This is a genomic window from Candidatus Paceibacterota bacterium (genome assembly GCA_041666545.1).
GTDB lineage: Bacteria > Patescibacteriota > Minisyncoccia > Phycocordibacterales > JBAYGS01 > JBAYGS01.
In genome coordinates this window covers 1-56,691 of the sequence record JBAYGS010000006.1, presented here as the reverse complement: position 1 = coordinate 56,691, position 56,691 = coordinate 1, and the positions used below count along the sequence as shown (strand labels likewise).

Sequence of the window (56,691 nt, the reverse complement as noted above, 5' to 3'; positions counted from 1 at the left end):
CGGCTACTTTTGCCAAAGAAGGGGATAAAGTTCGACCGCAAATTTTATTTCATCTCGGAAGAATAATTTCCTTCTTTATTCTTGGAGGAGTAATCGGGGCCATTGGTTCGGCTTTTACCCTGAGTACCTCGGCCACCTTTGTTCTGAATTTAATTATTGGCTTGGTGATGCTCGTGCTCGGTATTAATTTACTCGATACCTTTCATTTCGCCAAAAGGTTTCAGCTGACCGCGCCAAAATTTATCTCTAAGCATGCTTTAGGTGTGGCGAAAATTAATCACACCCTGACGCCGGCTCTGGTCGGTATCGCCACTTTCTTTTTGCCGTGCGGTTTTACCCAATCGATGCAGATTTTTGCGCTTTCAACCGGAAATTTTCTATCTGGCGCGCTCACCATGCTTTCCTTTGCCTTGGGTACTCTACCAGTTCTCGCAATTTTGAGTTTTAGTTCATTTAGCATCAAGAATAGCTCCAAGTCAGGGATATTTTTTAAGTCTGCTGGCCTGGTCGTGATTTTGTTTGCTATATTTAACCTGATTAACAGTTTAGTGGTGGTCGGTTTAATCCCGCCAATTTTTAACTTTTAGTCCCGTTAGAAATTGGCCATTAGTAAATGGCCAGATTGATTAGATATAAGTAACTATATTAGCTAAATAAATTACATTGATGATGAGCCGCATAACACAACAAAATATTTCTAACGGGATTAATCCTGTTAGAGACCGCAAGGTTATGTATTACACATATTTTATTAAAAGCTTGAAGGACGGTACATTTTATACGGGTTCAACCGGTGACCTTCGGAAACGCCTTAACCAACATAATACCGGACGCTCAAATTATACAAAAAGCAGACTTCCGTTTGAATTGTTATATTATGAAGCTTGTCTTGATGAAAGTCGTGCCAAGGCGAGAGAATTATTTTTAAAATCTGGGATGGGCAAGCGCTACCTGAGACAGAGGTTAGGCGTTTCCGGTCTCTAACATGATGAAATCAACAGTCATTTCAATTTCAATTGCCGTTCTTCTTATCATCGGTGCTTTTGCGTTGGCCAAAAATAATTCAAATGGCAGTCTGGAGAACGGTCTGCCAGCCAATAATGTGTCGATTGAAAATGGAGTGCAAATTGTCCAGATTCGCGCCAAGGGAGGTTATCAGCCAAGAATTAGTAACGCTAAAGCTGGGCTACCGACGATTTTGCGTTTCAATACCAACGGGACTTTTGACTGTTCCGCTTCTGTGATTATCCCGAGCTTAAAAATTAGCCAATTCCTGGCAACAAGCGGTTCAACCGATATTGATTTGGGTCTGCAATCAGCCGGCCGTCTCCAGGGCAGTTGCGGTATGGGCATGTATCCTTTTGAGATTAACTTTAGCAATTAGTTAAGGTAATACCGTGAAAAAATTGTTAGCAATTTTTGTCCTGGGATTTATTTTAAATTTGATTTGGGAAAATTGGCACGCTTTCTTGTATGCCAATTATCAGGGTGGGGCAATAACCGAGTTTATTTTGCTCCGGGCCACGCTGTTTGATGCAATTTTTATCTCGATAATCTGCTGGCCTTTTATCTTTTATCCAAAAGTTAAGCATGCCGGTTTTGGGGTTGCGATTCCGGGTCTAATCTTGGCGGTTCTAATAGAAAAATTTGCTCTTGCCACCGGCCGCTGGGCTTACACTGATCTGATGCCGATAGTGCCAATTTTAAATGTCGGCCTGACTCCGGCAGTTCAACTAGGGCTATTGGGATTTTTGTCTTATACTATCTCCAGTCGTTGGATTTTGCCAAAAATCTGACGCCGGCCTTATTAATTTTTTAGTTATTCTTAGTTCGCAATTTTAATTATGACCTGTTTTAAAAAGACTATTGGTTTTTTGGCCTTGGCCATTTTTGTAATCGGCAGTCTAGTTATTGTAATCAAGTCGGAAGCGACTAAGCCCAATCTCGACGCTTTTGGTTCGGGCATGGGCACTGGTGGGGCGACCCGAACTGTTAGCGATGGTTCAGGTGCGATTTCTGCCGGTGGCTACACTTTGGCGGAAGTCGCGAGGCATAATTCCGGCGCAAGCTGCTGGGTGGCTATTGCTGGGGGAGTTTATGATGTGACATCTTTTATTGAACGGCACCCAGGAGGTTCTGATGCAATTTTGTCGCTTTGCGGGGTTGATGGTTCCAGCGCTTTTGACAACCAACACGGCGGGCAGAGCAAGCCGGCAGAGGAGCTCGTAAGTTTTAAAATCGGCGTTCTTAAAAATTAACTAAACTTCAATGGAGTCAAATAAATTTGAAAATTTGGAGAAAGCTGGGCCGGTAATTTTGCGCTTCGGCTTAGCCATTGTTTTCCTGTGGTTCGGCTTCAGCCAGTTGGCAAACCCGACTCAGTGGACTTCCTTTTTACCCAGTTTTATTTCAATCGCGCCAATCTCGGCCGTCAAATTTGTTTTACTCAATGGGTGGTTTGAGATTGTCGGAGCGGTTCTTTTAATTCTCGGTACCTACACTCGGCCAGTGGCTCTGCTTCTGGCGCTTCATTTGTTCGGAATAACTTTCACGATTGGTTGGAATGCCTTGGGTATTAGAGATTTTGGGCTGTCTATCGCCACTCTGGTTATCTTCTTGCAAGGAGCAGGCGGTTTCTCGGTCGATAATTTTAAGGAAAGGACTAGTACGGGTCTTAGCCAGTAATTTGAATGCTCAAAGTCCCGTATTTCAAGCAAGATAACAATTATTCCTGCGGGGCGGCAGCTTTGCAGATGGTTTTGCGATTTTATGGCGAGATTTATAGTGAAAAACATCTAGCGGAAGTTCTTGGTTCAAACAAAGATTTTGGGACTTCTCATCAAGCAATGATTGATTTTGTCAGAAAGGATGGTTTTCATGTTCACGAAGCCGATTTCGCTAGTCACGATGACCTTAAGGAGTTTTTATCTAAAAATATTCCCGTGATTGTTAATTTTCTGGAGCCTGAAAGCAATGAGGGCCACTATGCGGTAGTTATAGGCTGTGAGGTTGGCCATATTTTTTTGAATGATCCTTGGGACGGAAAGGGGTTCAAACTCACAATCGAGGCTTTTGAAAAGCGCTGGATCAATGGTGCCGGCACCTCGACTCATTGGCTAATGGCAATTTTGCCAAAGCATTTTCAACATGTGGCAAAAAATTAAAAATTTCTTTTTTCGACACGAAAGAGGTCTATCTTCGCTCGCGATGGTAGCGGGCTTTGTTATTGATAACCTGACGCTTAAGCGGATTGACCGCTATGCCGAGAATCTGGCTTTTCTGGCTTACTTGATGGTGATAACCATATCAATCTTGCTCCTCAACATTGCAGAAGAAAAAAACTGGGGCAAAAAATTGCTTTCTGGTCTCCATCCATTTTTCTTGATTGCGATGCAGTTTGCAATTGGCGGACTTTGGAGTGGCTTTCTGGTTTTTTACTCTCGTAGCGCCGATTTTGTTCAAAGCTGGCCGTTTCTTCTGCTTCTGGTCGCGCAACTTTTTGGCAATGAGCTACTTAAAGCAAAGTATGCCAGGCTCCAACTACAGGTAGGAATGTTTTATTTTGTGCTGTTTTCGTATCTGATTTTTCTCGTGCCGATTTTAGTTAAAAGAATTAACACCGGAACCTTCATTCTTAGTGGCTTTGTCAGTCTGGTTGCCGTTTATTTGTTTATCAAGCTGTTGCACTTGTTAATACCGATTCGGCTTGAAGAAAATCGGCGAAAACTGATTTGGACCATCGGTGGAATTTTTTTCACCATCAATGTACTTTATTTTACCAACACCATTCCGCCAATCCCGCTCACCGTTAAGGATTCAGGTGTCTATCATTCTGTCTCCAAAAATCAAGACGGCAGTTACTCTCTGGGTTTTGAAACCAAGACTTCTTGGGGACTGTCGGATTGGTTTAGACCATACCAACCAATTCATTTAAGTCCGGCCGACTCCGCATATGCTTTTAGTGCTATTTTTGCTCCGACAGATTTTTCCCTAAAAATTTTTCATATTTGGCAATATTACGACGAAACAGATGGAGTTTGGGTTTCGGCAGACAAAGTGCCACTTTCAATTAGTGGCGGTCGGGAAGGCGGCTACCGAACTTATTCAGTCAAGTCCGGTCTGGCACCTGGACTTTGGCGGGTCAATGTGGAAACGGAATCCGGGCAAATTTTAAGGAGAATTAAGTTTAAGGTAATTGCTAGCTGAGCTGTCTCGGCAAGTCCAGATTTTGTTGCTATAATTTTCAGGTGCAAACTATTTACAACTTCGATTTAAAAGTTTTTAGCGCCTTAAACGGATCTGCCGGTATGGGGTCGGTGGCTGATGGTGTGATAGTTTTTCTGGCCAACTATCTGCCTTACTTTGTTGTGGCCGGCCTTTTGTTTTGGCTCTGGCGTTCAAAGGCTGAAGTGGGCTTGCGTCTACAGGTTGGGACGATGGCCTTATTTAGCGGTTTGGTCGCTCGTTTCGGGGTGGCGGAAATAATTCGACTCTTTTATCATCGACCACGGCCGTTTGTATATCACAGCGTATCTAAGTTGTTTTCTGAGAGTTCCTATTCTTTTCCGTCTGGTCACACTATCTTCTTTTTCGCTCTGGCGGCGGCTGTCTATTTTTACAACCCACGCGCCGGCAACTGGCTTTTTGTCTTGGCGGCGGTTATTGGTGTTGCTCGAATCGCGGCCGGAGTCCATTATCCCTCGGACATTTTGGCTGGGGCAATTTTAGGCATTATCACAGCCTATATTATGGTTAAGTTGGTCGGCCCGGTTTTAGCCAAATTTCTAAAAACGAATTAAAATGCTGGCTTCAAAAATCAGTTTGGATAACGCCAAGAAGGACAAACTCTTTTATTTTGTCGCGAATGTGGTTATTTATCGCGAGAGCGATGGACGTTGCTTGATCTTGAAGAGGGATGAGAGGGAAAAAGTCCACCCGGGTCGCTGGGGAGTGCCGGGTGGCAAATTAGAGTGGCGTGATTTGCCGATTGGTAAGCCGACCAGATTAAATGGCGAGGTTTTGGATTTTGAAAATTCCGTTGAAGATTTGCTGGCGCGTGAATCGCTCGAAGAAGCCGGAGTAGAAATCGAAAAAGAACTTCATTACTCAAACAGCGTCGCTTTTATTCGGCCGGATGAAACCCCGGTAGTTTTGGTAAAATTTGCTGCTAAATATAGGGGCGGGGAAGTTGTCCCGGAAAAAGGTGGTTTTACAGAGTTTGCATGGGTAAACGAGGACGAGGTTAAGGAATACCAATGTATTGACGGTATCTGTGAAGAAATTTCCCGAACGGTTAATCTTTTTCGGTCTTAGGCTATAATAGCCGGTATGCCAAAGATACTTTATGGCCGAACGGTTCGCGATCAAATTGCTCTCAGTTTGACCGAAGAAATTGAAAAACTTGCTGACAAACCGCTGTTGGCGATTCTTCAGGTTGGTAATGATTCTCGCTCGACCGCTTACATCAAGCAGAAAAAAATTTTTGGTGAGAAAATTGGAGCGCGAGTCAAAATTTTTAATTTTCCTGAATCGGCGGTTCAGTCAGAAATCATTGCCAAAATTAGGAGTTTAAATTCCGATCGGACGGTCCACGGCGTCATTATCCAAATCCCGCTACCTTCGAGTTTAAATCGGCAGGAAGTCATCGACACAATCGACCCGTTAAAAGATGTTGATGGCCTGACAACCTCGAATCAAAAATTTTTAGCCGATGGTCAGCCGAGATTAATCCCTGCCACAGCCAGAGGAATTTTTGAGTTATTGGAGTACTACCAAATTTCAGTTGTCGGCAAGAGAGTGACCGTCATGGGGCGTTCGGCCTTGGTTGGCGGCCCGACTGCTAAGTTGCTCGCGCTTAAAGGTGCGGAGGTAAAAGTTGTGCATACTCAAACCGAAAAACCTAAGGAGGTGACAAGTTGGGCGGATATTCTGGTCGTGGCAATTGGCAAAGCTCAAAGGGTTGACGCGAGTTATTTGCGAAAAGGTCAGGTCGTAGTTGATGTCGGCGTTAATTCAGTCTCTGGCGATAAATTGGCTGAAGAAATTTCCGGGGCCAAGTTGGTTGGTGATGTTGATTTTAAACAGGCGGAGGGTCTGGTTTCCGCCATCTCACCCGTGCCCGGCGGGGTTGGGCCAATGACTGTGGCAGCATTGTTTGAAAATTTACTAATGGCCTACAAGATGCAAAATTCTGTCCGCCAGGTATAATCTAAGAATCAAAAATATTAATAGCTAATTTAATCATATGGATAATAAAGATAATCAAAAAATGTGTTGCGTTTCTGGTCATGGCTGCGTTAAAAAAGCGGTGGCTACGGCTCTGATTTTGCTCGCGCTTTTCTTGTTGGCTAAAACGGTAAGTGAGATTAAAAGTTATGGTTATATCGGTCGCGAAGTGCCAGCCCAAACCACGATTACTGTAAATGGCAAAGGCGAGGTTGTGGCGATTCCGGATACAGCGTCAGTTTCTTTTTCAGTCACCGGACTTAAAATGAATGTCTCGGATGCTCAAAAAGATGCGACCAAACTTGGAAATTCGGCTGTCGACTTTCTGAAAAAATCAGGGATTGAAGAGTCGGACATTAAAACAACTTATTACAGCATTTCACCTCGGTACGATTATGTTAAATCGGATGTGAACATTTACGGCCGACAAGTCTTGAGTGGTTATGAAGTCAGCCAAGGCTTTGAGGTAAAAATTAAGGAGATTGCTAATGCCGGCAAAATCCTAAGTGGTCTTGGCGGTCTCGGTGTTCAGAATGTAAGCGGGCTTACCTTCAAAGTGGATAAGGAAGATACCTTGAAGTTGGAAGCTCGCACCAAAGCTATTACTGACGCCAAGGTTCAGGCTGACAAGTTGGCCGATGAGTTGGGGGTCCGTCTAGTGAGAATTGTTAACTTCTCTGAGGGTGGCAATTACCCGATTTACTACAGCAAAAGTGAGGCTATGGGTATGGGTGGCGATGTCGTGTCGGCCCCCTCTGTCCCGGTTGGGAAAAATACCATCACCTCTAATGTGATGATTACTTACGAGATCCGCTAGTCAAGAAAAAGTAGATCAAAAAGCCGGCCTTGCAGCCGGCTTTTTGTATTGCTAGACTGCCGATAGTTCTTTAAGGCGAGCTTTGGGCTCGAAAACCGACCACAACCATCAACCGGAGGGGATTATGACGGAAGCCAAGTGTGAAAAGTTCATCTCGAAGGGTCAGCCGAAATTGCGCAATCTGATTTTTGTTGAGATAACCGAAATGGGCGAAATTACCTGGTTGAATACTTGCCCCAAGGACATCACTTTGCGACTGAAGAATCAGACTTGGGGCCTGAAACAGCGTTCCCATTCTGCCGGTGACAAGGAGCGGTTCGGAAAAAGATTGCCAGTTGAATTTTTCAGGATTGGCGCTAGACTCCGGCGCTTTTGTCACTTGAAGCCGGGGACAATCGCTGTTCTGGACGGTAGCAATGAATGGCAAATGGCGGCCCTGGACAAGATTATCCGGCGGTTGATTCGCTGGGGGGTTCTGGTTCAGCCCAAAGGTGCGGTCTGGCCCAGATTTGCCTCGAAATCAGACGAAAGTGAGGCAATGATTGACCTCCGGCTTGACGGCGGGGCTGGTTTGGTTTAGACTACAGGTCCGCTTTACAGTTCGCCGAATGCCCGGCAGCTTGGCTGTATAGCGGCCACGACCGGCAGGGGACAAAATCTCCTGCCGGTATTTAATTTCTTGGATTTGACTTTTTTGACGAATAGGAGTAATATCTTAGTACTGACCTCTCGGGGCAGTTTTTTAAACTTAAGCGTGTGCGGGTAAACTAAAATCAATTATAATTAAAACTTATGGGATTTCTAAACTACATTAAAGAGACCAGAGGTGAAATGAAGCATGTGGCCTGGCCGACCCGAAAGCAGGCTATTACTTTTACGATTGTGGTAATCGCGATTTCCGCGCTGGTTGCGATCTTGCTCGGTGTTTTTGATTTTATCTTTTCTTCCGGTCTGGCTAGACTTTTGATTCGTTAATTAATTAAAAAGTAATCTATGGCAAAACAATTACAAACAGGTGAAAGAAGTTGGTACGCCATCCACACTTATGCTGGCTACGAAAATGCAGTGGCGAGAAATCTCAAACAGCGTATCGAATCTCTGGGTATGGAAGACCGAATTTTTAATGTCTTGGTGCCAACCGAAAAGAAAATTAAAATCAAAGGCGGTAAGCGAGTCGAGGAAGATGAAAAGATTTATCCCGGCTACATCCTGGTGGATATGATTGTCACCGATGATTCATGGTATGTTGTTCGCAACACGCCGCGCGTGACCGGCTTCGTCGGTTCCGGAGTTTATCCTGTGCCACTTGAAAAGAAGGAAGTCGACGAATTGTTCCGCCGAATGAATACTGATGTCGTTAAGCACAACATCGATCTTTCAATTGATGATGCGATTATTATTGCCGACGGTCCATTTAAAGATTTGGAAGGTAAGGTGAGTGAAATTGATGAGGCCAGGGGCAAAGTCAAAGTCTTGGTTTCCATGTTTGGTCGCGAAACTCCCGTTGAGCTCGACTTCTTGCAGATTAAGAAAATTTAGTAAAATAACCAAACACCAAGAAACAAACACCAAACAAATTTCAAATCATAATAACCAAATCAGGGTCTGCAGGTTGGAACTTGATTATTGCGCCCCATTTGGTTATTGTATCTTGGTTATTGTAACTTAAATCAATATGGCTAAAAAAATAATTAAAAAACTCAAATTGGTAATTCCTGGAGGCAAAGCCAATCCGGCACCGCCAGTCGGTCCCGCACTCGGCCAGGCTGGTATCAACATCGGCGATTTTGTCACCAAGTTTAACGCCGCTTCGAAGGATCGAATGGGCGACCAAGTTCCGGTTGAGATTGCAGTCTACGAGGACCGAACTTATAGCTTCGTTCTCAAAACCTCTCCGGCCTCCAGTCTGATTTTGAAAGCGATTGGCAAGGAAAAAGGTTCGGGTAAACCTAATCTTTCCAAAATCGGCACAATTACCAAAGCCAAAATTAAGGAGATTGCTGAAATGAAAATGGCTGACTTAAACGCGAAAGATTTGGCCGGTGCCATGAAGATTATCGAAGGCTCTTGTCGTTCTATGGGTGTGGAAGTGGTCCGCTAAAAAGGATTCAGCTAAAATTAAAATTCAAAAACCGTTCGCAATAGCGAACGGTTTTTGAATTTCCGCAAGATTTGTTCACGCCCGCCAATTTTGCTATGCTCTGGGTATGACAGAAGCCAATTTGACGGTCAATAAAGGGATTTTCGGCATGGGCTCAAACTTTAACCACCGCTATTTTTCCGATCATAAAAAATTAAAAAAAGTTGTCGATCACTGCAAAGGTTTGGGTCTTAAAATTGTGCTCACCCAAGGAACTTATGACATGGTACACATCGGGCATGCGAGGTATTTTGAGGAGGCGAAGAAACAAGGAGATTTGCTGATTGTTGGAGTTGATAGCGACGAAAAAGTCCGCGCGAGCAAAGGTCCGGAGCGACCAGTTGTGCCTCAAGAAGAGAGACTTGAGATGGTGGCCCATCTTCGGCCGGTTGATATTGTGGTTTTAAAACCATTATCCAAAATCAAATGGTCTCTCACTAAAAACATTCGGCCGGATGTTTTAGTGGCCACCAAAGAAACCTATTCGTCGCAAGAGATTAAAGAGCTTGAGAAGTATTGTGGGGAGGTCGTGGTTCTAGAGCCGCGCGCTACCACCTCGACTAGTGCTAAAATCAGGCGCTTGCAGATTTCCACTGCCAAAAATCTTGGTCAGGCTCTGACTCCTCGGATTATGACGGTGATCGAAGAAGTTTTGGAGGAAATAAAAGATCGGGCCGGGCAAAAAAAGAAGGCTAAGAAAAAATGATGAAAAAGGCGGTAATCGCTTATGTGCCGGTTTTGCACGAAGGCTACCGGCGTTTCTTTGAAAAGCATCAGGATGCCGAGATTTTTTATATTTTAGGCAAAGATCTGATTGCCCTTGAGGATTATTTAAGGAAAGAGATTCGCGAACTTAATCCGATTTTAATGGTTGAAGCAATTAAGGGTTTAGGTTTTAAGCCGGAAGTAGAAATTTTGGAAAAGGATAAGCTAATCAAGCTAATTCAAGCTAGCAAAGCTAATGAAGCCATCTTCGTGCTACCCGCTGAGGACGTTTGTAGAAGAGTGGCTAAAGAATTTTTGTCAGGCCAGGAAGTTATTTTTGATTCGGTTTTTTTGCGCTTAGACAAGCATAAGACTATGGAAGAGAAACCGGTTGAGGCTGATCAGAAAATTTCCCAAGCTGATTTTGATAGGGAAGTGATTGGAAAATTAAAAATCGAAGCCGAAAAAAGCTCGGATTTCTGGCGACACATCGGCGGAGCCATCGTGCGAGACGGTAAAATTATTGCAGTTGCCCACAATGAGCATCTACCATCACAGCATTCCCCATATGCAAATGGCGACCCTCGAACAACCTTACATAAAGGCGTAGGAATCGAGTACTCAACTGCGATTCACAGCGAAGCAAAACTCATTGCCGAGGCGGCCAGAGACGGGGTATCGCTTAAAGGAGCTGACTTGTATGTGACGATTTTCCCTTGCCCGGTTTGCGCCAAGCAGATTGCTTTTGCTGGCATCAAACGACTTTTTTATGCCGGCGGTTATAGCATCTTGGACCAAGAAAAAATTTTAAAATCTAAAGGTGTGGAAATAATTTACGTCGAAAGCGAAAAGTAAAAAACTTCCCACTCGGGAAGTTTGCAGTTGGACTTTAGGGTAGCGCTTTAATTCTTTGTTCAAGCCGTTCAGCCATTTCGGCAGGGAGGCGACCTTCGATCAGAAGGCACTCGGAGGCGGCAAGCTGTTCGATGGGAAAACCTTGAGTCAGTTTCTCAAAGATCACTGCTCGTTCCCGGCAGGTTGCAATCTGAGTCGGGTCCTTGGCAAAGGTGGCCCGGACATTGCCGGTCCTGTCAGGTACTTGGATGTGGGCATGCAGATGACGAATCGTGCTCGCGTTGTAGTTGGCATCTCCGAATCGCATGGCGATGCCACCGCCGGGGATTTGGAACCGATGTATCGCCCAGCGGCAAAGTGATCCAAAAGCGCTCCAGTCCTCAGGTGCTAGGTTGTCGACATCGGCTTGATGGCTCTGGTGCGCAATGACCAAGTGATGCTTGGAATGCTTGTAGGGGAAAGGATTTTTCCACAGGCGCCAATTACCAACCGCCAGAAGAACTGGATTTCGCGCGGTGTCCAATTCGCAAAAAGGACACTCGCCTTTGAGGATTTTTTGACGCAGCTCCTGATAATATTCAAGAGTGCGGCAGTCGCCAAGTGAACCAATAGTCGGGTCATCGAGTAAGGACAGGTCAAGGGACATATGAACCTTTCGGTTGATTGTTCTTGCCCAATCCTACTCAGCAGAGGACTGTTGTCAATCTTTTCGATAATTTTTTGGTTGACCGAATTTAAATTTCCAGGATTCCTCCGGCCCAAGGGCTTTGATATCCGGTTCAATCAGGTGGGCGTGGATGTGTAAGACGGTGTTGCCGAAGTTGCCGTGTTCGGATACGCCAAAACGAATAGCGATACCGCCACCTTCCATTTTTCTTTTTTTAGCCTCGTCTTTGAACATTTCGATTAGCTCGGCGCCGGCTTCAGTGTCCATCTCGGATAAATGTTCAATGTGCCTTTGGTAGATTGCCAAGAGCTGATGCTTAGTTTTCTCGTAGGGCCACTGGTTTTCGGTCAGGACCCAGAACTCGCCCTCTTTAATAATCGGTCGTTTGTGATATTTATCCAAATTTTCTCGACAGAAAGGACAGTGATCATTTTTCATGATCTCTTCCATGACTTCTCGCTGGTCGTCTCTTCTGATCAGCTTCATATTGATAAATCGGTTGTTGTTAGCGGCGTCGCTCATAGATTTCAAAAGTATAATTAAATTCGTTCTTCTCGTCTTTTTGGTGTGGTTCGGTTGAGGTCAGCTCCCAGTCGGCCCAGTTCAGCTCCGGGAAGTAAGCATCGCCTTCGACTTCGGCTTCGACTTTAGTTAAGTAAAGTTTATCAGTATAGGGGATGGCTAAATTATATATTTCTGCTCCGCCAAAAACAAAGGCCTCTTCGCTTGGTGAGACCAGTGCGACGGCCTTTTGGATAGAATCGGTCACGATGCAGTCTTCCGGAACCTCATAATCCTTCTGTCGAGTGATGACAATAGTTTGTCTCTCTGGTAAGGGTTTTCCTAATCGTTTCAGGATTGATTCGTGGGTTTTCCGGCCCATAATTATTTTGTGACCTCGAGTGGTTTGGGAGAGTCTTTTTAAATCAGCCGAAATGCGCCAAGGCAGTTCGTTGTTTCTGCCAATTACCCGATTTCTTGTCATGGCGACATAAATTGAAATCATTGTTTGCCTAGCAGAAAATTAATGAAGGTTCGGATTTTACCGCCGGTGCCAGTTTCTTCTTCGGCTTGGCGCCAAAGTTCTCCGACTGTCTCACGATTACTCAGATTGACTTTTAGGTGAGCGTCAAACTCCGATTCACCGACTACCAGTCTTAAAGTGTTTAGGGCCTTAACACTGCGCAGTCTTTCTGCACCAGAAGTGGCCTTGGCGTCAGCCAGCAACATTTTAACCCATTCGTCGCCATATTGTTTGGCTCCATCTCTAACTAGCACATTGTGGTGAGCGGCCTCAAGAGTCATCCCGTTAACATCCATAATTTCCTTCCAAGCTTCGTCTAGGTTTCTCAGTAAATTGGCTTTGTCCAGATGGGCTTCTCGGTGGGCGTCTTCAGTAGCCTCGGCTAATTTTTTAAGAGTTTGTCCAAGTTGTTCCTGTTCTTGAGCGGGTTGGCTGGCAGGTTGTGGAAATTGCTCATTCATAATTTTATCTGTTATCAATAATTTATAAATTTAAATCGCCACCGGAATACCTTTAATGGCCGGGTGCGGATCGTAGTCAGATAGGGTAAAGTGCTCAATCCGAAAATCGAACAGGTCCTTAATGTTTGGGTCAATGGACATTGTTGCCAGCCTCTTTGGCTCGCGGGCTAACATTTCCTCCACAGCCGGAATTTGGTCGACATAAATATGGGCATCAGAGAAGCTGTGAATATATTCATAGGCTTCAAAGCCGGTGATTTGAGCGATGGCCATTGTGAGGGCGGCATATTGAATTAAATTTTGCGGTAAGCCGAGCGGGATGTCGCAAGACCTTTGAAACATGTGCAGGGTCAATTTGTTGTCGATAATTCTGATATGGATCCAGCCGTGACAAGGCGCCACCACAACCCGTTGCCTTTTACCATTTCCTCGAATCGTATATTGCGGAATCCACGGGGAAATAAAATGTGTCCGCAAGTGCGGATACTCCTTGATTTGTTCGATAATGTTTTTGAACTGATTGTAGGTACCACCCTCGACAGTTGGGAAGTCATGAAAAGCGGCGCCGTAGGAGCCATCGCCCAAATCGCCTTCCTCGAAGCCTCGCTTCTCGCACTTTTCTTTGGTCACCCAATGGCGCCACCAGTGACAGCCGAATTTCTCTAGCTTGGCTTGAGTCCGAGCTCCGTTTATAAATCCCAAAATCTCTCCAATGGCTTGTTGCCAAACGGCCACACTTTTGGAATCGGAGGCTCGTTTAGGATTAAGACTGCGTTCGTTGAGAATCGGAAAACCGTTGGCCAGTTTAAAATGGAGTGACATCGGGGCAATCAGTGTCATGGCGTCGACACCCTGCTGGCTTTGGGTTCGGGTACCATTTTTTAAGACGCTGCGCATCAAATCTTGATACTGACTATCGGCTGTTCGCTCGCTTAAGGATTTCATCCCGTTAGAGATTTTTTTGTTCATAATTGGTGATTAGGTGATAAAATTTTGGTTCGATAATTCCTTGTGAATTTTCCGTCAGGCACGGCCATCTTGGTGGCCTATCTCTAACGGGATTTCATTTTCATATTTTTTGAGGGGTTAATGTGGAACTAATTGTATTAGGATTTGAGACCGGCCACAATGTTTACCCACACACCAATTCGTGCTCAAGTTAGCACCCGAATTTTGGCTTTTGCAAGCCTGCGTTTCCAATTTAAAATGTGCTAATATTTCAAGATATGAAGGACAAAGAAATTGAGAAATTAATAAAGGCCGAGCGAGTGAGGCAGAAGCAGGTGATTAACCTCATCCCATCAGAGAACTATGTTTCCAAGGATGTTTTAACGGCACTAGGTTCAGAGCTCAATAATAAATATTCCGAAGGGTATCCCGGCAAACGCTACTATGGCGGTCAAACTGTGATTGATAAGGTTGAGCTGCTTTGCCAAAAAAGGGCGCTTAAACTTTTCAAACTGGATCAGGCCGAATGGAGCGCCAATGTTCAGCCGCTCTCCGGCTCACCGGCCAATCTGGCGGTTTATTTGGCGCTGGTACCAAAAGGCGAGAAAATTATGGGCATGTCTTTGACTCATGGCGGCCACCTAACTCACGGACAGGCCGTTTCGATTACCGGCAAGTTCTGGCAGTCAGTTTCTTACGGAGTAAATGAGAAAACTGAAGTTATCGACTATCCGGCTCTGGAAAAATTGGCCTTGGCCGAAAAACCAAAAATTATTGTCGGCGGTTTTACTGCCTACCCGCGAATTGTTGATTTCAAAAAGTTGCGAGAAATTGCCGATGTCTCCGGCTCGTATCTTATGGTAGACATGTCGCACTTTGCTGGCTTGGTTGCCGGTGGTGCCTATCCGTCGCCCTTTCCTTATGCCGATGTGGTGACAACCACGACTCACAAGACCCTAAGAGGTCCTCGAGCGGCGATTATTTTTTCTCGTAAGGGCAAAACGGTTGAAAATTCTAAAGGTAAATTGGTGAGCATTTCTGATTTAATCGACAAGGCAGTTTTCCCAGGGATTCAGGGTGGGCCTCACGAAAACCAAGTGGCTGGTGTAGCGGTCGCCTTGAAAGAGGCTATGAGTCCGGCTTTCAAAAAATATGCCAAACAAGTCGTAAAGAACGCCAAGGCTTTGGCGGGTGAGCTCAAGCGTCTCGGTTGGCACATTATTTCCGGTGGCACCGATTCTCATCTTATTTTGGTTGACACTTGGACGGCTCCGAAAGGTGGTAGCGGTATTCCTGGTAAAGAGGCCGAGGCTAAATTGGAAAAAGCCAGGATTATTTGCAACAAAAATACAATTCCTGGTGAGACAAGGTCACCTTTTGATCCGTCAGGGATCAGATTGGGGACACCAGCCGAAACTACCAGAGGCAGAAATGAGAAGGATTTCATCAAAATTGCCCAAAAAATTGATCAGGTTTTGAGAGGAAAATAATTTCGACGGAAAAGGCTCAAGAGTGAGCTTTTTTCGTTAATTTGCTAGAATTAGCCTGTGGTACAGAATGAACTAAAAAAGGCGGTTATCGGAGCCCTCGGTAATCTAAAAATTGAAGCTCCGGAAATAGTTTTGGAACATCCGGCTGATTTGTCGCACGGAGATTTTTCGACTAATGTGGCTTTAGCTTGTGCTAAGAAGGTGGGCAAGAATCCCCGCGAATTGGCCGAACTGATTATTAAAGAAATTTCCCAAAGACAACTAAAAGAGATTGAGTCAATTTCTGTGGCTGGCCCTGGCTTCATCAATTTTAAATTGTCAGCAAAATTTTTGGGTGAAGAGATGGCCAAAATTGTCGAAGACGGCAATTTTGGCCGAAACCAATCTCTCAAGGGCAAAAAAGTTATCGTGGAATATACCGACCCTAATCCTTTTAAGCAATTTCATATCGGTCACCTGATGTCGAATTCAATCGGTGAGTCAATCGCCAGGCTTTTTGAATATACCGGTGCTGAAGTCAAAAGAGCCAATTACCAAGGTGATGTAGGTCTCCATGTAGCCAAAGCGATTTGGGGAATGGAGCACAAAGCCAAAGAATTGGCGGAGGCGAAGAGTAATAATCCTTCCGAACAGGTCGCTTTTCTGGGTTCCTGTTACGCCTTTGGCGCTAAAGATGACAGTGAGAAAGCCAAGAAGGAGATTCAAGATTTGAATAAGAAAGTTTACGAACGAAGTGATGAGAAAATCAACCAGCTTTTTGATTGGGGTAGGAAAGCGAGTCTGGATTATTTTGAGACGATATATCATAAGCTCGGAACCAAATTTGATTTTTATTTCTTCGAAAGCGAAGTTGGGCCAATCGGCAAACAAGTTGTCGAAGAATTTCTGCCTCACGGGGTTTTTGAAAAAAGTGATGGCGCAGTGATTTTCAAAGGAGAAGACCATGGTCTGCATACCAGAGTTTTTCTGAACAAGGAAGGTTTGCCAACCTATGAAGCGAAAGAGTTGGGTTTGTCTAAGGTTAAACACGACAAATATTCTTATGACATTTCGGTAGTGGTGACCGGAAATGAGATCAAAGAATATTTTAAAGTCTTACTCTGCGCGATGAGTTTAGTTTTTCCAGAATTAGCCAGGAAAACCAAGCATCTCTCTCATGGCATGCTCCGGCTACCAACCGGTAAGATGTCTTCTCGAACCGGCGATGTGATTACGGGGGAGTCGCTACTTCTGGGAGTTGAATCAATGGTCCACGAGAAAATTGCCGAAAGGGAACTCGTGACCGAAGAAAAGAATCGGATTGCCAACGAGGTGTCGGTTGGGGCGATTAAATACTCGATTTTGAGGCAAGCCATCGGTGGCGATATCATCTTTGATTTAGAAAAGTCTATTTCTTTTGAGGGTGACTCCGGTCCGTACCTGCAGTATTCCTATGCCCGCGCCCAGTCGGTTTTACGCAAGGCGAAATTACAAGGTCCGGCCTTGTACGACAAGGCCGGACCTTGTAATGAGGTGGGAGTTTTAGAGCGACACCTGATTCGTTTCCCAGAGGTTGTTGAAAGGGCGCAACAGGAGTTCTCACCCCATCATATTGCTACTTATCTGATTGAAATTGCAGGCGCTTTTAATAGTTTTTATGCGAATACAAAAATCATCGGTTCGGGTGAAGGTGAATATTACCGACTAGTATTGGTTAGGGCTTTTTCTCAAGTCATGAAAAACGGTCTGTATCTATTGGGTATCAAATCACCAGAAGTAATGTAGTTAAGAACCCTTGGGTGATAACCAATAACCAAGAAACAATAATCAAAAATTTCGAAAGTTTTTAAAGGTCGAGTTTATCAATCAATCAAACAATAAATCAAATGTTAAATAAAAATAAAATTGGAATCGCCCTTGGCAGTTTCGTTGGAATTATTCACATCGTCTGGTCAATTATGGTCGGCCTTGGCCTTGCCGAGGCTTGGCTAAACTTCGTTTTCAAGCTCCACATGTTGGCCAATCCATTTACAGTCGGAGATTTTAATTTCGGTCTGGCAATCGGTCTTGTAATTGTCACGGCTATTGTCGGCTACATTTTCGGTTGGGTTTTTGCCTGTGTCTATAACTGGGCTCATCGATAGGACCATGACTTCTTGATTGGCAAATATAAAAATCGGAGCCACGGGGCTCCGATTTAGGTTGCAACGGTTAAGGTGTGGTCGGCGCCAGCTCCTGGCGCGCTTTCCCGATGATTTTGAGGTGGTCGCGGGGCAGTTGGTTTACGCAATCAGTCTTTCGAAGACCGAGAGCGCTGATTTTCTTCTCGCAGAGTTCTGCTACCGGTTTGCCATACTTTGCCTCGACATGTTTCAACCAGTCACTGATTGGTTGGTAGTCGAGGACGAGAAGGTTGACCTTTCCTGTGGCGAGTGCTTTTTGAGTTCTCAAATTGCCGAATTTGGGCATATTTTCCCTTTCTCTTTCTAGAGTGTATCAACTCTAAGTCGCAGGTCAAGAGAGTTGTCAGCAAAGGGGATAGGGCCGAATACTTGACAAATAAGGCCTAACTATGATATAATGCAGGTAGAAATCCCTAACCTAAAAAAAGAAAAAAAGAAAGGCATCCCATGAAAAAAACAGTTCTTGAAAAATTCGCTAAATGCTACGGGCTGACGCTCGAGCAGGCTCTCGTGATGATTAAGATTGTCCAGGAGGGGGTGATCTGGAACACTCTGGCCCTCATGGCTGTAGTCCTGGTGGTGAGTACCATGATCACACAGGGCACTGGCTGGAGTTGGCAAACGGTGCTTGGATTGGTAGCCATTGCCACTTCGCGGACACTCTACTTTCTCACCGTGAATAAGCTAGGGCCGGAGGGCGAGGAGTTTGTGGCCGAGTTTCGGATATACAAGACTCGGTTCGAAAGGCTGTTCAACACCATCCTGCCAGTCGCGCCGATTTCGGACTGGCAGTTCGAAATGTTGAAACAGCGCGTCTTGCATCGGCTCGCCTTCGAGATCGAAGAGCTGGTTTCTTTGCCTTGTCACGACTTTCGTGGCAGGACCAGGGCCAGCTTTAAAATCGAGGAGATGCACAGCCTCCTGTCCAAGGGCTTTCAGGTGGATAATCAGCGTGAGTTTTTCGATGCCGCCAAGTACCGCCTCTCGCGGTGGCGGAAGCAGGAGCGCATGCTTGCTTAGAGCCCGGCCCGGCCCCGCTTTTCTCCCTTTACACCGGAGAAAGCGGGGCTTTTTTAATGTTCAAAAAATGCTAAAATAGCGAAATATGGAAGAAAATCAGCAGAAAATCGCTAAGAACAAAGTGGCTGAAAGAGAAGAAAAAATCTTAGCTTTTTGGGAAAAAGAGAAAATTTTTGAGAAATCCTTAAAACAAACTGAAGGTGGCAAAGAGTTTGTCTTTTATGATGGTCCACCTTTTGCCAACGGCTTGCCCCACTACGGCCACATCTTGGCCAGTTTGATTAAAGATGCCATTCCTCGTTATAAAACAATGAGGGGTTTTCATGTGCCTAGGCGTTGGGGTTGGGATTGCCACGGTCTGCCGGTAGAAAACTTGGTGGAGAAAGAGCTGGGCCTATCTTCAAAAAAAGATATTGAAAATTACGGCATGGACAAATTTAATCGCGCTTCAGCCGAATCGGTGATGCGCTACGCCGGCGATTGGCGGAAAATTGTGCCTCGTCTTGGTCGGTGGGTAGACATGGAAGCGGATTATCGGACAATGGATACCAGTTATACTGAATCGGTCTGGTGGTCATTCAAAACTCTTTATGATAAAGGTCTGATTTATGAAGGTTTTAAGTCGATGCACCTTTGTCCTCATTGTGAGACGACACTTTCAAACTTTGAAGTGACTCAAGGCTACAAGGATACGACTGATTTATCTGTGACTGCTAAGTTTAAACTTCTAAATTCCGACGCCCGAGTCGGGACCCCGACCTTGCGGCAAGCGTCGGGGCTCCCAACTTATATATTGGCCTGGACTACGACCCCTTGGACTTTGCCGGGGAATACGGCGCTTGCGGTAAATCCGAGTATTGAATACTCTCTGGTTGAGCTCGAAAACATACGATATATCGTATCAAGCGCCAGATTGCCGGAAGTTTTTAAAGGTCAAACTTTTCGAGTCCTTCAGACTATAAAAGGGGACGAGCTTATTGGTCTTGAGTATGAACAACTTTTTGATTATTACGCCAAAGATTCAAAATTAAAGAATCGCGAAAACGGTTGGAAAATTTATCCGGCGGATTTTGTGACGACCGAAGATGGCACCGGCATTGTTCACATTGCCCCGGCCTTCGGTGAGGACGACTATCAGTTGTCACTTAAATTTAGCTTGCCTTTTGTTCAGCATGTTGGCACCAATGGCGTTTTCAAACCGGAGGTCAAAGATTTCCTCGGCCTTTCGGTTAAACCAAAGGAAGATCCGACCAAAACTGATGTCGAGATAATTAAGTGGCTAGCGCATGCCGGCAAGCTTTTTGCTAAAGAAAAATTCACCCACAGTTATCCTTTTTGTTGGCGCTGTGACACTCCGCTTATCAACTACGCGACTTCATCTTGGTTTGTAAAAGTTACCGCTCTCAAAGATAAATTGATCAAGGCAAACCAAGGAATCAGTTGGGTGCCTGAAGATGTGAAAGATGGTCGCTTCGGAAAATGGCTCGAAGGCGCACGCGATTGGGCAATTTCTCGCTCCCGCTTCTGGGGCGCGCCCTTGCCGGTCTGGCGCTGTGACAAGTGCGCTCGGCTTGAGGTGGTTGGTAGTCTGGCTGACCTGGAGAAACTCGAGGCGAAACCGCGCAACAAATTTCTAGTAATGCGTCACGGCGAGTCAACCTCAAATGTTGGCGGGGTTGTCTGTTCTCTGCTTGATTGTAATGGTCTCACTAAACTTGGCGTCAAAGAGGCGTTTGAGTCGGCCGAAGCCTTGAAGGGTCAAAAGATTGATTTGGTTATCACCTCACCTTTAAACCGGACCAAGGAAACGGCGGAAATTGTCCGAAAAGTTCTGAATTTACCGGAGACAGCGGTGATTGTCGATGAAAGTTTTCACGAAATTTCTTTCGGTGTTTTTGAAAAAAAATCCATTTCTGAATATCATGCCTTCTTTAAAAGCCCGCAAGCGCGCTTTGACGAACGGCCGGGGGGTGGGGAGAGTGAGGCCGATGTTAGGAAGCGAGTTGGGCGGAGACTTTTTGAGTTGGAAAATAAGTATGAAGGCAAAACGATTTTAATCGTGACGCACGATACTCCTGCCTGGCTCATCGGAGTGGCCGCCCTTGGACTTAATCGTGGAGACGCGGTCGCTTTTCATGGACCGGATTTGTTTCTAAAAAATGCCGAAGTCAAAGAGGTGACCTTGCGCATTTTGCCTAGAAACGAGGAATTTGAAATCGATTTGCACCGGCCTTTTATCGATGGTGTCAAAACCCAATGCTCTTGTGGCGGGACTCTGAAACGGGTGCCGGAGGTTTTTGACTGTTGGTACGAATCCGGCTCGATGCCATTTGCTTCGGTTCATTATCCTTTCGATAAAAGCCGGTTCAGTCCGGGTGGCTTTCTGAAAAGGCAAAAGAATTTTCCGGCCAACTTTATTGCCGAGGGTCAAGACCAAACTCGGGGCTGGTTTTACACCATGCTCATTTTAGGTGTGGCGCTTTTTGGGCGGTCACCTTATGAAAATGTGATTGTAAACGGGATTGTTTTGGCTGAAGACGGTCAGAAGATGTCCAAGCGTCTGCGCAATTATCCTGATCCAATGGAAGTGGTGGATAAATACGGCATGGATGCTTTGCGTTATTACCTTTTGGCTTCGCCGGTGGTTAAGGCTCAAGATCTTTGTTTTTCTGAAAAAGGAGTTGATGAAGTTTTGAAAAAAGTTTTTAACCGTCTCGACAATGTTCTCCAATTTTATCTTCTGTACTCTTCCTCACTACTTACTACTCACTCCTCACTACCAACTTCTACCAATGTTTTGGACCGTTGGATTTTGGCGCGATTAACCGAAACAACCGACAACATGACCGAAGCCTTTGAAGGCTATGAGTTGGATAAGGTGGTTAGACCAATCGGAGATTTTGTAGAGGATCTGTCCACTTGGTATTTGAGGCGTTCGCGAGATAGATTTAAAGGCGCCAATGAGGTTGATAAACAATCAGCCCTGGCGGCGACCAGATTTGTGCTAGCACAGTTTGCCAAGCTCTTGGCTCCAGTTGCCCCGTTCTTTGCGGAATACTTGTACGACAATGTTAAAGGTTTGAATGATTTTCAGAGTGTTCATTTGGAGAAATGGCCGGAGGCTAGTTTAGAAGTTAAGAAGTCGGGAAGTTCGGAAGTTTTGGAAGGGATGCAGGAGGTGAGAAAGGTGGTTTCACTCGGCTTAGAAGCTCGGGCCAAAGCCAACTTGAAGGTTCGCCAACCTTTGGCGAAGCTGACTTTCGATATTCATAGTTCGAAGATTAAAGATAAGCCGGAAATGCTCGCGCTTATTGCCGATGAGGTGAATGTGAAAGCGGTAGTTTGGGGGGAGACCGGCCATGATACGGTGGAGCTCGATACCAACATTACAGCGGAGCTTAAGGAGGAGGGCAGTGTGCGCGATTTTGTCCGGGCGGTTCAAGAACTAAGAAAGCAAAAGAATCTTAATCCTGGCGAGATAAAAAATCTTTCAGTTGCTACCAGCGAAGCCGGTCAGACTTTTCTTAAAAAATATGAAAAAGAAATAACTTCAACGACCGCCACTAAATTAAATTTTGTTCCAGTTCTCTCCGAAGGAATCGAAACTGTGGTGGATGGCCTCGTCTTCCGACTCGATATCTAAGCTACATAGGCCAGACCTATGTAGGGTGGTAAAGTATGGCTATAAATATGGCTGGTTAAATCCTTGACAGATGGTGTTTTTGGGTGCATTATCAAAATAGATGTTACTTCTTAAAATTCCAATGAAAGGAGTTTATTATGGATGACCCAAGACATGAGCCGACGGATGAGCAAATTAAAGCTTATGCTTCGCTTGAAAGACAACTGCGGTCTGATTTTTTGGGAGGTACCACTAATCCTGGTGTTATCCTAAAGAGGTTGGAAAAATTAAAGGAAACCGCGCGTGGTATGGTCAATTGCGATATTGCCCCAAGGATTCCCAGCTGGGCTGATCAGGAGAATCCGATCGTCCAGCACATTCCGGGTGGAGTAGTTGACCCGTCAAGACTTGCGACAGTCGATGTGTTCGATGGTGGCGAGGTTCCACATAATAATGTCAGGGAGCTCATTGCCAGAGGACAAAAACTTCCCGGCGCGATGAACGCCTGCATGTTCGATTTTTACGCAAAGTGGGAGAATTGGAAATATTTGCCTAAAAATGTATCTAGAATAGTTTTTCCAAATACCATTTTTTGCTCCATCTGGGGTTCACATGGTTATAACTCTGTCTGTTACCTTGGATATGATGGATTGAGTTGGTGTAAGCAAAATCAGAAATTAGAATGGGGAATTCACAGTGCTAGGGTTGCGGTGAACACCAGTTTTTTGAAGAGCTAGTCCTTTGATCCCCGGTTTGCTTACGCAGACCGGGGATTTTCTTTTGCCCGCCCGCCGTTTGTCTCTCAAACGGCGGGCGAGTATACTGGAGGAATGACAAAAGTCTTTCTAATCCACGGCTGGGATGGTCACCCTCACAACAACTGGTTTCCGTGGCTAATTGCCGAGCTCAAGGCTAAATACATTGAAGTTGAGGCGCCGTATCTACCAAATCCGGCCGCACCTAAGGTTAAGGGGTGGCTCTCATATCTGAAGGATTATGTAGGTAAAGCCGACGAAGAGACCTTTTTTGTAGCTCACAGTTTGGGCTGTAATGCGGTTTTGAGATTGCTGGAGACTCTTAATCCTAAGGTCAAAATCGGCGGTTGTATTTTTGTTGGCGGTTTTTCCGGCGATATCGGTATTCCTGAGGTGTCGGAATTTGTTTCTTTGCCACTTGATCTAAAAAAAGCCAAAAGTCATGCCAAAAAAATTATCAATATCTTTTCCGACAATGATGAAGTGGTGACTCTGGCCGAAAGTTTGAAATTTGCCCGCGATCTCGGCGCCAAGAAAATTATGATTAAGGGCGCCGGACACTTCGGTTCCGAAGATGGCTATAAAAGTCTGCCAATTGTTCTTGAGGCATTGTTGCCGATGTTGAAAATTTAAATGTCTTTTCGATTTCTTTTTCCTCTTCTCTTCTCTTTCTACAAACTACTCACTACCCACTACTCACTTCTCCATGTACACCATTTACACCACTCCGGCTTTTATCCTTAAGAGTTCACCCCGCGGTGAGTCTAATCAGCTTTACACGATTTTCACCAAAGATTTTGGTTTACTCCGTGCCTCGGCTCAAGGTGTCAGGTTTTTAAAATCCAAACTGCGTTATAAATTGCAGGAATTTAATTTGGTTGAGATTACTTTGGTCAGAGGCAAAGAACATTGGCGGATTACTAATGTCGGCCACGAGCAAAGCCTGTTCACTGAATTCAAGGGTCAAAAACCTGTTCTGGCAATTCTGGCTCGTGTTTTTAATTTGCTCCGGCGTCTACTTCACGGCGAAGAGAAAAATGAGCAACTTTTTGACCATCTATCCGAGACGGTCAAATTTTTCCAAAGTCAATCGCTTGATTCAAGCGAGCTGACAAATTTAGAGTACATTTTGGTTTTGCGCCTGCTTCATTCTTTGGGCTATCTCGGCAGTTCGCCGGAAGTTGAGGAATTTGTAGCTTCACCGTTTTGGAGCGGGGAAGTTTTGGTTAAAATGGGCAGTTGGAAAAAACAAGCTCTCTCGATGATTAACCAGTCGCTTCAGGAGACTCAGTTGTAGAGAGTATAGGTATAAAGTATAGGTATAAGTATGGGAAAGAGAGAAAGGGAATGATAAATGCTGAATACCATCTGCCTGCAAGCGTGCTATAATTTTCAACAAGATGAAGGAAGCTAAAGAGGAAAAAAGTCACGGTGCCGAGGAGGCTGCCGGTTTGAATCAGATCAACGAATTGGAGCGGAGTCTTTATTCTCGCAAACAGAAGACTTTTTCAATTAAACGCCGACCAATTATGACTAGCTCCAGCCAAGGCCGAACAGTCGGCAGTGACTGGGAGCATGGATCAGAATTGCCAACACCGAAGACTCCGAAAGCCGGTTTGAGCTTGAGCTACAAAATTTTTATTGGAGCAGTAATTTTCTTTTTGGTGGCGATTTTTACGGCAGTTTTTGTTTTTACAGGCGGTAGCAATGTGGTCTCGAACAATAAAATTGACCTAAATATTGCCGGGCCGGCCTCAATCGCCGGTGGAGAAAAACTGGCGTTGAACTTATCGATGGGCAACAACAATTCCACCACTCTCGAGGATGCTGATTTGATTGTTGAGTATCCCTCCGGCGCCAGAAATCCCAACGATTTGAATACTGAACTGAAACGGGCCAGAATTTCAGTCGGCAACATTTCGGCCGGTCAAGTTGTCAATCAGGGTGTGGAGTCGGTACTTTTTGGTGAAGAAAATTCGAAGCAGATGATTAAGTTCACTCTTGAATATCGGGTGGCTGGTTCCAATGCAATCTTCTATAAAGAAAAAGTATATGATATCGTGATTAGCTCGGCACCGGTGACTGTTCAGATTAGTTCTCTAACCGAAGCCAATGCTGGACAAGATGTCGCGGTCTCAGTCACGGTGGCCTCAAATAGCACCGAGACCTTGCGAGGTGTCATGCTTTCGGCCGATTACCCATTCGGTTTTACTTATAAGAATGCTTCGCCGGATACTTCTTATGGAAAGAATACTTGGCTCTTGGGAGATCTGGCGCCACAGTCAAAACGTACTGTCAGTTTTAGTGGCACGATTGACGGTCAGGATGGAGAGGAGAAGGTGTTTAGATTCGATGTTGGTGCCCAAAGTTTGACCGACGAAAAGATCATCGGTGCCGTATTTTTGAGTGTGCCACAGACGGTTGCTATCAAGAAGCCGTTCATTGGCATCAACCTCTCCTTAAACGGCGAAACCGGCGATTTGTATGCCACTAAAGCTGGACGGCTGATTAGAGGCGATTTAGTCTGGCAAAATAACACTTCAGAAAAAATTACCGCTCTGGCTATTTCGGTAAAGCTGGACGGCTCGGCTTTGGATCGTAGTTCCGTTTCGGCCGAGCGCGGTTTTTACCGCTCAAGTGACAACACGATTGTCTGGGATGCGAGCACCGTCGACGAATTAAATTCAGTTGAACCGGGCGGTACTGGGCGCTTATCTTTTGGTTTTTCTGCCTTACCGACGACGAGCTCGTTTGGTAGCCCTTTGATTAACCCAGAAATTTCTGTGATTGTCGGGGCTCGTGGATTTAGAAGTGGCGAGAACAATGTTCCGGAGGCGGTTGATTCGTCTTTGACCAAGCGTGTCAGGGTGAATTCGAACTTGGCCTTAATCTCCAATTTATATTATTATTCCGGTCCGTTTACTAACACCGGGCCGTTGCCACCCAAGGCCGATCAGGAAACTACTTACACAGTGGTCTGGACTTTGAATAATCCGACCAACGCCGTTTCCAATGTTAAGGTGACGACAGCTTTGCCGCCCTATGTCCGTTTTGTCGGTAAAGTTGATCCGGACGGTTCGGATGTCAGCTTTAACCAATTGGGTGGGCAGGTGGTTTGGAATGTCGGCAATGTTCCGGCTGGTGCAGGTTTCGGTTTGCCATCAAGACAGGTAGCGTTTCAAATCGCCTTTACACCGAGTGTCAGTCAGATTGGCAATGCGGCCAAAATCACCGACGATATTATCTCGAGCGGGCTCGATAGTTTTACCGGCAGTTTGGTCGGGGATACGAAAGTGGGTTTTACCACTCGCCTAGCTACTGACCCGTTCTTTAAGGAGGCAGAGGCGGTGGTAGGTAAGTAGCCTTTACAAAGTTAACCGTTGGCAGTTAAAACCAGTTTGAATCGGTAGGATATTTGTGACGATTAAAATTATGAAATTTAAAAAAACTACTTTAAAAAATGGTTTGCGAATCATTACTATTCCGATGCCGGCCAACCCGACAGTCACGGTTTTGGTGATGGTCGAAGCTGGCTCCAAGTATGAGACTAAACCGCAAAACGGTCTCTCGCACTTTCTTGAGCACATGTGTTTCAAGGGTACTGTTGCGAGGCCAAAACCGACCGATATTAGTCGCGAATTGGACGGAATCGGCTCAATTTATAATGCTTTTACGGCTCAAGAATTTACCGGCTATTATGCCAAGGCTGATGCCAAGCATGCTAGCAAGATCTTAGACATAGTTTCGGATATTTATCTTAATTCGACTTTGCCGGCTATCGAACTGGAAAAGGAGAAAGGGGTGATTGTGGAAGAAATCAATATGTATGAAGACCTGCCTCATCGTCAGGTTCAAGATATTTTTATGGAAGCGCTTTTCGGTAATCAGCCGGCCGGTTGGAATATTGCCGGCACGAAAAATAATGTCCGCTCTTTTAAGAGGGAAGATTTTGTGGCTTATCGTAAAAAACACTATGTGGCGGGTGCGACTACTGTGATTGTCGCCGGCCAGTTCCAAGAAAAATCTATTATTTCGGGAATTAAAAAAAGATTTGCCGGAATTGACAGTTTGGCCAAGGCGGAGAAAAAGCCGGTCACAGAGAAGCAGGATAAGCCAACTGTTCGAGTGCGACAAAAAAAGACCGATCAGATGCATCTGGTGTTGGGGGTGAGGGCTTTTCCTGTCGGGGATAAGCGCAATCCGGCCCTCAAACTCTTGGCCGCAGTTTTGGGTGCTGGGATGAGCTCGCGCCTGTTTGTGAAATTAAGGGAAGAGATGGGGGTCTGCTACTATGTGCGGGCTGAGACCGATTTGTACACGGATCACGGTCATTTGGCAGTTTCGGCAGGGATTGATAAAAATCGACTTTTTGAGGTGCTCGAAGTGTTGCTAAAGGAATTTCGAAAATTTAAGACCGAACCGGTACCGCCAGAAGAATTGCAGAAGGCCAAGGACTATTTAATTGGGACGATGTATCTTGGCCTCGAATCCTCCGATGAATTGGCCGAGTTTTATGGTTACCAGGAACTTTTGAAAAAGCAGATTAAAAAGCCTGATGAAATCGCCAAGGAAATTCAAAAGGTCAAAGTTGAGCAGATTAGGGAAGTCGCTGAAGAGATTTTTCAAAATAATCGCTTGAATTTGGCGGTCGTTGGCGAAGTCAAAGAGGAAAAAAAGCTTTCTTCCGTTTTGGGGTTTATTAGCGAGGTAGGGCGAGTGAAATGAAAATCTAGAATTTTTCATTTCCGAGCCAAGGAGCTAGTATAAACCCCTACGCTCTTGGTGTAGGGGTTTATATAGTGATACAATGGTTTTAGTTATCAGTTGGTCTATCGTTAGATTTTGCTCACATGCGCGACGATTCTATTATCAACATTAGGATAAATTCCGGCACGATTATTAAGACTATTTTGTTTGTGGTCTTTTTATTCCTGCTTTATTCAATTCGAGACATTGTACTGGTAGTTTTGACCGCCATCGTGATTGCTTCGGCTGTCGAGCCGGCGACCAAGTGGTTTACAAAGCACAATGTCCATCGAGTAGCGGCCGTGCTTGTCGTTTATTTGGTCGCGACCATTATCTTGGCTGGGGTCTTTTATCTCCTGGTGCCGTCGGTTCTTAATGAAGCCTCAAACTTTTTGACCAAGGCTCCCGAGTACCTGAATAAAATTAAGTTATGGAGTCCGATTGAGCCAAGCCAGTCTCTAGTTGCCACTCAAAGTCTTTCCACCTTCTCTTCCGGCTTCTCGTTCGAACAAATTGTCGGCGATATCCAGTCAATGCTTTCAAATACCAGTGAAGGATTTGTTAAAATTGTCAGCTTGGTGTTCGGCGGCGCCTTCTCCTTTATTTTGATTGTCGTGCTCTCGTTCTATTTGGCGGTTCAGGAAGACGGGGTCAGTAATTTTTTGAAAGTCATTACTCCGCTTAAAAGCCAGAAGTATGTCGTCGGACTTTGGGTGCGAACTCGCGATAAAATCGGTTATTGGATGCAGGGCCAGCTACTTTTGAGTGTGATTATCGCGATTCTGGTTTATTTAGGCTTAACAATTATTGGTGTCAAGAATGCTTTGCTTTTAGCCCTTCTGGCTGGTATCTTTGAATTGATTCCCGTTTTCGGCCCGATCTTGGCGGCTATTCCAGCGATTCTGGCCGGTATTTTCGATGGTGGCGGTTTGACCACCGGTCTATTGATCGCCGGTCTCTACCTCATCGTTCAACAATTTGAAAATCACTTGATTTATCCGCTAGTTGTTCAAAAAATTGTCGGCATCTCACCGATTATCGTAATCCTAGCTTTGATTATCGGTGGCAAATTGGCCGGCTTCTTGGGTATTATTCTCGCAGTACCTTTTGCGGCCGCTCTTATGGAATATTTTCACGATATTCAACGCGAAAAATTTACCGCAATGGAAAAAATGGCCGCTGAACCGCAAAATTAAGTTTTACCTAAAGTTGCTATGTCTAAATCATCCGGTCAAAAGACCTGCTATCTTACAACTACTCTGCCTTATGTAAACTCCGATCCGCACATCGGTTTTGCTTTGGAAATTGTCCAGGCCGACATCTGGGCGCGTTTTCAAAAACTTCAGGGGCTCGAAGTGTTTTTCAATACTGGCACGGATGAGCACGGGGTAAAGATTTATCGCAAGGCCGAAGAAGAGGGTAAGGAGGTTCAGGCTTATGTCGATGAATATGCCGAAAAATTTAAAAATCTCAAAGGTGCACTAGGGTTACTGCCGGAGATAAATTTTATTCGTACTACCGATAAGCATCACCTCGAAGCGGCGCAGGCATTTTGGGAAAAATGCGAAAAAGCCGGTGATATTTATAAAAAAGCATATAAAATCAAGTATTGTGTTGGTTGTGAGCTCGAAAAGACGGACTCTGAGCTCGTAGATGGCAAATGTCCAATTCATCCCAATTTGAAAATCGAAATTATTGACGAAGAAAATTATTTCTTCAAATTTTCCAAATATCAAAAGGCCTTACTCGAACTCTATGAGAAAAATCCGAATTTTACTCTGCCTGCGAGTCGTCAAAACGAAATCAGGGCGTTTGTTTCCAGGGGACTCGAAGATTTCAGCATCTCTCGTTTGAAAAGTAAAATGCCTTGGGGTGTCACAGTGCCGGGCGACGATAGTCAGGTGATGTATGTCTGGTTTGATGCTTTGGTAAATTATATTTCCGCAATCGGTTGGCCGACTGATATGGTCAAGTTCGAGAAGTGGTGGCCGGTTGTACAATTTGCTGGCAAAGATAATTTGCGCCAACAGTCGGCGATGTGGCAGGCGATGCTCTTGTCAGCCGGTCTACCGGCGTCCAAGCAGATAATTATTCACGGCTTTATCACGAGCGGTGGCCAAAAGATGAGCAAATCCCTCGGTAATGTGATTGACCCTTATGTTCTGGTCAAAGAATACGGCACCGAAGCCTTACGATATTTCTTAGCCAGACACGTCAACCCTTTTGAGGACACAGATGTGACGGCCGAAGCTATTAAAGACGCTTACAACGCCAATTTGGCCAACGGTTTGGGTAATTTGGTGAGCCGAGTGCTTAAAATGGCCACTGCAAACGGCGTGGCTTTTAAGGACGAGTTGCTGAAAGATAAAAAATTATTTAGTGACACAGAAGTCTTTTACGAAGCTAACAAAAAAGAGCTAGAGATTTTTGACTTTCAGAAATCAACCAACGCGATTTGGGATGTAATTTCATATCTCGACGGCTTCATCCAAAAAGAACAGCCATTCAAAAAAATTAAGACCAACAAATTGGCAGGGGAAAAGGATGTCGAATTCTTGCTGGTTCATTTGTTTGTAATTGCCACAATGCTCGAACCAGTCATGCCTGAAACCGCTAAAACTATTCAAAATCTGATCAAGTCTGGCACAATGCCGGAGAAGCCGCTATTTCCGAGAAAAGATTGACACCCTCTTTAATTTCGGTAAACTTAAGTCAGTAATACACAGGTGTATCAAGAGTGCAGAGGTGTTAAGGGTTATGGCCCGAAACTCTGCCGGCAACCCCCGAAAAGGAAGGTGCCAATTCCACCCCGCGTGTGCGGGACAGATACCTCTCGAGCTTGCTCGAGAAATAACGGAAAATCTCCTTGATACACCGCCCAGAATTGGGCGGTGTATTTAGTTCGTTGAAAGGAAAACCATGAAGAGATTATTAGTGGTTGATCTAATTGATATTCCCCAAAATGCAAGAGAGCAATGGCCCCAAACTGAAATTGTTATGGCAAGTAGTTTTAGCGAGGCCTTTGACTTGATTAAGGTCAAGTATAATTTTGATAGGGAAAGATGGAATCAAGATCATCCAAGTGCTCCGACTCCGGTGCAAGTGCCACATATTAAGAGGGCAATAAAAAGGCGAGAAGCTGAAGTTGCTACTCGGTTGCCATATTGGGACGCCCTCATTATTTATCTCAAAAGTAATTGTGGTGTTGATTTGGGTACTGCAATTGGTATGGCAAGTACGGCCCTCTCTTGTGGCTGCAGGTATGCAACTATAATTGAGAATTCGTCAGCGTCTTTCAGTTGGTTCCCAGAAACCAGTCATTGGAATAATGCTTTCGGTATCTATGTTGGCCAAGAGAGAAAACCATTAAGAATCTCTCGCTGTGAGTTCGCTTTGCCGGAAGTGAGGCGTCTTCTGATGCAGGAGGTCCTTCGTAGTGCCGGCTATGATCCGGCTTGGGCCAATAATTATATTAGTCGTCGAGGCAGTCTAAATCCCGAGACCCTGAGTCAGCTCAAGGAGTTGTCCGACCGGATTTGGCCGGGCTTGTTTCAGTGACGGTATTGACCTGTCTGGTTTCAGCCGCTTCCAAACATGGGGGCGGTTTTTCTATGCTATATTGTAATTGATCCAATTTTAATTCTTGAATCATGAATTTTGAATCTGTCAAATATTTCGACATTCATACGCATGTTAATTTTGCGGATTTTGATATTGACCAAGGGGCGGTAATCAAGAGAGCACAAGAGGCGGGGGTGGGAATTATAAATGTTGGAGTAGATCGGAAGACCTCAGCCGAGGTGGTTGAGCTGGCTCATAAATATGAGAGCATGTTTGCCACGGTCGGTCAGCATCCGTCACCTCATGGCGTAGCGGATGAATTTGATTATGATTTTTATAAAAAATTAGCCAGCGACCCGAAAGTGGTGGCGATCGGGGAGTGTGGGTTGGATTATTTTCATGCCGAGCGCCTTGCCTTTCAAAAAGGTATTTTTGAAAAACAAATCGATTTGGCAATTGAGTTTGGTAAGCCACTGATGCTCCATGTTCGAAACGGCAAAAGTGAGTCGGCTTATCTTGAAGCTTTGGAAATTTTGAAAGCCAAAAGCGCACTTAAAGCAGATTTTCATTTTTTTGCCGGCAGTTGGGAAGAGGCGAAGGCTATTTTGGCTGCCGGATTTTATATTTCTTTTGATGGACCAATCACTTTTGCCAGAAATTATGACGAGGTGATTAAAAATGCGCCACTCGATCGGATTATGTCTGAAACGGATGCGCCCTTTGCCACCCCGGCACCATATCGGGGGAAAAGGAACGAACCTTTATATGTAGTCGAGGTGGTCAAAAAAATTGCTGAAATTCGGGGCGAAGACTTTGAAAAAGTCCGAGCCCAGTTGGTCCAGAACACGAAAACCTTTTTCAGTTTGAGCCAATAGTCTGATTTTCTGCTTAATCTTGTCCCACGTTCTCAATTTTGCGCGATTTTCGCCCAGACCGGTCGGTCTGCCGAGTCCAATTATTGCTTTAATCCTACATACATTTTTCTCGCGGTCGCGAGAAAAATGTATGAGGTTTTATGGAGTGACTAATGGAGGGACTCGGAGAGGCGCCGATACGCTACTCACAGCACCTTGACAGATTTTTTTCTTGATGTAGTTTAAACAAGAATGTCCAGAGGGTACGCCTGAAGGACTAAGTACAACAAGCACTCGAAACAGACTAAAAACTGTTCGGGTAAACAAAAAGAAAGGTTAGGTATGCCTAAAGAACCTGTATTGGCGCAAGATCTTTGTACGCCGCCACCGATGACTGCTTTCTTGCAGTCTGAACCGTTAAGTCAGAAACAGTGGGTGAGTCTCTTGGAAGCGCGCCGAATGGCGATTGTTCCGCTTTTGGACAGGCTGACCCTGCCGGAAATTGGGAGTGTCGAACTGGACGGAGGGTCACATGAGGGTGCAACTCATCCGATTGCGGATGATAAGCCCAATGTTAGATACAGCCAACCTTTTCAGAAATCAGGTTTGGCCAACCAGGCGGTGATTGTCGAGCTCGGTTCTTTGGCCAGGTGCCACGTCACGTCTCATTTTGACGGTGTCTGTCTGGTGGTAGGGATTTCTCGGCTGACCAAGAATTGGTTCAGCGTCCTTATCGGCTACGGTTATGATAAGAAAAGGGTTAATTATCGCCAGGCTCGAGAGGTCCTGATTTTCAATGAGACTACGGAGTCACTTCTCGAACTGAAATCAGTGACAAGTGCTCAGATCATCGAAATCAATCCAGGTGGTTTGTGGGAGAGTCTTGGCGATGCAGTTCACCGCTATTGTGAAAAAAAGCGTGCGGCGGACGCGGGGATATTCAAAATTGAGCAGGAATTCGAGGATCAGAGAAAGGTAAAGAGGTTACACGACATGGCCAGTCATTTGGGCCGGAACACGCCCTGAACTGATTCAGCCTCCCCGAAGTTTGGGGAGGTTTTTCTTTGATTTTCTTTAATTCCTAATTCCTAATTCTTAATTCCAACCCCAAACTTGCTTCAAGTTTGGGGTTGTGCTAACCTATATGCCTATACGCAAAAACAATGTCTGATTCCAAAAAACAAATCTACGAAGTCGGTTTTCTTCTAATCCCAACGATTGATGAGGCTGATTTGGGCAAAGAGTTTACAACCATTAAAGATGTCCTTGAAAAGCAGGGTGTAACCTTTATTTCCGAGGAAATGCCTAAATTGCGCGTTTTGGCCTACCAAATGCGAAAGAAAATCAACGCCGTCTATCAAAAATACAACAACGCCTATTTCGGCTGGATTAAGTTTGAGGGTGGGGCTGAGACCCAGGAGAACCTAAAGAAGGCTCTGGATTCAAATTTGAAGGTTCTAAGATACATTATCGTTTCGACAGTCAGAGAAAATACGATGGTTGGGCTAAAAATTGCCCCGAAAATCGAGAATGTCGGCAAGACCAGAAAGACTGAAACTCCGGCCCCAGATCGACCAAAAATGACCGAAGCCGAGCTCGACAAGACGATTGCGGAGCTGGTCGCTGAATAATACACACGACACCAATACACGAATTAGGACGAATGACACGAATGTGATTCGTCCTAGTTTTTATCTGGGGTTGTTGATATAATTCGCCTAATTAATCATTACCAGTTCAAACTATTATGTATCCCGTTAGAGATGTGCTGTTAAGTTTTTGAGCGGGCTGTTATAATGTTTATGTTTATTTGGTAGGGTGGCTATCAGTTGGATTCTACGGAAGTGCTTGCAAATTACGCATTAATTTAAAAGTCGCAATTTTATAACAATTTTAATCAAATAGGCGGTGATTTAAAAAGCACTTCCTATCTCTAACGGGATGTATATCAACAAGGTCCTACTTTACGGTAATATCACTCGCGATCCGGAGATGAAAGCTTTGCCTTCCGGCATGCAGGTGACGAGCTTCAGTATGGCCACCAACCGAGTTTTTAAAGATCGAGACGGCAACAAAAAAGAGCAGGCCGATTTTCACAATATCGTAGTGTTCGGGCGTCAGGCCGAAACAGTTCACCAGTATCTTAAGAAGGGCAGTGGGGTTTTTGTCGAGGGCCGAATTCAAACTCGCAGTTGGGATGATAAGTCGACTGGCGAGAAGAAATATCGGACCGAGGTGGTGGCAGATCGGATTCAGTTTGGTCCAAAATCGGCCGGTGGCGGTGGTGGCAGTTATAGCAAGACCGATTCTGTCCCTAAAGATTCAAAGGCTCCTGCTAAGGCTGAAGAGTTGGAGACAATCCAGTATCCAACCGAGGAGATTAATGCCGAGGATATTCCTTTTTAGCCCACGACACCAATACACGAATTAGGACGAATGACACGAATATTTCAAAGACAGCTTTACTTTTCGTGACCAATTTGTTAGTCTAGCCTCTGTTCGGGACAACGACGAACTACCCACTACTCACTACAAACTTTTATGAAACAATGCTATTTCACGCAAAATAATATCAAGCACATCGATTATAAGGATATCGAACTTCTTAAGAAGTTCCTCAATCCTCACGGTCGTGTCTTGGCCAGGAAGCGAACCGGGATTTCGGCAACTTTCCAGCGCAAGCTGGCCGAAGCCGTCAAGAGAGCTCGCTTTATGGGACTTTTGCCTTACGTTTCAAGGTAAGGTTATAGGGGTTAGCGTCTAGGGTTTAGTCAGCAACAATCAAAAACCGCCAAGGCGGTTTTTGATTGTTGCTATTTATGGTGACAGGGGTACAATTAATTAATTAACCTTAATAAATTTATTGTCATGAATGTTGAAAATCCTCAAGCCTCAGAGACAGTTGACAAAGTTAGTCTTGATCTTGAGACAGCAGGGAGAAGGATCGCCGATTTTTTGATTGGTCAGGATACGGAGGAAAAATTAGTTGAAAATGCCCGGTCAAATGGCTGGGAATACACTCAAGCAATGATTACCCGCACAGGTGAAATACAAGAAAATGATTCAGCTGCAAACATTATCAAACTTACAAATCTCCGAAGAGCCTTACAGGCTATAGATTTTGATGCTGAAGCTGCAAGAGTAGATGGACTTAAAAACCTGACACCAGATTCAAATTAGGAGTATCTGTCTCTATTTTTAACAAAAAACTCTCGATAAATTCTCGGGAGTTTTTTGTTGTAACTATACCCTAACCCCTAAACGCTAATCCCTAGTTAACGCGTTCCGAATACTCGCCAGTATCGGTATTAATTTTCACAATGTCGCCTTCTTTGATGAAAAGCGGAGCATTGATAACGGCGCCGGTCTCGAGGGTGATTTGCTTGCTACCGCCGGAAATTGTATCGCCACGGACAGCAGGGGCGGCTTCGGTGACCTTTAGCTCCACTTTAATTGGTAATTTTAGGCCCAGGATTTGAACATCCTCGTCTTCGCCGAAAGTGAGCATGTCGACAAGGTTGTTGGCCTTTAGGAATTTGCCACCCGGCCCAACTAGCTCTTCTTTGATAGGGAAGCGTTTGGCAGGATCTTTTGGATCGGCAAACCACCATTCGCCTCGATTGTTGTACAAGTATTTAATCTCTTTCTTGTTGATCTCAGCTTCGTCGATTTTCTCTGATTGATGGAAAGAGACCTCGGTGACTTTGCCGGTAATCAGGTTCTTAAGCTTGGTAGCGTTCACCGGCTTGCGTTGTTGCTTGCGAAATACATGAGAAGATAGCACTTCATACGGCGCGCCTTCGTAGACGATATATTTTCGCTCAGTGACCTCATTGTATTCAAGCATTGCCATTGGGAAGGGTTTAGGGGTTAGCGCCTGCCTGCCGGTAGGCAGGTTTAGGGTTTAGATAATAATAAATCAAATAGACAAAGGCCATTCTAGCCTAGACTTTTCTCTAGGGCAAGTTTAATTTTGGCTGGTAGGAGTCTCCTTTCTTATCTGTCGGTTGCGTACCCTGTCGATTATGTAGCCTACAATTAGGCTCCAGCCAATTAAAAATGGGGGAAGAAAAAGTAAAAATTCGCTATCGGCCCAATATATAGTACTAGCGAGGAAACTAATTACCACGAGGATTGCCGTCCAACGATATTTCTGTCTTACAGACCTGTGTCCATTTGGGGATGAGTTCAGTGTGGTTTTCTGGCTATCGAGTGAACTAGAAAATATGGCAAAAATTAAGATAAACACTGGACCAATAATTAGCGCAGCGAAAATTACTAGACCCGCGTAGGGATTGCTTCTGGAGGCAGAGATCAAAAAAATCAAAAGTAAGGCGACGGTAATGACTGCCGATAACATTAGAATCTGACTAGATGTCCTACCTGTGTTGGGCATTAAGTGATGTTTTTTCATAGTTGTCTAATTTTGTCTAGGATTATTCTTCGTTAGCGTCTGGCTCTGGAGCTCCGGCAATGGCGGTGCCATCTTTAAGGGTTGTCTTGATTTGCTTTAAAATTTCTTCGGCGATTTTCTTGTTTTCCTTGTCTCTCAAGAATTGACGGGTGGCGTCATAGCCGCGACCAAGCGAGAGCTCGCCATATTTGTATGATTGACCGACTTTTTTAATCAAGCCGAATTTCTCGCCCAATGCAATAATTTCACCTTCGCGGGAAATGCCCTCGTTGTACATCAAATCGAATTCGGTCTGTTTGAATGGCGCCGCGACTTTGTTTTTAACGACCTTAACTCGAACTCGGCCACCGACAATCTCTTCGCCCTTTTTAATTTGGGCAATTCGGCGAACATCAAGACGGATCGAAGTGTAGAATTTCAAAGCTTTGCCACCAGGAGTTGTTTCGGGGTTACCGAACATCACGCCAATTTGCATACGAATTTGATTGATGAAGATGACGATAGTTTTGGAGCGGGCGACAATGGCGGTAAGTTTGCGGAGAGCTTGAGACATTAGCCTGGCCTGTTTGCCGACATGCGATTGACCCATATCACCCTCGATCTCATCCTTCGGGGTGAGCGCCGCAACTGAGTCGATGACAATAACATCAATTTTTCCGGAGCGTACCAAGCTTTCAGTAATTTCCAGGCCCTGCTCACCGGTATCCGGCTGGGAGAGTAGGAGATCATCAATTTTAACACCCAGCTTGCGCGAGTATTCTGGGTCCATGGCATGCTCAGCGTCAACGTAGGCACAAATACCGCCTTTTTTCTGGGCTTCGGCAACGATATGAAGGGCGAGAGTGGTTTTGCCGGATGATTCTGGACCGAAGATTTCGATAATTCGGCCGCGTGGGACACCGCCGACACCGAGGGCGGCGTCCAAGCCGATTGAACCGGTTGGGATGACATCTAAATCAACTTTTGGCCTTTCGCCAAGTTTCATGATTGAGTCGTCGCCGAATTTCGTTCGGATTGCTGCCAAGGTATCGTCAATGTTCGCTCCTGAGACTTTTGCTTCCTTTACTTTTTTCTTGAAGGCCATATTTTAAATGTAAAATTCAAATCTCAAAATGTAAAATGACAAATCAAAATTCAAAATTTTAGATTAATTAATAATTATTTATAAACCAATTCTAATTTCTTACTGACACTTCTGCCAAACTTATCTTTTGCACTGAGCGTAATTATATTATAGCCGTATGAGAGGAGCAATTTTTCATCAAAATGGCCGGTTTCGTCGACATAAATTGCTCGGCCGTTTAGAGATATGGCCGTGATGTTTTTGGCGGTGCCGGCAATGGTGATTAGGGAGGTTGTGGCCAAAGATCCGTTTAAAGGCGTATCAACCATAAGTAGAGGTCCTTCGCGCAGGTTCTTGGACTGATAGAAGGCATAGCCGGCGATAAATAGAACAAAGATGGTAATTAAGGCGGTTCGGAGGTAGAAGGCAGCTTTGCGAGGGGTTCCCATATTAATTTTCTACTTTTGGGGCCGAGCTGTCTTCCGGAGTCTTGCCGAAATCGGCTTCCTCTGATTTGCCGATTAGAACCTCTCTAGGCTTGGCACCATCAGCCGGTCCGATAACACCGCGTTCCTCTAAGATGTCCATCAAGCGAGCAGCTCTGGCGTAACCGACGCGCAATTTTCTCTGAATGTAGGAAGTCGAAGCCTTGCCGGCGTGCAACACTTCCTCGCGCGCCTGCTCATAAAGTTCGTCGTCATCTTCAAGGGCTTCTTCGTCGTTAAAAGAAACTTGAGAGAATATCAGACTATCGCCATTGCCTTGGCCGGGGATTGCAGTGATATCTTGAGGAATTTCGGTCTCGTAGCTTTGGGCCAAGAACTTTACAACTTTTTTAACTTCAGTTTCAGAGATAAAGGCCGATTGAATTCGGGCGGGTTTGGACATTTCGCCAGAGAGATAAAGCATATCACCGGCACCCAAAAGTTTTTCGGCACCACCGGTGTCAAGAATGGTACGGGAGTCGATTTGGGACGAAACTTGGAGGGCGATTCGAGCCGGCACGTTGGCTTTAATAAGACCGGTAATAACATTGACTGATGGTCGCTGGGTCGAAAGAATCAGGTGAATACCGACGGCACGGCTCATCTGGGCAAGACGGACAATGGCCGATTCTAATTCTCGTGGATAAGAAGTCATAATATCGGCCAACTCATCGATGACAATCGCGATGTAAGGCATTGGTTCGGGCAATTTTTCGCCATCGGCAACTTCACCGTCCCGCTTCTCAAGCTTCTTCATTTCCGGCATTAAGACGGTCTTGTGGTAAGAATCAATGTCTCGCACGGACTCTGACTCGAGGATGTCATAACGTCGGTCCATTTCTTTAGCTGCCCACTTGAGGGCCAAGATTGCCTTTTTTGGGTCAGTGATGACTGGAGTGAGCAGGTGAGGGATTTTGTTATAAAGAGTAAGCTCGACTCGTTTCGGGTCGATTAAGATGAGCTTCATGTTCTCTGGAGAATTTCGGAATAAGAGGGAGGTGATGATGGCGTGGATGGTGACTGATTTACCGGAGCCGGTGGCGCCGGCAATCAAAAGGTGAGGCATTTTGGCCAAGTTGGCGAAGTGCGAAATGCCCGAGATGCCTTTGCCCAAGGAAACCATCAAAGGTTTTTCGGAGGTCTGGAAGTCGGGGCTCGAGAGTAGGGTAGCGAGGCCAACTGTACTTTTAATACTGTTAGGAATTTCGATGCCAACCAAAGATTTGCCCGGGATAGGGGCCTCGATGCGAATTGGGTGAGCTGCCAAAGCCAATGAGAGGTCGTTGTTCAAGGCGACAATACGGGAGAGTTTGACACCCTCAGCTGGTTTTAGGGAATAGCGGGTGACCGACGGGCCAATCGAGATCTCGTCCATCTCAACCGTGATGCCGAAGTTCTGCAAAGTGCGCTTGATGATGTTGGCGTTGGCTTTGATGTCACCGACCCCCGGTTTGCCTTTGTCGGTTTCAAGTAAGGAGAGAGGGATAGGGACAAATTTTTTGAATGAGATGTGTCGTGGAGTAAGGGCGATACCTTCGACCGAATCGGCCTCTTCACCACCTTTAACTTTTAACTTTTTAGGCTTTTCAATTTGAGTGGCCACTTCTTCATCCTCATCGTTTTCACTTTCTTCGTCTTCATCCGAATCAGATTCCGGCCCGACTTCTTCGTCCTCCAAATTTTCGCCACCGATAATTTTCATTTCCCTGACTTTTTCCTTTTTGTTGCGATTGAAAAGTTTCTGCCAGAGCCCGCCGAAGTGGGTGAGGAGGTTAGTGTCAAAAATTATAAACAGGGAAATCACCAAAAGGGCGGCTAAGATAATCAAACCGGCATACAGATCAAAAAGTTTGTAAATCGGGCTCGCGATTAGCGAACCAACCTCGCCACCTTTGCCCGGGGCAACCAATTCGACAATGCCAAGACCGGAGAGGAAAAAGATTAGCGCGCCGATGGCTTGCAGGGAATCAAAGTGGCGATCCAGCGATTTGAATAAACTAATGGCAAGCATTACCCCCAAAAGCGGCAAAAGAAAATAGCCGGCTCCTAAAAGGTAGTGGAGTAGTCCGTAAGTCTTTTCACCCAAAAAGCCGGCCTTGTCGAAGGCGGCTAAAATAAAAAATAAGGTAAAAACTGAGGCGATGATTGCAAAGACACCTTGCCTAGTTTCAGATTTTAAGTCACTAAATTTCCAAAATTTTCCACTACCACCTTCGGAATTTTCGGAGCGGTCTCTGTTTTTCTTTTTTGCCATAATTATTTGATTTGTTTGCTCAATTATAGCATCACGCTAGGGATAGTAGAAAATTTTGACATTAAAATAATTTGGCACACGACACCAATACACGAATGAGGACGAATGACACGAATAGCTGAATTCGTGTGTGCGTATTTGTGGTTTCGCTATTCGCATACTTTATTCGTGTGCCCTATTCGTAAGGGTTCCCAACTGCTTGCCTTTTATCTTGTCTTTTATATAATGGACCTGCCTAAAATGTCTTTTTGAATTTTTTAACAAAATCGTAAAAGACACCCATAAAGGACACTCTAATGGACAGTCAAAACCAATCAAATAAAGGACAAAGTTTACCCTCCTCCTATGTGACCTTTTTGCCTAATAAAGGCAATGAGAGCGCCTTTTTATATAAAAAGACAGAAAGGTTAGTGGCCGGGACTTATCTCATCAGCGACACTTTGCCGGAAGGTGAACCGATGCGTTTGGCACTTCGGTCTCAAGCTTTGCGTCTTTTAGAAGACAGCATGGATTTGATGTACCGTTCGCTCGAATCGGAAAGGAAAATTGTCCTTGATAATCTGTCTTCAGGGGTTTTGGAGTTGGTGGCTCTTTTAGAGGCAGGGAAGACTAGTGGTTTAATTTCGGTCTCGAACACTGAACTTATTCGAGATGAATTTTTCGGGTTTCTCGGGGCGCTCCGTAACTATGTTGAGAAACCAGCCTTGCCGATTTTTCCTCAAAACTTTTTTGCTGCGCCGGAAATGAGCTCGGTGCAATTAAACAGTAATAGCTTTTCAAATTTAAAGGACAAAGCCTTAAATAAAACCAGCGACGAAGCAGTTGGCGGGGTGACAAAGGGTCGGGCCCAGATCCGGTCTGTCTCTAATGTCGAGGTGTCGAAAGTTGAGAAGCAAGTCAAAAAGGACAGTCGCAGGGAGGTGATTATTAAACTTTTAAAAAATGGAAAAGAGCTTACAATTAAAGATTTTTCTGGTGTCATAAAAGACTGTAGTGAAAAAACCATTCAAAGAGAATTAATTGCGATGTTGGCCGAAGGTGTCCTTAAGAAGGTGGGCGAGAGACGTTGGAGTAAATATTCCTTGGTCCAAAAAGACTAATAATTTATAAAGGACATAAAGGACAAAAACGAGCCGAAGGGCTCGTTTTTGTCCTTTATGTTTCCTTAGAGGTTTTCAGTTTGTTTAATTTTGCCACTTTCGGTGGTTATCTTGGGTACAAAGAAACAGGGGAAGAATTCTTAAATTTTGCCCGGTTTTTCTCTATAATTTAAGGAGATTGGATTATACGGCCATTTTTGGTTGACTAAAGTGGGCCTTTTGGTATATATTAGAGCCACGGATAACCAGAAAATTGATAGGGCCAAAAAGCCCTTATTTTAGTTATCCACACGGTTTGTTTACAGTATTTCCTGTGGAGTTTATAATTCTGTATAGGCAATGTGAGGCGACATTTCTTTGGTATTGATTTACCAACGAAATTTGGCATATTGCTTAAACAGCACTCCATTATTTCAGTGCTCATCAGGTCGTTGAAAATTTAATATCGACCTTCAGAAATTTCTTGTTCCGTGAACCACTTCGACAAAGTGGTTAACCCTGTTTACGAAAGAATGTCCATGGATTCTGTCACTAGTCCGACGACCTTGTGTCGATAACAAAAGGTCCCGGAATAGTTGGATGCGATCGGAAAAATCTGAAAAGTTTTTCCGATTAAAAATTCGTCAAGTTTTTAATTTTGAAAATTTGCCGTCCGCGTTTGCAATTTGTTTTTAGTCGAAACGGTTGTGAGTCCGCGAAGAATAATTTCTTCCCAAAGGATTATTAGAACACAGATTAGAAATTTAAAAATTTATCAGAAAATTATTATTATGAGTATTACAAAAACTAAATCTGCAAAGATTTTTGCCGGCATCCTAGGTGTTACCTTGGCGCTAGCTCTCTTTGTAGGAGTAGGAGTTCAGACTGTAAGCGCCGGTGCGCTTACTGATGCGCAAGTTCAGTCAATCTTGGGTTTACTCTCAAGCTTCGGTGCTGATCAAAGTGTCATCAACAATGTCAAAGCTTCCCTAACCGGGAGCGCTCCAGTTTCAGCTCCGTCAGCAGGTTCTTACACTTTCACCAGAAGCCTCACTGTAGGTTCAACTGGTGCTGATGTAAAAGCCCTTCAGCAATTCCTAAACGGTAAAGGTTTCGCAGTCGCAGCTTCCGGCGCTGGTTCAGCTGGAAATGAGACTTCAACCTTCGGTCCTGCCACTAAAGCAGCTTTGGCTAAATTCCAAGCTGCTAATGGTATCAGCCCGGCAGTAGGTTACTTCGGCTCTCTCACGATGGCCAAAGTAAACGCCATGGGTGGCCCTGTTTCCACCGTCCCAACTACCCCGACTACCCCAACCACTCCGACAGCCCCAGTTGGTTCAGGTCTAACAGTTTCCGCTCCGGTTCAGCCGTCAGCTTCACTCGCTCCTTACAATGCAACTCGCGTTAAATTCACCAAAGTGACTTTGACTGCCAGTGCAGATGGCGATGTGTCTGTTAACGGTGTCACTGTTGAGCGAACAGGCTTGGCACAAGATGACAACTTTGCCGGAGTCGTCCTCATTGACGAGGATGGTTCCCAAATTGGAATCGCCAAGACTTTCAACTCAAATCATCAATTGACTTTGTCAGGCCCAGTAGTTGTTAAGGCCGGCACCTCAAAGACTTTGACTATCGGCGGTAACATGGCTGCACAAGCCACTGTTCACGCTGGTGAAGTCGCTTCTTTGACTGTCGTCTCGGTTTCAGCTAACGCCCCAGTCGCTGGAGTTCTTCCAATCACTGGCGCCGCTCACACCATCAACGCTACTTTGAGCCTCGGTACTGTCACCATGACTCGAGGTGGTTATGACCCAACTACTAGCCAAACTAAAGAAATCGGTACCACTGCGTACACTTTCTCTTCAGTAAAGGTTACTGCTGGTTCAGCTGAGAAGGTTTTCTTGCGATCAATTCGCTGGAATCAGACCGGTTCAGCTTCCGCTTCTGACATGGCCAACCTAAAGACTTATGTCGACGGTGTTAGCTACGATGCAGTTTCAAGTTCTGATGGTAAGTACTTTACTTCCATCTTCCCTGGTAACGGCATTCTAATTGATAAAGGTTTCTCAAAAGATATCTCTATCAAGGGTGACATCATTGGCGGTTCTTCAAGAACTATCGACTTCGATATCGCCAAGAGAACTGATATTGATTTGATGGGTGAGACCTATGGTTATGGCGTCACTCCTCCTCAAACCGGTACTTCTGTTCCTACTGCTGATACCGCGGCCTTCAGTTCATCTGAAGATCCTTGGTACGATGCTGCCCAGGTCACTATGTCTAACGGTACTATGACTGTTAGCGTTGATACTGTCGGCGCTCCGGCCACCAACATCGCTGTCAACGCTCCGGATCAAAAGATCGCGGGCTTCACAGTCGAGGTTAAGGGTGAGCCGATCACTGTTCAGACTATGGTATTCACTATCGCGACTTCGTCAGGAACCAACTCGTCAGTTTCAACTGATGGTTTGCTAGACAATGTCACCTTGGTTGATGCCAACGGCGCAGTTTTGGCCGGTCCGGTTGATGAGGTCACTGCTCGAACAGTCACCTTCTCTTCTACCGTCACCTTCCCAATCGGTGCCAACAAGTACTACTTGAAAGGCAAGTTGCCAACTGGAGTTTGGAATGGTTCCGTCTTCACTGCCGCAGCTAACCCATCAAGTGCCTTCACTACCGTTAAAGGCGTTAACACTGGTAACTCAATCACTCCGACCCCTAACGCTACTTTGACTGGTTCCCAGATGACCGTTCGTTCAGGTGCTCTTAGCATCTCGGTTTCTTCTTTGCCGTCAGCTCGATCAGTCGTTGCTGGTGCTCAGAAGTTCGAGTATGCTAGATACATCCTCGACGCAACCAACTCTGGAGAAGATGCTCGATTGACCAACATCGGTCTCTCATTGAGTGGTGGTGCTACCGCTACTTATTTGACCAGCTGTAATTTGTACGATGGTCAGTCATTAACTTCACCGATTGTCACTCAAAGTGCGGTTGATCCTTCAACCAGCAACGACAGTGACATTACCTTTACATTCTCTGGCAACGGCCTAGTTGTTCCAAAGGGAACCGCCAAGACTTTGTCATTGCGATGTAATTCATCGTCTTCAGCCACTTCAGGTAGCTTTATCTGGGGCATCAACGCCCAGTCTTCTTACACGGGAGTCACTGGCGTCACCTCGGGTGCTACGATTGCTGAAACCATCACTATTGCTGATGGCCAGACAATGACAGGTTCTAGCGCCGGTACCTTTACCGTCGCAGAAGACACCTCATTGCTCTACAAGATGGCCCAAGCCGGTGCTTCTGATGTTGTCATCGGACGCTTCGACTTTGTCGGTGCAACTGAAGATATCGATCTAAAGCAGATTGCTTTGAAACTGGCTTACACCGCTTCAAGTTCTCCTGCTGATATCTCAAACAAGGTCAAACTCTACAAGGGTAGTGTTTCTACCGCCAACTACTTGGGCGAAGCTCAATTCGGTGGTGGTAATCCTGACAACGCAACTTCAACCCTATCAACCCCGGTTAGACTAACCAAGGGTGGTGATTCAGTTCGAATCGTTGTCACGGCTGACCTCGGCGTTCAAGATCCTGATACTGGTACCCCTGGTGCTTTCATCGGTGTATCTGTAGATGGCTCGAATGTTGGTATCAACGGAACTTATGGTACTGGTGTTGATTCAGGTTCAACTGTTTCTTCAGGAACAACCTCCGATCAAACCTCTGATGGTTTGAGAATCTTCCGAACAGTGCCTTACATTACAGTTACCAGCAACGGTGGCACATTGTCCGCTTCAGCTGACCTGTACAAGTTCACTGTCACCAACCCAAATAGCCGATCAGTAGTCTTCCAGAAGTTCACATTCTCACTTGCTACAACAGGTGGCAATGTTAACGGCTTCACTCTCTACGGCGATTCAGTGGCCTTCAATACCTCTGCTGTCACTGTCAACTCAACCGAGGGTGATGTCTTGGAAATTACTGCTAGTGGAACCTCAGAAGCTCAAATCATTCCAGCTAACAGCTCAAAGACTTACATCTTGAAGGCTTCAACTGCGACTGACACCGCTTCTGTGTCGGAGTCTGTTAACCTCGCCCTTCTCGCTGACACCTCATACCCTTCGTTGGCAAACAACATGGGTACGGTCACTTCAGTCGAACTTGGCGCTGCTAACACCGATAACATCGTCTGGTCGCCGTTCTCGACCACAACCCCTGTCGCTACAGCTGCTACACAAAGCAACCTAGACTGGACCAACGGATACGGTATGCCTGGATTCCCATCCAATACCGCCTTCCCAATCCAGACTTGGACACGGGCTAACTAAACCGTTAGGATCAATTTATACGAAAGTATAGGTTGAAGGTTTCGAAAACCACCCCGCAAGGGGTGGTTTTTGCATTTCCGGCTTTTGTGTTAATATTTTCCTACTTATGACTAGAACCAAAAAAATTGTTTATATTTTAATCATCGTTGTGGCGTTAGGGTTAATTGCTTATTTGGTTATGACCAACTTGGTTGGTAAAACTCCAACTTCGCCGGTCTCCGAGGTGGCAACTTCAACTGTGTCAAAAGTTGTCTTGCCGGTGCCAAACCTTGATCGGCCGGTTGTCTTTCCGGCCGGCACTGACCCGATTATCCAAGCGGCCAACTCTCAAAAAATCCAAGAGCTCATCGCTGACTTAAAAGTTAATCCCAATTTTGCTGAACGCTGGCTAGCACTCGGGATTTATCGGAAAGGGAATCAGGATTATGTTGGAGCCAAAGAGGCCTGGGAATACGCTGTCGCATTAGACCCGGGCGCCTCTGTCTACTACGGTAATCTGGCAAACTTGTACTCAATGTATCTAAACGACCCAATTAAGGCCGAAGCGAACTATTTAAAGGCTATTGAGCTTGACCCGGCAATGTCATATTTGTATTTTCAGACAGCCAACTTCTATCTCGAAGTCTTAAAAGACAAGGCCAAGGCTCGGGCAATTATTGAAAAGGGGATTGCTCAAAATCTTGGCGACCAATCCCTCCTCGATCTCCTCAAATCCATCTAACACACAAGGGAGCCCTATGGCATAGGGCTCCCTTGTGCAAGACAACTACGGCTAAAAATCTAGGTTTTTGTAGTCTAACCAGTTGTTAATCATTGACTGAAAACCCTTAGCTGTTTCAAAATACTCGGGAAAGCCGTTTTTGTTTAAGATTTTCTCTTCTTCTCGATTTGAATTCAGATAATCCAGGTAGCTCGAGTGTTTGTAATTCGTTAAGTGTTTTTTAGCTTTTTCAATATCCTTAATTCCGTCTTCCTTCCACTTTGAGTCGATTAATTTGACGGGATTCAGGTGGATGTAGGCTAGCAGGTATTTCAAATAATCATCACCATTGACATGCTTGGCTTTAAAGCGGCCCTCAAAAAGTGTCCCAGAGCGTTTGTGTTTTTTATTAAAATATTTAGAATGCGAGGTCAAAAGTTTCCGCATAAATTTTGTGATATTTCCATCAGACTTTTCTCTGACGAGTAAATGGAAGTGGTTTGGCATGAGGCAGTAAGCGCCAATATCGACAAGGGTATCGTTTTTGACGAAACTGAAAGCATTTGAGGGCGTTTCGCGCAAATTAACAGGGGAGACACTATTTGCTAGATATAAAAATTTGGTGAATCGGGCGTAGTCGTAAGGTTCCAGAAATATTTCACGCTTGTCAGCTCCGCGGTTGTATAGATGATAAAATTCTCCAGGGGCAAAACTGAGGTCTCTAAACATCCTCGGATGATAACATAAGACGGTCTTACGCGTAAGACCGTCTTATGTAAGTTATCCACACAAGGGCATAGATTTGCGCGGTTTGGAGGGTTTTCTTTGGTACAATTGTCTAATCGTGGCCAACTTCTAAGTATGGAGGATATTTTTTTAAAGCCTCCGGTTAAAAAGTTTTTTCTAATTTTGTGGCAAGTGTTCTTGGGTCTAGCCGCGACTTTTGCGGTTTTTATTTTTTCTTTAGTCCTGGCCGCTCTTGGGGCACTTTTTGTGAAGTGGCTTGATCCTTTAGGTTACTACGCCCTTTTGGTGGGCGGGCCGGTTTCCTCCTCTGGTTGGCTGTCGGTCGGCTTTCTCACTTTTTGTTTGATTTTGATTCCGGTCGGACTGGGGATTTTTGTGGCGAGAGATGCCGGTAAGCTGAAAAAGAATGGAATTGAGGTGCGACCGGCTTGGTGGGGAGTCGGATCGGCCCTGCCGAGCTCGGTTATCATTTTGCCGTTCTATTTCGTATTGCGTAGCCAAGTCTGGGCAAATAAATTGTCTCAATCAGACCCGGCCGCCGTTATGTTGAAAAAGGGTTGGAAGTGGCCTTGGGTTATTTTGATTATAGTCGTGGCTCCTGGCATTTTTAACTTCATTCAGACCGAACTCGAGCGGCCGGGGACTGAAGCTGCCGTGGTGAAAATTCACACGACCAAATTGACACTTGATGATGTGTTGGGCAAGAATTTGCCGCCGGAGCCCGGGGCGGAGGCGGCTCAGGCGACAATTGCGGGGATTGATGAGAATAAAAATGGGATTAGGGATGATGTCGAGCTGGCGATTTTTAAAGAATACCCAAATTCGGCTAAGACTAGGGCAGTACTTTTGCAGTACGCTCTGGCTTTGCAGATGGAGATGACACAGGAGATTGTTAATACGGAGACGGTTACCGAAGCTATAACTGAGTTAAGTAGGGCAGATACCTGCCTTGCCGACCAGTTAGTTCCAAGAAAATCCGCAGAATCGTCTAGGGATTATTCTGATTTAGAAAAAATTGATTTGTATGTAAAGTTTGTTGAAAAGATTCAATTCAATACTGAGCCTAGACTGGCAGCAAGAGATAGTTTTTATAAAAAATTAGGTAGTTTTGGGGAATCTACTAATGCAGTGTGTGATCTAGACAAAGCAACACTGCCTAATTAAAGTATGATGTTCAGTTTTTTGACAAAAGTAATTTTTGCCTCGGTTGTACTGTTTTTTGCCTTTTCATCATCAGTTTTTGCACAAGCTGAAGACGGGTGTGAAATAAGTGGTTATAGCATTCTTACAATAAACGGGATTCTAACTAATGAGGTTAGTGCTAGAGAAAATAAAGATGCATTAAAAAAACTTTTACCTGCTAAATATAATAATGAGCGAGTAGTTGTCGATTTTCTCTGGAACCCATCACACCTTGGCGGAGGCGGGGATTTTGCGAAGACTGTTGAGCAAGGATTGTACGATAATGAGACTGTCGTTGACTATGACTTGATCGAAATGCTGAAGGTGGCGAGCGAGAAAGTCCAAACTCAAAAGCTGTTAATTGTTGCCCACTCACAGGGCAATTTTTATGCCAACAATTTTTATGATGTGGTGGCCGACCAAGCCGGTGGAGTACCCAAGGGCTCCCTCGGAGTTTACGGGGTGGCAACTCCGTCTGGGCGAGTGGCAGGAGGCGGAAAATATCTGACTTCGACCAATGATCTGGCAATTGCAAAAATTGTCGGGAAGATTCTAGGAAGAAATATTTTACCACCCAACATTGAGATTCCGGTGCACGAAGGAGACGAATTCTGGCGGCACGATTTTTCACAAATCTATTTAAAGTATCAAGGCGCTCGGGTTGTGAGCGATATTCGAGAGGCGCTTGATAGGCTTAAAAATAACGATACTCAAGTTGCCGATAAGCCTTGTATCGATTCACCAGCTTTTTCAATCAAGCAGGTTGCCAAAGGCGTTGCGTTCGGGGTTTTCGACCCAATTTTTGGTGGTACTGAAAAGGTGATGGTGGCGACTGTCTCCGGTCTTTATCAAGGCGGCTTGGCTGTTGCTAAGGCCGGGGTCTGGACTTTCAGTACGCTTGCTCAATTTGGAGACTTTGTGGCGAGCACAATTTCCTCGGTGTTTGCCGGCTCAGCCGACAGCGTCGCTTTGTCTGGCAACGTGGGATTGGCGCTCTCGGCGATTGATAAAGCGAGAATTGATCAAGCAATAATTGATTCAAGGAATAGGATTTTAGCTGAAAGGGTCTTGGTTCCAAATGCCTCCAATTCGGATCAACCCGTTGTCGTTGCCTTAGCGCCAGAGGATTCGGAGCAAAACTCTGAATTGGTAGATGAGCCTGAAAGCCCAAAATTAATTTTTATCGGACCGACAATTATTCCCGGGTATGGCGGAGGGATTCCTTTTAAACCTCCCCCAGTTGCGGTTCCGGTCGAGGCCGAGGTGTTAGATGATTTAAGTTCGCCGCCACCTCCGGCACCCGGTCTTACCGGTTCGCAATGTCTGGCCTCGCTCGCGACCGATGGCTGTCTTTTGGCAACCACAACCTTGCAGTTTTCTTGGGCACCGGTTGAGGGTGCCCAATTTTACGCTCTTGACCAGAACGGCGTCTATTCAACAACCACTGAAACGGCCGTTCAAGTTGTCGCACCGGATTTTAGCGATTACATTTTTGGTGTTTCGGCCGTTGATACTTTGAATCAAACGAGCGCTACTAGCACACAAACCGTTTCGGTGGCCACAATTCCCATTGCTATTAACGAAATTGCCTGGATGGGCACTGGGGCGTCGGCGAGTGATGAGTGGCTGGAAATTAAAAACAATACTGACCACACGATTGATTTGTCACAGTGGGAAATTCAGGCTACTGTTGGCACACCGCACATCGCTCTCTCTGGTGTGATCAGGCCTCGCGAGTATTTGGTTTTCGAGCGGACCAATGACGATACAATTACTGATGTTCTGGCCTACCAAGTTTACACCGGTTCGCTCGGCAACAACGGGGAACAGCTTAGCCTGTCTTACGCTTCGACCACTCTGGACCAAACGCCGGCAATTTCTTCCGGAGGTTGGGCTGCCGGTTCAAATGTTAGTAGTACCACTCGAGCGACCATGGAGCGTTTTGCCTCAATGGAAAGTGGTTTGAACTTGAGTAATTGGGGTACCAATTTGGGATTTATCAGGAACGGTTCGGATGCTGATAGCAATGAAATAAATGGGACACCAGGCGAAAGAAATAGTGTTAATTATCTCATTAATAAGGGCCAGGATATCCTCACAGACCTGTCTCTCGGCGATGATGAGTCCATTTATATTGTCACCAATCAACAAGAAGTTAGTGCTTCTAGTACGCTGTCAATTGAGCCGGGGACAATCATCAAGTTTAAATCTTTAAGCAGTCTGGATTTTTTTGGTCAACTTCAGGCCAATGGTACGGTCGATAACGAAATAACCTTTCAGGCATTCGATGGTGGTCACGCTGGCAGTCTCAATTTTAAGGATGCTATCGGCACGAGTACAATTTCAAATGCTAATTTTGAAAATCTCGAAGGGGTGAGTGTTTACGGAAACGCTCGTTTGGACATTAGTGATACAGATTTTACTAATAACGAGTCGGGTATTGAGGTCTATGACAACGGTGTGGCAGTCCTCAATAATTTAAACTTTGCTAGTACTACGCGGGAAGCCGTTTCGGGTTATGATTTGGCCTCGATTTCTCTCTCATCCTCGACAATCAGTAATACTTTACAGACCGACGCCGTCGGTGTCTACGGTGGTAAATTTACAATGTCTTCCTCGACAATTGATGGTGTGTCTGGCGGGGATGCCATCTCTGTCTATAATACTGATGTTCTGGTTAAAAACTCGGTGCTGAAAAATGGCGAGAGTGATGGGGTGTCGGTTTACAAAGGTACGGTCGAAATCCAAGATTCAACAATCTCCGGTTTTACTAATGGGTCAGGAGTTGATATTTATAGGCCAGATGAACCGGTAAAGATTTCAAATACCGAAGTGACTGGAAATGAAGTCGGGGTAATGTTGGATTCAGAAGATTCAGTCATCATTGATTCTGAGTCAAATGTTCACGACAACGGAACGAGCGAGGCGGATAATATTGTTTTTTAGGGATAGCTGTGCTATTTTTACGAAATGAAAATGCTGAGTCATTCTTCCTAGTGCGGCGAAGTAATCCCTCGGAGTCAGGCAAGCCCTAAGCGTAAGCTTGGGGCCTTTTTTCTTCATACCATATACCTTATACTATATACATAATACCTATCTTTCCATGCGCTACTTCGACAAAACCTTTTTCAAATTTCTCTTTGGCTTCGCCCTGGTTATATTAGTGAGCCTTTCGTTGGTATTTGCTGTTGGGATTTACGAGACCGGCCATCCTGAGTCGGCAGGGCAGTATCAACTTTTTGAACAATAAAAGAGGGGGTTAATATTCGTGTGCCCTATTCGTGAGGGTTCTTAACTGTTTGACAAAAAACTGCCTTGTGATAATCTTTCATTTACAAGGCCAAAGACAGCAGGCGAGTTAGTTACAAGTTCATCAAGTTAAAAAGTTCATAAAGTCGCGGATAATTGCTTCGGACTTGAAGAACTTTATAAACTTGAGACTTTATAACTAGCGATAAGCTCCTGCCGAGGTTTAAACTCTCAACTGAGTTTCTCTTTGTTTCGGCCTTAACAGGTCGATTTTTGTTAGTTTTTGTCAGCGATTTTGCCGGCTAAAAGCTAACAGCTAACAGCTAACAGCTAACAGCTAACAGCTAATTAATATGGCAGTATCAAAACAGAAGAAAGGTGAAATTCTGGAAGGTCTCAAAAAGATTTTCAAGGAGGCCAAAACGGTGGTCTTTGTGAACTTTCACAAATTGACTGTCGCTGACGCCACCGCTTTGCGCAATGAATTGCGAAAAGTTGGCGTCAACTATCTGGTCGCGAAAAAGACTTTGACTCGAAAAGCTTTGGAGCACACCAAAACACAGGGGGAGTTGCCGACCTTGGAAGGCGAGATGGCTTTGGCCTATCTCAAAGAAGGTGATGATATCACTTCGCCAGCTCGAGGTATTCACGAATTCAGCAAGACTCACAAGGATGTCATCTCAATTATGGGTGGCGTTTTTGAGGGAAAGCTCATCGGCCAAGAGGAGATGAAAGTCATCGCCCTTATCCCTGGTATGCAGACTCTGCGAGCGCAGTTTGTTAACGTCATCAACAGTCCGATTCAAGGATTTGTTATGGCACTAAGTGAAATTGCAAAGAAAAAAGCGGCTTAAATGTAAAATGTAAATCTCAAAAATCAAAATGACAATTCAAAATGTAAAATAATAATTCTTTAGTTTTTAGCTTTACATTGTCATTTTACACTTTGATTTTTCCATTTTGAATTATTAAAGACTAATAAAAATTCTATGTTAGAGGAAACAAAAAATGCTGAAGCTACGGTAGCGGTCCCGAGTAAGTTTAAGGACATTGTTGAGTCAATCGACAAGATGTCAGTAGTTGATCTAAACGAGCTGGTCAAATTATTGGAAAAGAAGTTCGGTGTTTCAGCCGCAGCTGTTGCTGTTGCTGCTCCGGCCGCCGGCGGTGCCGCAGCGGAAGAGAAGTCAACTTTCAACGTTGAGCTCAAAGATGCCGGTGCCAACAAAATTGCCATCATTAAAATTGTTAAGGAAGTCTTGGGCCTTGGTTTGAAAGAGGCTAAAGACATGGTAGATGCCGCTCCTAAAATGTTGAAGGAAGGTGTCAAGAAGGAGGATGCCGAGAAGATCAAGAAAGATATCGAGGCAGCAGGAGGCAAGGTCGAATTGAAGTAGTAGATTCAGGAATCTGGATTCAGGATTCAAGAATAAATTCAAAAAATCGCCCTAAAACATTTTGTGAAGCAAAATGTTCGGGCGAACAAAAACTCCCAGCGGGGAGTTTTTGTTTTAGCCGGGCGATTTTTTGGTGCATTAAAAAACCGAGGCAGGAGGCCTCGGTTGGGTTTCAATTAGTCGGTGAGCTTTTTAATCTGCGCCCGCAGATCCTTGAGCAGAGCTCGTCGGGTGCAGGTGGCGTCCACCTCATCGGCGCCATTCCAGACTTCCATCACCTCGATAGCAATCCGCCAGACCAGTTCGGAGTAGGTGAGCTCGATTGCGGGGTTGCCTTTCTCTTTTGCTTCCCGGATTGCCGTCATCAAATCGGTACTGACAGCGAGCAAAATCTGCGAGTCCAACTCTTCATTGGGCGGGGTAATCTTTGTGGCGTAGGCGAAGGACTGTAGGATGCCTTCCCACGCCCAAAGGGGTAGTACAATTTTGATTTTTTTCATGGTGCGGTCTTTCTGTTGCCAATAATACATATCAGTAAAATTTTGTCAATATTTAGCCAAAAGCTTGGCTGATGCTACAATAACCTTAACAGTTTGTGGGTCAGCTCGTTTCATTTTTATTTTGGCTAGCGAGGAGCGCGTGGGCAATTCTGATTGTCCACAGCGTCCGAGCGAAGACAAACTATAGGTCTAATACCCCGAGGCCTTGCCGCATGGGCCTATATAAGTTCGTGTCGAAAGCATGAATTATGGTTTTCGTTTTTTAAAAACTGTTAATACTTATCAACTAAATATTCTTTTGGGATGGATCCCGTTAGAAATATTTTGTTTCAAGGGCGGGAGTTTGGTGGTTAATTGTCAGATTGAGAAAGGGTTTAGTTCCAGTGAGATTAGACGGAAATGCCTACGCAAAAAGTCTAATATGCGTAAATTATTATTAGATCTAACAAATAGAAAAATGTTTCAACAAGGGAGTTCGTTGAGCATTTCCTATTTCTAACGGGATGGAAATTCTAGAAAGACTGTTTGGTCATACAATTAAGGTCAAGTTAATGCGGCTTTTTATCTTTAATCCTGACGAAGCTTTTACCTTGGAAGATGCCACTCATCGGGTGAAAGGGGCCAGGGACCCTGTCCGTTCAGAGATTGTAGGTCTGGAGAAGACCGGCCTGGTGAAAAGGACTAATTTTATAAAAGATGTTGAAGTTCGGAATCGCAAGGGCGAGAAGGAGAGCGAAAGGCGCAAGGTGGCCGGCTTTACTCTGGACAAAAGATTTAGATATTTGAGCGCCCTCCAAAACCTGCTTCTTGATACTTCGCCGGCGGTTTCAAACCAACTATTGAAACGGCTGAAAAAGTCCGGTCGGATTAAGTTGGTGGCGGTAGCCGGCGTGTTTGTCCAAGATTATGACAACCGGATTGATTTGTTGGTGGTGGGAGACAGGCTGAACCGGGTCTCAATTGATCAGACCATGCGAACAGTCGAGTCGGAAATTGGTCGGGAGCTTAAATATGCAGTCTTGGAGACGGCCGACTTTAAGTACCGAATCGGGGTCTGCGACAAGCTAATCAGGGATATTTTTGATTACCAGCACCGGATCTTGCTCGATAATATTGGGGTTAATTACAAGTAATTCTAATAGAAATGGCCCCAGAATGGCTGTCGCAGCCATTCTGGGGCCATTTCTCGTCTATTTTATCCACAGATTTCCGAAAAATCGGCTTAAAAATGGTATAATTGCACAAAGCATAAAAGGTCGTTTGGTTTTGTATTTTCAAAGCCAATCATTATGCAGACAGGCCGAAAGGCCACATTATTATCAATTTTGACACTAAACTGCGCTCCTTTAATAAATGCGCAGACATTAACTAATAAATAATTATGATATTAGAAACCTGGGGCAATGTTCTCGGCCAATCCTTTCAGAATGTTTGGCTAGGCGTCGCCGAATTTATCCCAAATTTGGTCGTAGCCCTTATTATTTTCATCGTTGGTTGGTTGGTTGGCGTGCTTTTGGGCAAAGTTGTTGCTCAAATCGTTCGCTCGATCAAGCTTGACACCGCCTTGCGAAGCGCCGGTTTTGAGACCCTAGTCAACCGTGGTGGCTTTAATTTGGATTCGGGCGCTTTCATCGGCGCTTTGGTCAAGTGGTTCTTCATTATCGTCTTTTTGGTTGCCTCTCTTGACGTTCTTCATTTGACTCAAGTTAACGCCTTCCTAAACGATGTTCTTGGCTACTTGCCTCGAGTTATCGTGGCAGTTCTGATTCTTTTGGTTGGAGTGGTTGTTGCTGATGTTATGCAGAAGATTGTTGTCGGCGCTTCTAAGGCTGCCGAAATGAAGTCTTCAAATTTCCTCGGTGCTGTCACAAGATGGGCCATCTGGATTTTTGCTGTTTTGACTGCTTTGCTCCAATTGGGTATCGCTGTTCAATTCATTCAAACTCTCTTTACTGGTGTGATTGTAGCTTTGGCTTTGGGCTTTGGTTTGGCCTTCGGTCTCGGTGGTCAACAGGCTGCTTCCGGCTATCTGGAAAAGATGCGACATGAGATTTCTGATAAGCATCATAATGCCTAAGGAAAGCCGCTAGCTTTTAGCTACTAGCTGTTAGATAAAAATCCTAAAGCAAATTAAGAAAGTTGCTCGGGTAAAGAAAAAACCGCTTCGAGACTTGCTCGAGGCGGTTTTGGTTTCAGCAGACCTTGTCCTTGGCCAATTGGGCCAGGAGCTTGTATAAACCAGCTTCAAAGTGTTCCTGGGTCATGGATTCTTTCGGGCTAAACTCTGAAGGCAAAGCTCGTGGCCAAAGCAATTGCTCAAAAGGAACATCCTTGTTGGTCCCGTTCTCGGTTACCTCCAGTGCTTTTCTGATCTGTTCGTCGTTCTGGACTTGACGAAACTGGTAGAGCCAGACACAGATGGCGATTTGGTCGTCAGTGAGACCGACCGGAACTCGGCTGGGACTGAAGAAGAGATGTAGCGCCCCTTGTGCAGCCCGATTTTTCTGCAACAGTGCCGTTCGTTGGTAGTCCCGCATTACCGCTTCTTGGGAAAAGTCCAGAGGTGGCTTCTCGAGGAAGCCGTCCAGGCTGTCGTGCTTGGCTTTCCTGATTTTTCGATAAAGAAAGAAAACCGAACTGAGGGAGATGAGTAAAAAAGCGAATCCGATAAACGGAGAGATTGAGTATTCGTACATAAAGAACCTTTCCTTTCCTAAAATTGATGATACTGATATAAGTAGATTTTGTCAAATAGAAAAACGCCGGCACAAAGGCGGCGTCTGAGATGGGGAAGAGAAAATTACTCGTGTCGGTTATCGTGTCCCGAACAAAATCTGCGGTAGGGATGACTGCCCGAATTGTCGGTCGGTCCAGTTTCGCCCTTGAAGGCTTCCTGGAGCTTTCCTTTTTGCCAGGCCTCGATTTTGTAGGTGAAGATTATGAAGGCCAGCCAAAATACGAAGATTAACGAAACTGGGGCTGGGGAGATTCGGTCGCAAGCCCAGAGGATGCCAAGAATTAGGCCCAAAATGCCGGTGATGAATAGTCTCATTTGTATCCTTTCGGAGGGAGGTTTCTGTAAAAAGAATATAATTTAATGGGGAAGGGGTCAAGGAGACGTAATGTATCATGACCTTCGCAACACCTAGAGAGTAAAATATGGAAATGTCATACACACAAAACCCTAATATGCCAAAGGTAAGGAGAGATGCAGTGAATCTGGTGAAATATCGCCATTGGT

At 45.1% G+C, this 56,691-nt stretch carries 60 protein-coding genes and 1 riboswitch (1 of these 61 only partly in view); of the genes, 46 read left to right on the top strand and 14 right to left on the bottom strand.

From position 1 onward, the window contains the following. The 18 genes from WCT25_04840 to WCT25_04755 all read left to right on the top strand — a co-directional run. On the top strand, positions 1-587 hold the 3' portion of the coding sequence (locus WCT25_04840) for a sulfite exporter TauE/SafE family protein (protein MFA6536725.1). The gene continues 439 nt to the left of window position 1, outside the view; 587 of the gene's 1,026 nt are visible here — the last part of the coding sequence; its start codon lies beyond the left edge, outside the window; its stop codon occupies positions 585-587. 82 nt (positions 588-669) lie between these two features. After that, complete coding sequence (locus WCT25_04835) at positions 670-984, top strand: GIY-YIG nuclease family protein (GenBank protein ID MFA6536724.1); 315 nt, start codon at positions 670-672, stop codon at positions 982-984. 1 nt (position 985) lies between these two features. Then, positions 986-1,384 carry a cupredoxin domain-containing protein gene (locus WCT25_04830; GenBank protein MFA6536723.1) on the top strand — a complete coding sequence of 133 codons (399 nt, stop codon included), beginning with the start codon at positions 986-988 and terminating at the stop codon, positions 1,382-1,384. A gap of 13 nt (positions 1,385-1,397) precedes the next feature. Then, entirely contained in the window at positions 1,398-1,796 is a 399-nt protein-coding gene (locus WCT25_04825; protein ID MFA6536722.1) for a hypothetical protein, read from the top strand. 48 nt (positions 1,797-1,844) lie between these two features. Continuing rightward, on the top strand, positions 1,845-2,258 hold the full coding sequence (locus WCT25_04820) for a cytochrome b5-like heme/steroid binding domain-containing protein (protein ID MFA6536721.1): 414 nt from the start codon (positions 1,845-1,847) through the stop codon (positions 2,256-2,258). Positions 2,259-2,268: 10 nt separating this feature from the next. After that, positions 2,269-2,685, top strand: a complete 417-nt coding sequence (locus WCT25_04815) for a DoxX family protein (protein ID MFA6536720.1) — start codon at positions 2,269-2,271, stop codon at positions 2,683-2,685. A gap of 5 nt (positions 2,686-2,690) precedes the next feature. Next, a complete protein-coding gene (locus WCT25_04810; GenBank protein ID MFA6536719.1) occupies positions 2,691-3,164 on the top strand; it encodes a cysteine peptidase family C39 domain-containing protein in 474 nt (157 codons plus the stop codon). Next, entirely contained in the window at positions 3,148-4,206 is a 1,059-nt protein-coding gene (locus WCT25_04805; GenBank protein ID MFA6536718.1) for a DUF2914 domain-containing protein, read from the top strand. Before WCT25_04810 ends, WCT25_04805 begins: the two co-directional genes overlap by 17 nt. Before the next feature lie 41 nt (positions 4,207-4,247). Continuing rightward, positions 4,248-4,799, top strand: a complete 552-nt coding sequence (locus WCT25_04800) for a phosphatase PAP2 family protein (GenBank protein MFA6536717.1) — start codon at positions 4,248-4,250, stop codon at positions 4,797-4,799. 1 nt (position 4,800) lies between these two features. Next, entirely contained in the window at positions 4,801-5,313 is a 513-nt protein-coding gene (locus WCT25_04795) for an NUDIX domain-containing protein (GenBank protein MFA6536716.1), read from the top strand. 15 nt (positions 5,314-5,328) lie between these two features. Beyond that, positions 5,329-6,207, top strand: a complete 879-nt coding sequence (locus WCT25_04790) for a bifunctional 5,10-methylenetetrahydrofolate dehydrogenase/5,10-methenyltetrahydrofolate cyclohydrolase (protein MFA6536715.1) — start codon at positions 5,329-5,331, stop codon at positions 6,205-6,207. Positions 6,208-6,244: 37 nt separating this feature from the next. Then, complete coding sequence (locus WCT25_04785; GenBank protein MFA6536714.1) at positions 6,245-7,042, top strand: SIMPL domain-containing protein; 798 nt, start codon at positions 6,245-6,247, stop codon at positions 7,040-7,042. A gap of 82 nt (positions 7,043-7,124) precedes the next feature. Beyond that, entirely contained in the window at positions 7,125-7,622 is a 498-nt protein-coding gene (locus WCT25_04780) for a hypothetical protein (protein MFA6536713.1), read from the top strand. A 212-nt stretch (positions 7,623-7,834) separates the two neighbouring features. After that, positions 7,835-8,017 (top strand): preprotein translocase subunit SecE, encoded by a 183-nt coding sequence (gene secE / locus WCT25_04775; protein ID MFA6536712.1) that lies wholly within the window; start codon positions 7,835-7,837, stop codon positions 8,015-8,017. An 18-nt stretch (positions 8,018-8,035) separates the two neighbouring features. Continuing rightward, positions 8,036-8,581 (top strand): transcription termination/antitermination protein NusG, encoded by a 546-nt coding sequence (gene nusG, locus WCT25_04770; GenBank protein ID MFA6536711.1) that lies wholly within the window; start codon positions 8,036-8,038, stop codon positions 8,579-8,581. Between the two features lie 136 nt (positions 8,582-8,717). Beyond that, a complete protein-coding gene (gene rplK, locus WCT25_04765) occupies positions 8,718-9,143 on the top strand; it encodes a 50S ribosomal protein L11 (protein MFA6536710.1) in 426 nt (141 codons plus the stop codon). Between the two features lie 106 nt (positions 9,144-9,249). Further along, positions 9,250-9,888 carry an adenylyltransferase/cytidyltransferase family protein gene (locus tag WCT25_04760; protein ID MFA6536709.1) on the top strand — a complete coding sequence of 213 codons (639 nt, stop codon included), beginning with the start codon at positions 9,250-9,252 and terminating at the stop codon, positions 9,886-9,888. Next, the gene (locus tag WCT25_04755) at positions 9,888-10,742 is read left to right on the top strand and encodes a deaminase (protein ID MFA6536708.1); all 855 of its coding nucleotides are present in this window, start codon (positions 9,888-9,890) and stop codon (positions 10,740-10,742) included. Before WCT25_04760 ends, WCT25_04755 begins: the two co-directional genes overlap by 1 nt. A gap of 34 nt (positions 10,743-10,776) precedes the next feature. Here WCT25_04755 and WCT25_04750 read toward each other — a convergent pair whose 3' ends face one another. Genes WCT25_04750 through thyA form a run of 5 tightly spaced genes read right to left on the bottom strand, consistent with a single transcriptional unit; the run spans position 10,777 to position 13,863 of the window. Further along, positions 10,777-11,388, bottom strand: coding sequence for a hypothetical protein (locus WCT25_04750; GenBank protein ID MFA6536707.1), 612 nt, complete (start codon positions 11,386-11,388; stop codon positions 10,777-10,779). A 54-nt stretch (positions 11,389-11,442) separates the two neighbouring features. Next, positions 11,443-11,931 (bottom strand): HIT domain-containing protein, encoded by a 489-nt coding sequence (locus WCT25_04745; GenBank protein ID MFA6536706.1) that lies wholly within the window; start codon positions 11,929-11,931, stop codon positions 11,443-11,445. Beyond that, the gene (locus tag WCT25_04740; protein MFA6536705.1) at positions 11,915-12,415 is read right to left on the bottom strand and encodes a dihydrofolate reductase; all 501 of its coding nucleotides are present in this window, start codon (positions 12,413-12,415) and stop codon (positions 11,915-11,917) included. The genes WCT25_04745 and WCT25_04740 overlap by 17 nt, the downstream gene beginning before the upstream one ends. Beyond that, positions 12,412-12,894, bottom strand: a complete 483-nt coding sequence (locus WCT25_04735; protein MFA6536704.1) for a hypothetical protein — start codon at positions 12,892-12,894, stop codon at positions 12,412-12,414. The genes WCT25_04740 and WCT25_04735 overlap by 4 nt, the downstream gene beginning before the upstream one ends. Positions 12,895-12,924: 30 nt before the next feature. Continuing rightward, positions 12,925-13,863 (bottom strand): thymidylate synthase, encoded by a 939-nt coding sequence (gene thyA, locus WCT25_04730; protein ID MFA6536703.1) that lies wholly within the window; start codon positions 13,861-13,863, stop codon positions 12,925-12,927. A 257-nt stretch (positions 13,864-14,120) separates the two neighbouring features. Here thyA and glyA point away from each other — a divergent pair, with 257 nt between their 5' ends. The 3 genes from glyA to WCT25_04715 all read left to right on the top strand — a co-directional run bounded on the left by glyA (position 14,121) and on the right by WCT25_04715 (position 17,455). After that, positions 14,121-15,332 (top strand): serine hydroxymethyltransferase, encoded by a 1,212-nt coding sequence (gene glyA / locus WCT25_04725; GenBank protein ID MFA6536702.1) that lies wholly within the window; start codon positions 14,121-14,123, stop codon positions 15,330-15,332. Positions 15,333-15,389: 57 nt separating this feature from the next. Further along, on the top strand, positions 15,390-17,096 hold the full coding sequence (gene argS / locus WCT25_04720; GenBank protein ID MFA6536701.1) for an arginine--tRNA ligase: 1,707 nt from the start codon (positions 15,390-15,392) through the stop codon (positions 17,094-17,096). 101 nt (positions 17,097-17,197) lie between these two features. Next, the gene (locus WCT25_04715) at positions 17,198-17,455 is read left to right on the top strand and encodes a hypothetical protein (protein MFA6536700.1); all 258 of its coding nucleotides are present in this window, start codon (positions 17,198-17,200) and stop codon (positions 17,453-17,455) included. Between the two features lie 67 nt (positions 17,456-17,522). On the opposite strand, the gene WCT25_04710 is transcribed toward WCT25_04715, so the two are convergent. Beyond that, the gene (locus WCT25_04710; GenBank protein ID MFA6536699.1) at positions 17,523-17,780 is read right to left on the bottom strand and encodes a hypothetical protein; all 258 of its coding nucleotides are present in this window, start codon (positions 17,778-17,780) and stop codon (positions 17,523-17,525) included. A 161-nt stretch (positions 17,781-17,941) separates the two neighbouring features. Here WCT25_04710 and WCT25_04705 point away from each other — a divergent pair, with 161 nt between their 5' ends. The 16 genes from WCT25_04705 to WCT25_04630 all read left to right on the top strand — a co-directional run bounded on the left by WCT25_04705 (position 17,942) and on the right by WCT25_04630 (position 35,232). Next, complete coding sequence (locus WCT25_04705; GenBank protein MFA6536698.1) at positions 17,942-18,514, top strand: hypothetical protein; 573 nt, start codon at positions 17,942-17,944, stop codon at positions 18,512-18,514. An 85-nt stretch (positions 18,515-18,599) separates the two neighbouring features. After that, positions 18,600-22,157 carry a class I tRNA ligase family protein gene (locus WCT25_04700; protein ID MFA6536697.1) on the top strand — a complete coding sequence of 1,186 codons (3,558 nt, stop codon included), beginning with the start codon at positions 18,600-18,602 and terminating at the stop codon, positions 22,155-22,157. Positions 22,158-22,294: 137 nt separating this feature from the next. Continuing rightward, on the top strand, positions 22,295-22,873 hold the full coding sequence (locus WCT25_04695; GenBank protein MFA6536696.1) for a hypothetical protein: 579 nt from the start codon (positions 22,295-22,297) through the stop codon (positions 22,871-22,873). A gap of 93 nt (positions 22,874-22,966) precedes the next feature. Then, positions 22,967-23,524, top strand: coding sequence for an alpha/beta hydrolase (locus WCT25_04690; protein MFA6536695.1), 558 nt, complete (start codon positions 22,967-22,969; stop codon positions 23,522-23,524). Positions 23,525-23,597: 73 nt separating this feature from the next. After that, positions 23,598-24,188, top strand: coding sequence for a DNA repair protein RecO (recO, locus tag WCT25_04685; protein ID MFA6536694.1), 591 nt, complete (start codon positions 23,598-23,600; stop codon positions 24,186-24,188). Positions 24,189-24,291: 103 nt separating this feature from the next. Continuing rightward, positions 24,292-26,253, top strand: a complete 1,962-nt coding sequence (locus WCT25_04680) for a hypothetical protein (GenBank protein MFA6536693.1) — start codon at positions 24,292-24,294, stop codon at positions 26,251-26,253. Positions 26,254-26,323: 70 nt separating this feature from the next. Next, on the top strand, positions 26,324-27,616 hold the full coding sequence (locus tag WCT25_04675) for a pitrilysin family protein (GenBank protein ID MFA6536692.1): 1,293 nt from the start codon (positions 26,324-26,326) through the stop codon (positions 27,614-27,616). A gap of 125 nt (positions 27,617-27,741) precedes the next feature. Next, entirely contained in the window at positions 27,742-28,833 is a 1,092-nt protein-coding gene (locus WCT25_04670; protein MFA6536691.1) for an AI-2E family transporter, read from the top strand. Positions 28,834-28,851: 18 nt separating this feature from the next. Beyond that, positions 28,852-30,321 (top strand): methionine--tRNA ligase, encoded by a 1,470-nt coding sequence (gene metG / locus WCT25_04665; protein MFA6536690.1) that lies wholly within the window; start codon positions 28,852-28,854, stop codon positions 30,319-30,321. Between the two features lie 41 nt (positions 30,322-30,362). After that, positions 30,363-30,470: riboswitch (SAM riboswitch) on the top strand. Positions 30,471-30,556: 86 nt separating this feature from the next. Then, the gene (locus tag WCT25_04660) at positions 30,557-31,195 is read left to right on the top strand and encodes a hypothetical protein (GenBank protein ID MFA6536689.1); all 639 of its coding nucleotides are present in this window, start codon (positions 30,557-30,559) and stop codon (positions 31,193-31,195) included. Between the two features lie 92 nt (positions 31,196-31,287). Beyond that, positions 31,288-32,073 (top strand): TatD family hydrolase, encoded by a 786-nt coding sequence (locus tag WCT25_04655; GenBank protein MFA6536688.1) that lies wholly within the window; start codon positions 31,288-31,290, stop codon positions 32,071-32,073. Between the two features lie 321 nt (positions 32,074-32,394). Then, the gene (locus WCT25_04650) at positions 32,395-33,078 is read left to right on the top strand and encodes a hypothetical protein (protein MFA6536687.1); all 684 of its coding nucleotides are present in this window, start codon (positions 32,395-32,397) and stop codon (positions 33,076-33,078) included. A 137-nt stretch (positions 33,079-33,215) separates the two neighbouring features. Continuing rightward, positions 33,216-33,683, top strand: a complete 468-nt coding sequence (locus WCT25_04645; GenBank protein ID MFA6536686.1) for a 30S ribosomal protein S6 — start codon at positions 33,216-33,218, stop codon at positions 33,681-33,683. A gap of 310 nt (positions 33,684-33,993) precedes the next feature. Beyond that, positions 33,994-34,458: a single-stranded DNA-binding protein gene (ssb, locus tag WCT25_04640; GenBank protein ID MFA6536685.1), complete on the top strand. Its 465-nt coding sequence runs from the start codon at positions 33,994-33,996 to the stop codon at positions 34,456-34,458. Between the two features lie 135 nt (positions 34,459-34,593). Then, on the top strand, positions 34,594-34,794 hold the full coding sequence (rpsR, locus tag WCT25_04635) for a 30S ribosomal protein S18 (GenBank protein MFA6536684.1): 201 nt from the start codon (positions 34,594-34,596) through the stop codon (positions 34,792-34,794). Between the two features lie 126 nt (positions 34,795-34,920). Beyond that, positions 34,921-35,232 carry a hypothetical protein gene (locus tag WCT25_04630; GenBank protein ID MFA6536683.1) on the top strand — a complete coding sequence of 104 codons (312 nt, stop codon included), beginning with the start codon at positions 34,921-34,923 and terminating at the stop codon, positions 35,230-35,232. Positions 35,233-35,323: 91 nt separating this feature from the next. Here the strand turns inward: WCT25_04630 and WCT25_04625 are convergent, their stop codons facing one another. The 4 genes from WCT25_04625 to WCT25_04610 all read right to left on the bottom strand — a co-directional run bounded on the left by WCT25_04625 (position 35,324) and on the right by WCT25_04610 (position 40,268). Continuing rightward, positions 35,324-35,905: an elongation factor P gene (locus WCT25_04625; GenBank protein ID MFA6536682.1), complete on the bottom strand. Its 582-nt coding sequence runs from the start codon at positions 35,903-35,905 to the stop codon at positions 35,324-35,326. Positions 35,906-36,488: 583 nt separating this feature from the next. Continuing rightward, on the bottom strand, positions 36,489-37,550 hold the full coding sequence (gene recA, locus WCT25_04620; GenBank protein ID MFA6536681.1) for a recombinase RecA: 1,062 nt from the start codon (positions 37,548-37,550) through the stop codon (positions 36,489-36,491). Positions 37,551-37,624: 74 nt separating this feature from the next. Further along, entirely contained in the window at positions 37,625-37,978 is a 354-nt protein-coding gene (locus WCT25_04615; GenBank protein ID MFA6536680.1) for a hypothetical protein, read from the bottom strand. Position 37,979: 1 nt separating this feature from the next. After that, on the bottom strand, positions 37,980-40,268 hold the full coding sequence (locus tag WCT25_04610; protein ID MFA6536679.1) for a DNA translocase FtsK 4TM domain-containing protein: 2,289 nt from the start codon (positions 40,266-40,268) through the stop codon (positions 37,980-37,982). Positions 40,269-40,564: 296 nt separating this feature from the next. Here WCT25_04610 and WCT25_04605 point away from each other — a divergent pair, with 296 nt between their 5' ends. From WCT25_04605 to WCT25_04595, 3 genes are all read left to right on the top strand, one after another. After that, a complete protein-coding gene (locus WCT25_04605; GenBank protein MFA6536678.1) occupies positions 40,565-41,368 on the top strand; it encodes a hypothetical protein in 804 nt (267 codons plus the stop codon). Between the two features lie 770 nt (positions 41,369-42,138). Further along, complete coding sequence (locus WCT25_04600) at positions 42,139-45,675, top strand: peptidoglycan-binding domain-containing protein (GenBank protein ID MFA6536677.1); 3,537 nt, start codon at positions 42,139-42,141, stop codon at positions 45,673-45,675. A gap of 106 nt (positions 45,676-45,781) precedes the next feature. Next, a complete protein-coding gene (locus WCT25_04595; GenBank protein MFA6536676.1) occupies positions 45,782-46,396 on the top strand; it encodes a hypothetical protein in 615 nt (204 codons plus the stop codon). Positions 46,397-46,447: 51 nt separating this feature from the next. Here the strand turns inward: WCT25_04595 and WCT25_04590 are convergent, their stop codons facing one another. Continuing rightward, positions 46,448-47,104, bottom strand: coding sequence for a transposase (locus tag WCT25_04590; GenBank protein MFA6536675.1), 657 nt, complete (start codon positions 47,102-47,104; stop codon positions 46,448-46,450). 132 nt (positions 47,105-47,236) lie between these two features. Here WCT25_04590 and WCT25_04585 point away from each other — a divergent pair, with 132 nt between their 5' ends. The 4 genes from WCT25_04585 (at position 47,237) to rplL (ending at position 52,950) form a co-directional block, all read left to right on the top strand. Beyond that, positions 47,237-48,286, top strand: a complete 1,050-nt coding sequence (locus WCT25_04585) for a hypothetical protein (protein MFA6536674.1) — start codon at positions 47,237-47,239, stop codon at positions 48,284-48,286. Between the two features lie 3 nt (positions 48,287-48,289). Continuing rightward, positions 48,290-51,250: a right-handed parallel beta-helix repeat-containing protein gene (locus WCT25_04580; GenBank protein ID MFA6536673.1), complete on the top strand. Its 2,961-nt coding sequence runs from the start codon at positions 48,290-48,292 to the stop codon at positions 51,248-51,250. A 656-nt stretch (positions 51,251-51,906) separates the two neighbouring features. Further along, entirely contained in the window at positions 51,907-52,407 is a 501-nt protein-coding gene (gene rplJ / locus WCT25_04575) for a 50S ribosomal protein L10 (protein MFA6536672.1), read from the top strand. Positions 52,408-52,542: 135 nt separating this feature from the next. After that, complete coding sequence (gene rplL / locus WCT25_04570) at positions 52,543-52,950, top strand: 50S ribosomal protein L7/L12 (protein MFA6536671.1); 408 nt, start codon at positions 52,543-52,545, stop codon at positions 52,948-52,950. Between the two features lie 176 nt (positions 52,951-53,126). On the opposite strand, the gene WCT25_04565 is transcribed toward rplL, so the two are convergent. Further along, the gene (locus WCT25_04565; GenBank protein MFA6536670.1) at positions 53,127-53,450 is read right to left on the bottom strand and encodes a hypothetical protein; all 324 of its coding nucleotides are present in this window, start codon (positions 53,448-53,450) and stop codon (positions 53,127-53,129) included. A 503-nt stretch (positions 53,451-53,953) separates the two neighbouring features. On the opposite strand from WCT25_04565, the gene WCT25_04560 reads away from it, so the two are divergent. Further along, positions 53,954-54,583, top strand: a complete 630-nt coding sequence (locus tag WCT25_04560) for a hypothetical protein (protein MFA6536669.1) — start codon at positions 53,954-53,956, stop codon at positions 54,581-54,583. Positions 54,584-54,831: 248 nt separating this feature from the next. Then, positions 54,832-55,527, top strand: coding sequence for a hypothetical protein (locus WCT25_04555; protein ID MFA6536668.1), 696 nt, complete (start codon positions 54,832-54,834; stop codon positions 55,525-55,527). Between the two features lie 115 nt (positions 55,528-55,642). Here the strand turns inward: WCT25_04555 and WCT25_04550 are convergent, their stop codons facing one another. After that, positions 55,643-56,146: a hypothetical protein gene (locus tag WCT25_04550; GenBank protein ID MFA6536667.1), complete on the bottom strand. Its 504-nt coding sequence runs from the start codon at positions 56,144-56,146 to the stop codon at positions 55,643-55,645. A 104-nt stretch (positions 56,147-56,250) separates the two neighbouring features. Further along, complete coding sequence (locus WCT25_04545; GenBank protein MFA6536666.1) at positions 56,251-56,502, bottom strand: hypothetical protein; 252 nt, start codon at positions 56,500-56,502, stop codon at positions 56,251-56,253. Positions 56,503-56,691 lie beyond the last annotated feature (189 nt).

Bases quoted from the DNA above. Each gene is read 5' to 3' on its own strand.
- WCT25_04835 (MFA6536724.1), top strand. From the start codon at position 670: ATGAGCCGCATAACACAACAAAATATTTCTAACGGGATTAATCCTGTT.
- WCT25_04830 (MFA6536723.1), top strand. From the start codon at position 986: ATGATGAAATCAACAGTCATTTCAATTTCAATTGCCGTTCTTCTTATC.
- WCT25_04820 (MFA6536721.1), top strand. From the start codon at position 1,845: ATGACCTGTTTTAAAAAGACTATTGGTTTTTTGGCCTTGGCCATTTTT.
- WCT25_04815 (MFA6536720.1), top strand. From the start codon at position 2,269: ATGGAGTCAAATAAATTTGAAAATTTGGAGAAAGCTGGGCCGGTAATT.
- WCT25_04810 (MFA6536719.1), top strand. From the start codon at position 2,691: ATGCTCAAAGTCCCGTATTTCAAGCAAGATAACAATTATTCCTGCGGG.
- WCT25_04805 (MFA6536718.1), top strand. From the start codon at position 3,148: ATGTGGCAAAAAATTAAAAATTTCTTTTTTCGACACGAAAGAGGTCTA.
- WCT25_04795 (MFA6536716.1), top strand. From the start codon at position 4,801: ATGCTGGCTTCAAAAATCAGTTTGGATAACGCCAAGAAGGACAAACTC.
- WCT25_04790 (MFA6536715.1), top strand. From the start codon at position 5,329: ATGCCAAAGATACTTTATGGCCGAACGGTTCGCGATCAAATTGCTCTC.
- WCT25_04785 (MFA6536714.1), top strand. From the start codon at position 6,245: ATGGATAATAAAGATAATCAAAAAATGTGTTGCGTTTCTGGTCATGGC.
- secE (MFA6536712.1), top strand. From the start codon at position 7,835: ATGGGATTTCTAAACTACATTAAAGAGACCAGAGGTGAAATGAAGCAT.
- nusG (MFA6536711.1), top strand. From the start codon at position 8,036: ATGGCAAAACAATTACAAACAGGTGAAAGAAGTTGGTACGCCATCCAC.
- rplK (MFA6536710.1), top strand. From the start codon at position 8,718: ATGGCTAAAAAAATAATTAAAAAACTCAAATTGGTAATTCCTGGAGGC.
- WCT25_04760 (MFA6536709.1), top strand. From the start codon at position 9,250: ATGACAGAAGCCAATTTGACGGTCAATAAAGGGATTTTCGGCATGGGC.
- WCT25_04755 (MFA6536708.1), top strand. From the start codon at position 9,888: ATGAAAAAGGCGGTAATCGCTTATGTGCCGGTTTTGCACGAAGGCTAC.
- WCT25_04750 (MFA6536707.1), bottom strand. From the start codon at position 11,388: ATGTCCCTTGACCTGTCCTTACTCGATGACCCGACTATTGGTTCACTT.
- WCT25_04745 (MFA6536706.1), bottom strand. From the start codon at position 11,931: ATGAGCGACGCCGCTAACAACAACCGATTTATCAATATGAAGCTGATC.
- WCT25_04740 (MFA6536705.1), bottom strand. From the start codon at position 12,415: ATGATTTCAATTTATGTCGCCATGACAAGAAATCGGGTAATTGGCAGA.
- WCT25_04735 (MFA6536704.1), bottom strand. From the start codon at position 12,894: ATGAATGAGCAATTTCCACAACCTGCCAGCCAACCCGCTCAAGAACAG.
- thyA (MFA6536703.1), bottom strand. From the start codon at position 13,863: ATGAACAAAAAAATCTCTAACGGGATGAAATCCTTAAGCGAGCGAACA.
- glyA (MFA6536702.1), top strand. From the start codon at position 14,121: ATGAAGGACAAAGAAATTGAGAAATTAATAAAGGCCGAGCGAGTGAGG.
- WCT25_04715 (MFA6536700.1), top strand. From the start codon at position 17,198: ATGTTAAATAAAAATAAAATTGGAATCGCCCTTGGCAGTTTCGTTGGA.
- WCT25_04710 (MFA6536699.1), bottom strand. From the start codon at position 17,780: ATGCCCAAATTCGGCAATTTGAGAACTCAAAAAGCACTCGCCACAGGA.
- WCT25_04705 (MFA6536698.1), top strand. From the start codon at position 17,942: ATGAAAAAAACAGTTCTTGAAAAATTCGCTAAATGCTACGGGCTGACG.
- WCT25_04700 (MFA6536697.1), top strand. From the start codon at position 18,600: ATGGAAGAAAATCAGCAGAAAATCGCTAAGAACAAAGTGGCTGAAAGA.
- WCT25_04695 (MFA6536696.1), top strand. From the start codon at position 22,295: ATGGATGACCCAAGACATGAGCCGACGGATGAGCAAATTAAAGCTTAT.
- WCT25_04690 (MFA6536695.1), top strand. From the start codon at position 22,967: ATGACAAAAGTCTTTCTAATCCACGGCTGGGATGGTCACCCTCACAAC.
- recO (MFA6536694.1), top strand. From the start codon at position 23,598: ATGTACACCATTTACACCACTCCGGCTTTTATCCTTAAGAGTTCACCC.
- WCT25_04680 (MFA6536693.1), top strand. From the start codon at position 24,292: ATGAAGGAAGCTAAAGAGGAAAAAAGTCACGGTGCCGAGGAGGCTGCC.
- WCT25_04675 (MFA6536692.1), top strand. From the start codon at position 26,324: ATGAAATTTAAAAAAACTACTTTAAAAAATGGTTTGCGAATCATTACT.
- WCT25_04670 (MFA6536691.1), top strand. From the start codon at position 27,742: ATGCGCGACGATTCTATTATCAACATTAGGATAAATTCCGGCACGATT.
- metG (MFA6536690.1), top strand. From the start codon at position 28,852: ATGTCTAAATCATCCGGTCAAAAGACCTGCTATCTTACAACTACTCTG.
- WCT25_04660 (MFA6536689.1), top strand. From the start codon at position 30,557: ATGAAGAGATTATTAGTGGTTGATCTAATTGATATTCCCCAAAATGCA.
- WCT25_04655 (MFA6536688.1), top strand. From the start codon at position 31,288: ATGAATTTTGAATCTGTCAAATATTTCGACATTCATACGCATGTTAAT.
- WCT25_04650 (MFA6536687.1), top strand. From the start codon at position 32,395: ATGCCTAAAGAACCTGTATTGGCGCAAGATCTTTGTACGCCGCCACCG.
- WCT25_04645 (MFA6536686.1), top strand. From the start codon at position 33,216: ATGTCTGATTCCAAAAAACAAATCTACGAAGTCGGTTTTCTTCTAATC.
- ssb (MFA6536685.1), top strand. From the start codon at position 33,994: ATGTATATCAACAAGGTCCTACTTTACGGTAATATCACTCGCGATCCG.
- rpsR (MFA6536684.1), top strand. From the start codon at position 34,594: ATGAAACAATGCTATTTCACGCAAAATAATATCAAGCACATCGATTAT.
- WCT25_04630 (MFA6536683.1), top strand. From the start codon at position 34,921: ATGAATGTTGAAAATCCTCAAGCCTCAGAGACAGTTGACAAAGTTAGT.
- WCT25_04625 (MFA6536682.1), bottom strand. From the start codon at position 35,905: ATGGCAATGCTTGAATACAATGAGGTCACTGAGCGAAAATATATCGTC.
- recA (MFA6536681.1), bottom strand. From the start codon at position 37,550: ATGGCCTTCAAGAAAAAAGTAAAGGAAGCAAAAGTCTCAGGAGCGAAC.
- WCT25_04615 (MFA6536680.1), bottom strand. From the start codon at position 37,978: ATGGGAACCCCTCGCAAAGCTGCCTTCTACCTCCGAACCGCCTTAATT.
- WCT25_04610 (MFA6536679.1), bottom strand. From the start codon at position 40,268: ATGGCAAAAAAGAAAAACAGAGACCGCTCCGAAAATTCCGAAGGTGGT.
- WCT25_04605 (MFA6536678.1), top strand. From the start codon at position 40,565: ATGGACAGTCAAAACCAATCAAATAAAGGACAAAGTTTACCCTCCTCC.
- WCT25_04600 (MFA6536677.1), top strand. From the start codon at position 42,139: ATGAGTATTACAAAAACTAAATCTGCAAAGATTTTTGCCGGCATCCTA.
- WCT25_04595 (MFA6536676.1), top strand. From the start codon at position 45,782: ATGACTAGAACCAAAAAAATTGTTTATATTTTAATCATCGTTGTGGCG.
- WCT25_04590 (MFA6536675.1), bottom strand. From the start codon at position 47,104: ATGTTTAGAGACCTCAGTTTTGCCCCTGGAGAATTTTATCATCTATAC.
- WCT25_04585 (MFA6536674.1), top strand. From the start codon at position 47,237: ATGGAGGATATTTTTTTAAAGCCTCCGGTTAAAAAGTTTTTTCTAATT.
- WCT25_04580 (MFA6536673.1), top strand. From the start codon at position 48,290: ATGATGTTCAGTTTTTTGACAAAAGTAATTTTTGCCTCGGTTGTACTG.
- rplJ (MFA6536672.1), top strand. From the start codon at position 51,907: ATGGCAGTATCAAAACAGAAGAAAGGTGAAATTCTGGAAGGTCTCAAA.
- rplL (MFA6536671.1), top strand. From the start codon at position 52,543: ATGTTAGAGGAAACAAAAAATGCTGAAGCTACGGTAGCGGTCCCGAGT.
- WCT25_04565 (MFA6536670.1), bottom strand. From the start codon at position 53,450: ATGAAAAAAATCAAAATTGTACTACCCCTTTGGGCGTGGGAAGGCATC.
- WCT25_04560 (MFA6536669.1), top strand. From the start codon at position 53,954: ATGGAAATTCTAGAAAGACTGTTTGGTCATACAATTAAGGTCAAGTTA.
- WCT25_04555 (MFA6536668.1), top strand. From the start codon at position 54,832: ATGATATTAGAAACCTGGGGCAATGTTCTCGGCCAATCCTTTCAGAAT.
- WCT25_04550 (MFA6536667.1), bottom strand. From the start codon at position 56,146: ATGTACGAATACTCAATCTCTCCGTTTATCGGATTCGCTTTTTTACTC.
- WCT25_04545 (MFA6536666.1), bottom strand. From the start codon at position 56,502: ATGAGACTATTCATCACCGGCATTTTGGGCCTAATTCTTGGCATCCTC.